Origin of the sequence: Rhodopseudomonas sp. NSM (genome assembly GCF_052445935.1) — a bacterium.
In the GTDB taxonomy this organism is placed as follows: Bacteria; Pseudomonadota; Alphaproteobacteria; order Rhizobiales; family Xanthobacteraceae; genus Rhodopseudomonas.
Genome location: NZ_JBQTCH010000009.1, coordinates 57185 through 114320, shown reverse-complemented (window position 1 = coordinate 114320; position 57136 = coordinate 57185). Strand labels below are relative to the sequence as shown.

Annotated in this window: 49 protein-coding genes, 1 tRNA gene and 1 riboswitch (2 of these 51 cut by a window edge); of the genes, 19 read left to right on the top strand and 31 right to left on the bottom strand. The window is 66.0% G+C overall.

Annotated features, from left to right (window positions below; translation table 11 throughout):
- Positions 1-301, top strand: partial view of an MFS transporter gene (locus tag ACTZWT_RS20995; RefSeq protein ID WP_444771619.1) — the 3' portion only. 1016 nt of this gene lie to the left of the window's left edge; only the last 301 of its 1317 coding nucleotides appear in the window; its start codon lies off the left edge, out of view; its stop codon occupies positions 299-301.
- A gap of 149 nt (positions 302-450) precedes the next feature.
- On the opposite strand, the gene ACTZWT_RS20990 is transcribed toward ACTZWT_RS20995, so the two are convergent.
- The 4 genes from ACTZWT_RS20990 to ACTZWT_RS20975 form a co-directional block, all read right to left on the bottom strand.
- Positions 451-1671: an ABC transporter substrate-binding protein gene (locus tag ACTZWT_RS20990; protein ID WP_444771618.1), complete on the bottom strand. Its 1221-nt coding sequence runs from the start codon at positions 1669-1671 to the stop codon at positions 451-453.
- Positions 1672-2027: 356 nt separating this feature from the next.
- Positions 2028-2192: a hypothetical protein gene (locus ACTZWT_RS20985; RefSeq protein ID WP_444771617.1), complete on the bottom strand. Its 165-nt coding sequence runs from the start codon at positions 2190-2192 to the stop codon at positions 2028-2030.
- A gap of 166 nt (positions 2193-2358) precedes the next feature.
- Positions 2359-2655 (bottom strand): hypothetical protein, encoded by a 297-nt coding sequence (locus ACTZWT_RS20980; RefSeq protein ID WP_444771616.1) that lies wholly within the window; start codon positions 2653-2655, stop codon positions 2359-2361.
- A gap of 137 nt (positions 2656-2792) precedes the next feature.
- Positions 2793-4907, bottom strand: a complete 2115-nt coding sequence (locus ACTZWT_RS20975) for a TonB-dependent receptor (RefSeq protein WP_444771615.1) — start codon at positions 4905-4907, stop codon at positions 2793-2795.
- Between the two features lie 110 nt (positions 4908-5017).
- A riboswitch (cobalamin riboswitch) is annotated at positions 5018-5220 on the bottom strand.
- A 132-nt stretch (positions 5221-5352) separates the two neighbouring features.
- Here ACTZWT_RS20975 and ACTZWT_RS20970 point away from each other — a divergent pair.
- The 3 genes from ACTZWT_RS20970 to ACTZWT_RS20960 all read left to right on the top strand — a co-directional run bounded on the left by ACTZWT_RS20970 (position 5353) and on the right by ACTZWT_RS20960 (position 8688).
- Positions 5353-6036 carry a DUF938 domain-containing protein gene (locus tag ACTZWT_RS20970; protein WP_444771614.1) on the top strand — a complete coding sequence of 228 codons (684 nt, stop codon included), beginning with the start codon at positions 5353-5355 and terminating at the stop codon, positions 6034-6036.
- A gap of 108 nt (positions 6037-6144) precedes the next feature.
- Positions 6145-7386, top strand: coding sequence for an MFS transporter (locus ACTZWT_RS20965; protein WP_444771613.1), 1242 nt, complete (start codon positions 6145-6147; stop codon positions 7384-7386).
- A gap of 87 nt (positions 7387-7473) precedes the next feature.
- Complete coding sequence (locus ACTZWT_RS20960; protein ID WP_444771612.1) at positions 7474-8688, top strand: MFS transporter; 1215 nt, start codon at positions 7474-7476, stop codon at positions 8686-8688.
- Between the two features lie 130 nt (positions 8689-8818).
- Here ACTZWT_RS20960 and ACTZWT_RS20955 read toward each other — a convergent pair whose 3' ends face one another.
- Together ACTZWT_RS20955 and ACTZWT_RS20950 are read right to left on the bottom strand one after the other, a co-directional pair.
- Entirely contained in the window at positions 8819-9322 is a 504-nt protein-coding gene (locus tag ACTZWT_RS20955) for a VOC family protein (protein WP_444771611.1), read from the bottom strand.
- Positions 9323-9431: 109 nt separating this feature from the next.
- Positions 9432-9977 (bottom strand): carboxymuconolactone decarboxylase family protein, encoded by a 546-nt coding sequence (locus tag ACTZWT_RS20950; RefSeq protein ID WP_444771610.1) that lies wholly within the window; start codon positions 9975-9977, stop codon positions 9432-9434.
- Positions 9978-10137: 160 nt separating this feature from the next.
- Between ACTZWT_RS20950 and ACTZWT_RS20945 the strand changes: the two genes are divergently transcribed.
- Positions 10138-11337, top strand: a complete 1200-nt coding sequence (locus ACTZWT_RS20945) for an acyl-CoA dehydrogenase family protein (protein WP_444771609.1) — start codon at positions 10138-10140, stop codon at positions 11335-11337.
- 164 nt (positions 11338-11501) lie between these two features.
- Positions 11502-12641 carry an acyl-CoA dehydrogenase family protein gene (locus tag ACTZWT_RS20940; RefSeq protein WP_444771608.1) on the top strand — a complete coding sequence of 380 codons (1140 nt, stop codon included), beginning with the start codon at positions 11502-11504 and terminating at the stop codon, positions 12639-12641.
- A 312-nt stretch (positions 12642-12953) separates the two neighbouring features.
- On the opposite strand, the gene ACTZWT_RS20935 is transcribed toward ACTZWT_RS20940, so the two are convergent.
- The 9 genes from ACTZWT_RS20935 to ACTZWT_RS20895 form a co-directional block, all read right to left on the bottom strand.
- Positions 12954-13979 carry an amino acid ABC transporter substrate-binding protein gene (locus ACTZWT_RS20935; protein ID WP_444771607.1) on the bottom strand — a complete coding sequence of 342 codons (1026 nt, stop codon included), beginning with the start codon at positions 13977-13979 and terminating at the stop codon, positions 12954-12956.
- 54 nt (positions 13980-14033) lie between these two features.
- Positions 14034-14627: a L,D-transpeptidase gene (locus ACTZWT_RS20930; RefSeq protein WP_444771606.1), complete on the bottom strand. Its 594-nt coding sequence runs from the start codon at positions 14625-14627 to the stop codon at positions 14034-14036.
- Positions 14628-14669: 42 nt separating this feature from the next.
- The gene (locus tag ACTZWT_RS20925) at positions 14670-14798 is read right to left on the bottom strand and encodes a DUF2474 domain-containing protein (protein ID WP_444771605.1); all 129 of its coding nucleotides are present in this window, start codon (positions 14796-14798) and stop codon (positions 14670-14672) included.
- A gap of 70 nt (positions 14799-14868) precedes the next feature.
- Positions 14869-15873 carry a cytochrome d ubiquinol oxidase subunit II gene (cydB, locus tag ACTZWT_RS20920; RefSeq protein WP_444771604.1) on the bottom strand — a complete coding sequence of 335 codons (1005 nt, stop codon included), beginning with the start codon at positions 15871-15873 and terminating at the stop codon, positions 14869-14871.
- A gap of 1 nt (position 15874) precedes the next feature.
- Positions 15875-17281, bottom strand: coding sequence for a cytochrome ubiquinol oxidase subunit I (locus tag ACTZWT_RS20915; RefSeq protein WP_444771603.1), 1407 nt, complete (start codon positions 17279-17281; stop codon positions 15875-15877).
- A 491-nt stretch (positions 17282-17772) separates the two neighbouring features.
- On the bottom strand, positions 17773-18384 hold the full coding sequence (locus ACTZWT_RS20910; RefSeq protein WP_444771602.1) for a sigma-70 family RNA polymerase sigma factor: 612 nt from the start codon (positions 18382-18384) through the stop codon (positions 17773-17775).
- Positions 18385-18734: 350 nt separating this feature from the next.
- On the bottom strand, positions 18735-19478 hold the full coding sequence (locus ACTZWT_RS20905) for a response regulator (protein ID WP_444771601.1): 744 nt from the start codon (positions 19476-19478) through the stop codon (positions 18735-18737).
- Positions 19475-21211 carry an ATP-binding response regulator gene (locus ACTZWT_RS20900; protein ID WP_444771600.1) on the bottom strand — a complete coding sequence of 579 codons (1737 nt, stop codon included), beginning with the start codon at positions 21209-21211 and terminating at the stop codon, positions 19475-19477. The genes ACTZWT_RS20905 and ACTZWT_RS20900 overlap by 4 nt, the downstream gene beginning before the upstream one ends.
- The gene (locus tag ACTZWT_RS20895; RefSeq protein WP_444771599.1) at positions 21181-23253 is read right to left on the bottom strand and encodes an ATP-binding protein; all 2073 of its coding nucleotides are present in this window, start codon (positions 23251-23253) and stop codon (positions 21181-21183) included. Before ACTZWT_RS20895 ends, ACTZWT_RS20900 begins: the two co-directional genes overlap by 31 nt.
- A gap of 212 nt (positions 23254-23465) precedes the next feature.
- Here ACTZWT_RS20895 and ugpB point away from each other — a divergent pair, with 212 nt between their 5' ends.
- From ugpB to ACTZWT_RS20860, 7 genes are all read left to right on the top strand, one after another.
- Positions 23466-24812 carry a sn-glycerol-3-phosphate ABC transporter substrate-binding protein UgpB gene (gene ugpB, locus ACTZWT_RS20890; protein WP_444771598.1) on the top strand — a complete coding sequence of 449 codons (1347 nt, stop codon included), beginning with the start codon at positions 23466-23468 and terminating at the stop codon, positions 24810-24812.
- 123 nt (positions 24813-24935) lie between these two features.
- The gene (locus ACTZWT_RS20885) at positions 24936-25178 is read left to right on the top strand and encodes a PilZ domain-containing protein (RefSeq protein ID WP_444771733.1); all 243 of its coding nucleotides are present in this window, start codon (positions 24936-24938) and stop codon (positions 25176-25178) included.
- Between the two features lie 405 nt (positions 25179-25583).
- Positions 25584-26792 (top strand): ABC transporter substrate-binding protein, encoded by a 1209-nt coding sequence (locus tag ACTZWT_RS20880; protein WP_444771597.1) that lies wholly within the window; start codon positions 25584-25586, stop codon positions 26790-26792.
- A 269-nt stretch (positions 26793-27061) separates the two neighbouring features.
- Complete coding sequence (locus ACTZWT_RS20875) at positions 27062-27934, top strand: branched-chain amino acid ABC transporter permease (RefSeq protein WP_444771596.1); 873 nt, start codon at positions 27062-27064, stop codon at positions 27932-27934.
- Positions 27935-28042: 108 nt separating this feature from the next.
- Positions 28043-29074 carry a branched-chain amino acid ABC transporter permease gene (locus ACTZWT_RS20870; RefSeq protein WP_444771595.1) on the top strand — a complete coding sequence of 344 codons (1032 nt, stop codon included), beginning with the start codon at positions 28043-28045 and terminating at the stop codon, positions 29072-29074.
- Complete coding sequence (locus ACTZWT_RS20865; protein ID WP_444771594.1) at positions 29067-29825, top strand: ABC transporter ATP-binding protein; 759 nt, start codon at positions 29067-29069, stop codon at positions 29823-29825. Before ACTZWT_RS20870 ends, ACTZWT_RS20865 begins: the two co-directional genes overlap by 8 nt.
- The gene (locus ACTZWT_RS20860) at positions 29822-30532 is read left to right on the top strand and encodes an ABC transporter ATP-binding protein (RefSeq protein WP_444771593.1); all 711 of its coding nucleotides are present in this window, start codon (positions 29822-29824) and stop codon (positions 30530-30532) included. The genes ACTZWT_RS20865 and ACTZWT_RS20860 overlap by 4 nt, the downstream gene beginning before the upstream one ends.
- A 159-nt stretch (positions 30533-30691) precedes the next feature.
- Here ACTZWT_RS20860 and ACTZWT_RS20855 read toward each other — a convergent pair whose 3' ends face one another.
- Entirely contained in the window at positions 30692-31627 is a 936-nt protein-coding gene (locus ACTZWT_RS20855; RefSeq protein WP_444771592.1) for a helix-turn-helix transcriptional regulator, read from the bottom strand.
- Positions 31628-31762: 135 nt separating this feature from the next.
- On the opposite strand from ACTZWT_RS20855, the gene ACTZWT_RS20850 reads away from it, so the two are divergent.
- The 4 genes from ACTZWT_RS20850 (at position 31763) to boxB (ending at position 37738) form a co-directional block, all read left to right on the top strand.
- Positions 31763-33316: a benzoate-CoA ligase family protein gene (locus tag ACTZWT_RS20850; protein ID WP_444771591.1), complete on the top strand. Its 1554-nt coding sequence runs from the start codon at positions 31763-31765 to the stop codon at positions 33314-33316.
- Positions 33317-33509: 193 nt separating this feature from the next.
- Positions 33510-34331, top strand: coding sequence for an alpha/beta fold hydrolase (locus ACTZWT_RS20845; RefSeq protein ID WP_444771590.1), 822 nt, complete (start codon positions 33510-33512; stop codon positions 34329-34331).
- Positions 34332-34434: 103 nt separating this feature from the next.
- Positions 34435-36123: a 2,3-epoxybenzoyl-CoA dihydrolase gene (gene boxC / locus ACTZWT_RS20840; RefSeq protein WP_444771589.1), complete on the top strand. Its 1689-nt coding sequence runs from the start codon at positions 34435-34437 to the stop codon at positions 36121-36123.
- Positions 36124-36286: 163 nt separating this feature from the next.
- Positions 36287-37738, top strand: coding sequence for a benzoyl-CoA 2,3-epoxidase subunit BoxB (boxB, locus tag ACTZWT_RS20835; protein ID WP_444771588.1), 1452 nt, complete (start codon positions 36287-36289; stop codon positions 37736-37738).
- A gap of 171 nt (positions 37739-37909) precedes the next feature.
- On the opposite strand, the gene ACTZWT_RS20830 is transcribed toward boxB, so the two are convergent.
- Positions 37910-37986 (bottom strand) — tRNA-Arg (locus tag ACTZWT_RS20830).
- A 259-nt stretch (positions 37987-38245) separates the two neighbouring features.
- On the bottom strand, positions 38246-38650 hold the full coding sequence (locus ACTZWT_RS20825) for a YccF domain-containing protein (RefSeq protein ID WP_444771587.1): 405 nt from the start codon (positions 38648-38650) through the stop codon (positions 38246-38248).
- 265 nt (positions 38651-38915) lie between these two features.
- On the opposite strand from ACTZWT_RS20825, the gene ACTZWT_RS20820 reads away from it, so the two are divergent.
- The gene (locus tag ACTZWT_RS20820; protein ID WP_444771586.1) at positions 38916-39317 is read left to right on the top strand and encodes a hypothetical protein; all 402 of its coding nucleotides are present in this window, start codon (positions 38916-38918) and stop codon (positions 39315-39317) included.
- A gap of 370 nt (positions 39318-39687) precedes the next feature.
- Here ACTZWT_RS20820 and ACTZWT_RS20815 read toward each other — a convergent pair whose 3' ends face one another.
- The 9 genes from ACTZWT_RS20815 to ACTZWT_RS20775 all read right to left on the bottom strand — a co-directional run bounded on the left by ACTZWT_RS20815 (position 39688) and on the right by ACTZWT_RS20775 (position 52842).
- Entirely contained in the window at positions 39688-41280 is a 1593-nt protein-coding gene (locus ACTZWT_RS20815) for a gamma-glutamyltransferase family protein (RefSeq protein ID WP_444771732.1), read from the bottom strand.
- Between the two features lie 124 nt (positions 41281-41404).
- Positions 41405-42097, bottom strand: coding sequence for a response regulator (locus tag ACTZWT_RS20810; protein WP_444771585.1), 693 nt, complete (start codon positions 42095-42097; stop codon positions 41405-41407).
- A complete protein-coding gene (locus ACTZWT_RS20805; protein WP_444771584.1) occupies positions 42094-44796 on the bottom strand; it encodes a DUF4118 domain-containing protein in 2703 nt (900 codons plus the stop codon). The genes ACTZWT_RS20810 and ACTZWT_RS20805 overlap by 4 nt, the downstream gene beginning before the upstream one ends.
- Positions 44796-45416, bottom strand: a complete 621-nt coding sequence (locus ACTZWT_RS20800) for a K(+)-transporting ATPase subunit C (RefSeq protein WP_444771583.1) — start codon at positions 45414-45416, stop codon at positions 44796-44798. Before ACTZWT_RS20800 ends, ACTZWT_RS20805 begins: the two co-directional genes overlap by 1 nt.
- A 17-nt stretch (positions 45417-45433) precedes the next feature.
- Positions 45434-47506: a potassium-transporting ATPase subunit KdpB gene (kdpB, locus tag ACTZWT_RS20795; RefSeq protein WP_444771582.1), complete on the bottom strand. Its 2073-nt coding sequence runs from the start codon at positions 47504-47506 to the stop codon at positions 45434-45436.
- 13 nt (positions 47507-47519) lie between these two features.
- The gene (gene kdpA / locus ACTZWT_RS20790; protein ID WP_444771581.1) at positions 47520-49223 is read right to left on the bottom strand and encodes a potassium-transporting ATPase subunit KdpA; all 1704 of its coding nucleotides are present in this window, start codon (positions 49221-49223) and stop codon (positions 47520-47522) included.
- A gap of 10 nt (positions 49224-49233) precedes the next feature.
- A complete protein-coding gene (gene kdpF / locus ACTZWT_RS20785) occupies positions 49234-49323 on the bottom strand; it encodes a K(+)-transporting ATPase subunit F (RefSeq protein ID WP_156332441.1) in 90 nt (29 codons plus the stop codon).
- Positions 49324-49547: 224 nt separating this feature from the next.
- Complete coding sequence (locus tag ACTZWT_RS20780; RefSeq protein WP_444771580.1) at positions 49548-52262, bottom strand: bifunctional diguanylate cyclase/phosphodiesterase; 2715 nt, start codon at positions 52260-52262, stop codon at positions 49548-49550.
- A 211-nt stretch (positions 52263-52473) separates the two neighbouring features.
- Positions 52474-52842 carry a hypothetical protein gene (locus ACTZWT_RS20775; RefSeq protein ID WP_444771579.1) on the bottom strand — a complete coding sequence of 123 codons (369 nt, stop codon included), beginning with the start codon at positions 52840-52842 and terminating at the stop codon, positions 52474-52476.
- A gap of 489 nt (positions 52843-53331) precedes the next feature.
- Between ACTZWT_RS20775 and ACTZWT_RS20770 the strand changes: the two genes are divergently transcribed.
- Entirely contained in the window at positions 53332-53529 is a 198-nt protein-coding gene (locus tag ACTZWT_RS20770; protein WP_444771578.1) for a hypothetical protein, read from the top strand.
- Here ACTZWT_RS20770 and ACTZWT_RS20765 read toward each other — a convergent pair whose 3' ends face one another.
- The 4 genes from ACTZWT_RS20765 to ACTZWT_RS20750 form a co-directional block, all read right to left on the bottom strand.
- Positions 53530-54795, bottom strand: a complete 1266-nt coding sequence (locus ACTZWT_RS20765; RefSeq protein ID WP_444771577.1) for an acyl-CoA dehydrogenase family protein — start codon at positions 54793-54795, stop codon at positions 53530-53532.
- Between the two features lie 78 nt (positions 54796-54873).
- Positions 54874-55218: a c-type cytochrome gene (locus tag ACTZWT_RS20760; protein ID WP_444771576.1), complete on the bottom strand. Its 345-nt coding sequence runs from the start codon at positions 55216-55218 to the stop codon at positions 54874-54876.
- Positions 55219-55226: 8 nt separating this feature from the next.
- Positions 55227-55664 (bottom strand): hypothetical protein, encoded by a 438-nt coding sequence (locus tag ACTZWT_RS20755; RefSeq protein WP_444771731.1) that lies wholly within the window; start codon positions 55662-55664, stop codon positions 55227-55229.
- 194 nt (positions 55665-55858) lie between these two features.
- Positions 55859-57136, bottom strand: partial view of a putative bifunctional diguanylate cyclase/phosphodiesterase gene (locus tag ACTZWT_RS20750; protein ID WP_444771575.1) — the 3' portion only. 498 nt of this gene lie beyond the right edge of the window; only the last 1278 of its 1776 coding nucleotides appear in the window; the start codon falls outside the window, past its right edge; the stop codon is at positions 55859-55861.

Here is a 57136-nt window from a genome sequence, read left to right as displayed (position 1 = left end):
GATCTATGTGGTCTGCCCGCCGATGATCGCCGAGTTCGCGCCGGTGTCGCAGCGCGGCGCCGCGCTCGCGATCTACGGTGCGCTGTACACGCTCGCCGGCATCATTGCGCCGCTGGTGATGGGCAGCGTCGTCCAGAACGCCGCGTCGTTGAACGAAGGCTATCTCACCGGCTACGTGATCAACGGTGCGGTGATGGTCGTCTCCGGCCTGCTCGGCCTCCTGCTGCTGTGGCCGGACACCGAACGCGTGAGGCTGGTGAACGAACAGCCCGCGAGGATTGGACTACGTAAGCCGGCGTGATTCCTCCGCCGTCATGCCCGGGCTTGTCCCGGGCATCCACGTCTTCCGACCGATCAGCGCCGCAAGACGTGGATGGCCGGCACGAGGCCGACCATGACGAGTTCAGGAGTTGAGGTGTCAGACTAACTCCCCCGTCGCTCGTGTATCACTCACTGGCTCGCCGCGGCAGTGTTGAACACCTCGCCCTCCGGCACCCAGCTCCTGCCATCGAAGCGCGCGATCTGCATCTGGGTATACGGCGCATAGCGGTCCGGCCGGGTCGAGATCTTGATGCCGGGCAGCAGCAGCGGCGCGGTGGTCGGCTTGATGTTGGTCGCCTGCTTCAGCAGGTTCTCCCGGGAAAGATCGTCGCCGCAGGCTTCCAGCACCTTCACCGTCATGTAGGCCGAGATGTAGCCGGTGACGAGGCTGCCGTCGGCGATGTCGCCTTTGGGAAACCACTGCGCCAGGAATTCCTTGAACTCCTTGACGTCGGCGTCGTTCTCGAAGCGCGGGTCGGTCGGGGTCTTGGCCGCCAGCGCGGTGATCAGCCCGGTCGATGCCTCGAGGCCGGCGGGCTGCAGCGCGCCCTTGATCGAGCTCGACACGCTGACGATGTAGTTCAGCGGCTTCCAGCCGAGTTCGTGCACCTTGCGGATCGCCTGCGCACCGAATTTCGGCGTCGCCATCGTGAACAGCGTATCGGCACCCGATGCCTTCAGCGCCACGATCTGCGAGTCGACGGTGGGATCGGTGACCTCGTAGGTGACCTCCTTGACGATCATCGTCTTGGCCTTGTCGCCGAGGCCGTTCTTCAGGCCCTTGACGTAGTCCTTGCCGGCGTCGTCGTTCTGCGAGAACACGCCGAGCTTGGCGTCGGGCTTGTTCTTCAGCAGATATTTCGCGAAGATCATGCCCTCCATCTGGTAGGGCGGATACAGTTGCGTGGTCCACGGGAAGTTCTTCGGATCGTCCCATTTCGCCGCGCCGGTCGAGATGAAGATCTGCGGCACCTTCTTGCCGTTGAGATATTTCTGGATTGCCGAATTGGTCGGCGTGCCGATCGTGCCGACGATCGCCAGCACCTCGTCCTGCTCGACCAGCCGCCGCGTCTGCTCCACCGTTTTCGGCGGCGAGTAGGCGTCGTCGAGGCTGATCAGCTTGATCTTGCGGCCGTTGACGCCACCCTTGGCGTTGACCATCGTGAAATAGGCGTCCTCGACATGGCCCTGAATGCCGTAGGCCGACGCCGGGCCGCTGTAGGGCATGGTCTGGCCGATCTTGATCTCGGTGTCGGTGACGCCGGGGCCGTATCGCTTCTGGGCGAGGGCAGGCTGGGCCGCGGCGAGCGCAAGTAGTCCGGCTGCAAGCAGCGTATTGCGGGTGAACATGGCATTTCCTCTTTCTCGTTGAAAGCCGCACTCTGCGGTGCGGGCTGGCACGTCGGATCGTCCGAGCTGCGAAGGCACAACTCGGCGATCGGACCGACGCTCTCACGAGAAAGAGGATGGTTCAAACGGATTGCGCCGCAGCTTGCGAGCAACCGCAGTGCGGCAAATGCGTGCATTTCACGCAACGAAATTCGCGGCGCGCGCAATCGTCACGATCGGCGCAATGCGCGGGCTTCGGGGATTTCGAGCATTCGCTCAACGCATGGCGGCAATCTCGTTGCCGTCATGGTGAGCCGTCTCGATCGCGCAGTGCATCGCGCTGCGTTCCCCGGCGCCCCGGCGTCCCGCGACGGTGATCAGAGGTCGCGCTGCTCGTCGTCGCGGTCGCGTTCGGGTGCGGCGATGTCGCCGGTCTCGTAGACGTCATCGACCGGAACCCGGACCGGCGGCGGCTTCGGCTGCTCGCCGCCGTTGTCCTTGCTCGCGTCGCTGTCTTTCTTTTTCCGCCAGCCGCCCATCATGTCCGATCCCATCGTTGCAGGGCGGGGAACGCGCCTCGGCGCGTCCCGGTTCCGGTGCGTCGACCGGGCCGCCAAGCTACGCGCGTCAGCCTAGCGGAGGATGAGGCGATGCCTCGCTGCGTTTTGGACAGGGCAGCCCGGCGCGACGCGCCCGGCGGCCGCAGTTTCAGGTCCGACGGCCGCCGCTCTGCTGCTCGGCGAGCCATTCGGACAGCGGCCTCGGCTTGTCGTCCACCTTTCGGGACGAGGTTCGCGCGCCTGCGGCCTTGCCGCCGGCCGTGCGTTTCGCCTTGGTCTGCGCGGTGCGCTGCGGTTCGGCCGCCTCGCGTGCCAGCCGCAGCGCGCGCAGCCGCGCCATGTTGTCGAGGGCAGCCTTGGCCGCGGCTTCGCGCTCGGCCAAGGCGTCGGCGGTCTCCTGTGCGCCGGCGCGTGCGGCGGTGCGGGAATTATCGTCGTTCGTCATTCTTCCAGTCGATGTTTGTCTTGAAATGGAAAGATCGCGGTGGATTGGGAAGGGCGGGGTGTAGCACGAAAAAGGCCCCGGAACAGCCTTTGCTGCCGGGGCCTGTCATGCACGATGTGATGATGGGTGAGGTCGTGTCAGAACGTCACGCCGGCCTTGACGAGAAAGGTTCGGCCCGGCAGCGGATAGGCGCCGTAACGGCCGGGCGTGAAGCTGCTCGCGACCGCGTAATCGTAATATTGCGCGTCGAACAGGTTGATCACGCTGGCCGACCAGAAGAAGTGGTCATACGCGCCGCTCAGCTTGACATCGACCGTGCCGTTCGCCGGGATCTTGGTCTGCAGGTTGTTCTCGTCGCTGTCCATGTAGCGGCTGCTCCAGTAGCGGGCGGTCGCGTCGAACACGACGTATTTCTGCCAGACGTTCCAGGTCACGCCGGCATTCGCCGTATAGCGCGACACCAGCGGCACGTCGTTGCCGGAGAACGGGCCCTCGCGGAACGTCGCGCGGGTGTAGGCGGCGCCGCCGCGCAGCAGCAGCGTATCGCTGACGCGGAACGAGGCGCTGGTCTCGCCGCCGTAGCGCCGGGTCGGGTCGAGATTGGTGTTGTGGAAATTGACCGGGTCGTAATGAATCTCGTTGGTGAGATCCATATTGTAGGCGCTGGTCTGCATCTCGAACGGGCCCGACTTGACGCGGAAGCCGGCTTCGAAATCGACCGAGGTCTGGGTCTTCAGCGCGAAGTTGCCCGGAATCGGATTGAAGAACGCGTCGTAGGACGGACCCGAGGAGACGCGCTCGTCGACAGTCGGGGTGCGGAACGCGCGTGCGGCGCGGGCGAACACGCTGAACACCTCGTTGAAGCGGTGGTCGAGGCCGATATGCAGCGCGTGCTGGGTTTCGGTGCTGCTGAGCGGCAGCGCCTGGGCTCCGCCGAAATAGCCGGGCGCCAGCGGGTTCAGCCGATCATTGGCCTCGACCTTGACGCTCTGCAGCCGGCCGCCATAGGACAGGTCGGTGGTCGACAGGATGCCGACGGTCTGCTGCCAGTAGCCCGCCAGCGTCTTCTGCGACAGGTTGTAGACGTGGACCGGCGGCGTGCTGCGATACTGGCCGCGGTCGGAATCGTAGGTCGCGTCGTAATAATCGAGGCCGGTCAGGATTTTCGACGGCAGCCCGAACATCGAATTCTTGATGCTCAGCCGCGGCGTGATCGACCAGGTCTGCAGATGCGCGTCGAACCAGCTCGCGCTGAAGCTCGACAGCGGCACATTGCCGAAATAGCCGGCCTGCTGCCGCTTGTCGCGGACGCCGCCGTCGACGATCAATTCGGCGCCGTCCCACATCGATTTGGTGAAGCCGGCGGTGATGTTGGCGCCCTGCTTGTCGCCGAAATCGAACGGCGTGTTGGTGCCGCGGCGATCGGTCTGGAGCTGGTTGACGCCGATCGAGGGATCGACCGTCCGCGAGCCGGGCAGGCCGAGATGCTGATTGTCGCCGGAGACGTTGACGAAGGCGCTGAGATCCGGCGTGGCATAGCGCAGCTCGCCGATCGCGTTGTTCTGTTCCAGCGCGTTGTTGGCGCGATAGCCGTTGGAGCGCACGCCGTTGGCGAACACCGAGGTCGACCACGGCCCGGAATTGTACGCCGCCGAAATCGACGCCAGCCGCTGGTTGAACGAGCCGAAGCCGCCTTCGGCGCGGAACGTCGCGGGCGGGCCTCCGGCGCCGGTCTTGGTGACGATGTTGATGACGCCGCCGACCGCGTTGTCGCCGTACAGCACCGCGCCGCTGCCGCCGCGGGTGATCTCGATGCGCTCGATCGACTGCAGCGGGATGCTCGACAGGTCGACGCCCTGCAGATCGAGGTCGTTGAGGCGGCGGCCGTTGACCAGGAACAGTGTGTTCGAGGTCGCGGTGGCGCCGAAGCCGCGCAGATCGATCGACGAGCCGGTGCCGTTGACGCCGCCATACAGCGTCCTGGTCTGCACGCCGGGCGTCTGCGCGATGATCTCCTGCACGGTCTGCGCCGGCGAATGCGCGATGTCGTCTGCGGTGATCACCGTGCTCGAGGTGCCGACGATGCCCTCATAGCTGCGGGTCGCGGTGACGTTGATGGCGGGCAGCGTATTGTCCTGCGCCGACGCCGGCGCGACGCTCGCGAACAGGCTGGACGCCAGAATGGTGGATGTCAGCAGCGCGCGCGAGCGCGCGGAATGATGCCGGGGAACGGCATCGAAACGGGACGGCATGGATGAAAACCTCGGTCGACGTTTGTGGCACGTCACAGCGAACGAGGTTTCATCGACTGCCTGCGCATCCGACGAAACCAATGCCTGCAATTCCCGACCGGCACTCTCGCGTGTGACCACGGATGACGGCAGGTCTCCTGGCTCGCGGGGTTACCTTCCGTCGCCTTCCCAGGACCGAGTTTCCCAGTGGCATTCCGACGAAAGTCGAACCGCTTACAGTTGCGGGAACAGCTGCGGAATTGGGTCTCCGAGGATACCCGCACCGCATTCCCTTTTGATCCCCCGAAGAGGAACCGTCGGTTGCAACTAAAAGTGTCAGAATGCGCAAAGTCAATTCGCCCTTGGCGGCGAAACGGCGCGCATGGTTTGTCGTCGCCGGATTGTTTCGCTATGTGGCTTGGAAGTGACAACGCGGCTTGAGGCAGATCAACGAGGAGCCGAACTGATGGCGGACTATGTGGTCGAGTTCGGCAAGGACGGCCGGCCGGTCGAGCCCGACGGCCGGCTCGACGCCGCCGCGTTTCATCGCAACCAGCAGGCGATCCGCGAGGTGCTGGGCCGGCTGCTGCACGGAACAACGGGCGACGTGCTCGAAGCCGGCAGCGGCACCGGCCAGCACGTCATGGCGTTCGCGCGCCAGCATCCCGAGATCACCTGGTGGCCGAGCGATCTTCATCCCCAGCATCTGATCAGCATCGCCGCCTGGCGCGCGCATGCCGGGCTCGGCAATGTGCGGCCGCCGCTGCGGATCGATCTGTCCGATCCGGCCTGGTGCGCGGAAATGACCGACGGGCGCGGGCCGGGTCCGCTGGCGGCGGTGTTCTGCGCCAATGTCGTGCACATCGCGCCGTGGCCGGTCGCGGAGGGGCTGTTCGCCGGCGCCGCGCGCACGCTGCGGCCGGACGGACGGCTGATCCTGTACGGGCCGTTCAAGCGCGACGGCCATCACACCGCGATCAGCAATGCGGTGTTCGACACCAGCCTGCGCTCCGCCAATCCCGAATGGGGCGTGCGGGACGTCGGCGAAATGCAGCAGCTCGCGGCCGGGCACGGGCTGACGCTGGCCGAAACCGTCGAGATGCCGGCCAACAATCTCGTCCTGTGCTTCTCCCGAAGCGGCGAAACCTGAGCGCTTCGCATAGGTTAGGCCCGGCCGCGGCGGTTGATCGCAGGCCGATGCGGCCTATGATGCGGCCCGATCCCGCGGCCGGGCCGCACACGAAGGGCGAAACGGCCAATGGTTGACGCGACCGCGATCGATGGACTCGTCGACGATGCGCGCGCGCGCTCCAATGTGGCGCGGCTTGCCGCGGCGCAGGCGCTGACCGGCGCCAATGCGGCGGTGATCTTCGCCACCGGCTCGATCATCGGCGCGCAGCTCGCGCCGGATCTGTCGCTCGCGACCGTGCCGATCTCGATGTATGTGGTCGGCCTCGCTGCCGGCACGCTACCGACCGGCGCGATCGCGCGCCGCTACGGCCGCCGCGCCTCCTTCATGATCGGCGCCGGCTGCGGCGCGTTTACCGGCCTGCTCGGCGCGCTGGCGATCCTGTACGGCTCGTTCGAGCTGTTCTGCGTCGCCACTTTCCTCGGCGGGCTTTATGGCGCGGTCTCGCAATCCTATCGCTTCGCCGCCGCCGACGGCGCCAGCGCCGCGTATCGCCCCAAGGCGGTGTCCTGGGTGATGGCCGGTGGCGTGTTCGCCGGCGTGCTCGGTCCGCAGCTGGTGCAGTGGACCATGGATGTCTGGCAGCCTTACCTGTTCGCCTTCAGCTATCTGGTACAGGCCGCGGTCGCGCTGATCGCGATGGCGGTGCTGTGGCGCGTCGATGCGCCGAAGCCGCAGCCGGCCGATTTCGCCGGCGGCCGGCCGCTGCTCGAGATCGTGCGGCAGCCGCGCTTCATCGCCGCGGCGATGTGCGGCGCGATCGCCTATCCGATGATGAATCTGGTGATGACCTCCGCCCCGCTGGCGATGCAGATGTGCGGGCTGCCGATCAGCGATTCCAATTTCGGCCTGCAATGGCACATCGTGGCGATGTACGCGCCGAGCTTCTTCACCGGCTCGCTGATCGCGAAGTTCGGCGCGCCGCGGGTGGTCGCGCTCGGGCTGGCGCTCGAGGCCGCGGGCGCGTCGATCGGCCTGATGGGGATCACCGCCCCGCATTTCTGGGCGACGCTGTTCGTGATCGGGGTCGGCTGGAATTTCGCCTTCGTCGGCGCCTCGGCGCTGGTGCTGGAGACCCACCAGCCGAGCGAAAAGAACAAGGTGCAGGCGTTCAACGATTTCGTGGTGTTCGGCATGATGGCGCTGGGCTCGTTCGGGTCCGGGCAGTTGCTCGCTAATTATGGCTGGGCCACCGTCAACATGACGGTGTTCCCGCCGGTGTTGCTCGGCCTCGTCGTGCTCGCGATCACCGGCTGGTCGCGAAAACGGGTGGCGGCGGCCGCTGCCGCCGTGCCAGATCGCGGCATCTGATCGCGAACAAGACAACGATCCGGCCGTCCGAGCCGGACGCAGGGGGACGCCGATGCCGTCGCGTGCGACGAAGGCCGGTCGCCGCGGATGGTGAACCTTCCGCTGCGCGACGAGAGCTCGATCCATTATGAGGGCTGGCGGATCGTCGCGATGTGCTTTGCCGTCGCGACCTTCGGCTGGGCGCTCGGCTTCTACGGCCAGAGCGTCTATCTCGCCGAACTCACCCGCCTGCACGGCTGGCCGTCGTCGCTGATCGCGACCGCGACGACGTTCTTCTATCTCGGCGGCGCGCTGCTGGTCGCCTTCGTCGGCGACGTCATTCGCGTGATCGGCCCGCGCGCCTGTCTGCTCGGCGGCATCGCCGCGATGGCGCTCGGCACCGCGCTGCTCGGCCGGATCGATGCGGTCTGGCAGCTCTACGCCGTCTATGTGTTGCTCGCGGTCGGTTGGGCCGGCACCAGCCTCGGCGCCATCACCAGCACGCTCGGGCTGTGGTTCGACCAGCGCCGCGGCATGGCGATCAGCCTGGCGCTGAACGGCGCCAGCTTCGGCGGCATCGCCGGCGTGCCGCTGCTGGTCGCGGCGATCGGGCATTTCGGATTTGCCGACGCGACGCTGGCGGCGGCGATCGCCGGGGTATTGCTGATGCCGGTGGTGGCGATCGTCGTCGGCCGCCCGCCATTGCGCATCGCGGACGATCCGGCCGGGCCGGGTGCGGTGAAGGCGTTGTCATCGGGCGCGATCCGCCGCGATGCGTTCCGCGACATTGCGTTCCTCACCGTCACTATCGCGTTCGCCCTGGTGCTGTTCGCGCAGGTCGGCTTCATCGTGCACCTGATCGCCTATCTCGACCCGCTGATCGGCCGCGAGCACGCCGCAGCCGCGGTGGCGCTGCTGACCACGATGGCGGTGGTCGGCCGCGTCTCGCTGTCGACCGTGATCGACCGGCTCGACCAGCGGCTGGTGTCGGCGATCTCGTTTCTGAGCCAGGCGGCGGCGCTGGCGATCCTGATTCTGTCGCGCGATGGAACGTTGCTGCTGGCCGCCTGCGCGTTGTTCGGCTTCTCGGTCGGCAATCTGATCACGCTGCCGGCGCTGATCGTGCAGCGCGAATTCGCGGCAGGCTCGTTCGGCGTGCTGATCAGCCTCGTCACCGCGATCAATCAGGTGACCTATGCGTTCGGCCCCGGCGTGATAGGCCTCGTCCGCGACGTCTCCGGCAGCTACACGGTTCCGTTCGCGGGCTGCATCGTGCTGCAACTGATCGCCGCAGCGCTGGTGATGGTGCGTGGCCGCCGCTGAAACCCTTGCGTTCGTCATTCCGGGGCGCTCACGAAGTGAGCGAACCCGGAATCCCGAGGTGGTTCAGCACGGCGGATGAACAGCTCTGGATTCCGGGTTCGCGCTGCGCGCGCCCCGGAATGACGGTGTGCTAGCCAATTCGCGCGCGCAGCAGATCGTCGAGGTCGAGCCGGCGCGTGAACATCGCCAGCGCGCCGTCGGGGCTGCGCGGCCATTCCGCCTCGGGCCGGTCGCGATACAATTCGACGCCGTTCTCGTCGGGATCGCGCAGATACAGCGCCTCGCTGACGCCGTGGTCGCTAGCGCCGTCGAGCGTGATGCCGGCCTGCAGCACGCGGTGCAGCGCGTCGGCCAGCGCCGCGCGGGTCGGATACAGGATCGCGGTGTGAAACAGCCCGGTCGTGCCCGGCGGCGGCGGCGAGCCGCCTTTGCTTTCCCAGGTGTTCAGGCCGATGTGATGGTGATAACCGCCGGCCGAAATGAAGGCCGCCTGGTCGCCCATCCGCTGCATCACCGCAAAGCCGAGCACGTCGCAATAGAAGCCGAGCGCGCGATCGAGATCGGCGACTTTCAGGTGGACATGGCCGATCCTTGTGCCGGACGGGATGGATGTCGCTGCTTCATCAGATGGCATGGCGCGGCTCCTTCACGGACGACATCGCCGGGCTCGACCCGGCGATCCATCCGATATGAGAAGGATGGATGCGCGGGTCAAGCCCGCGCATGACGTTCGTACTTGTTGCTTACGCCAGTTCCGACACCTCGCCATCGGGCAGCGGAAATTCGTAGGCGTTCAGCGTCATCGACACCATCGTGTAGTAGCCGCACAGGCCGATGATCTCGACCAGGCCGCGCTCGCCGAGCAATTGCGTCGCCTCGTCGTAGAGCGGCTGCGGCAGTCCCCGGGCCTCGTGCAGCGACCGCGCGACGTCGTAGACCACGCGCGCCTTCGGATCGTCGAAACGCGGCGTTCGCCGATCCCTGATGGCCTCGATGATCGCCGGATCGAGCCCGCCGTCGAGCGCCATCTTCTTGTGCGCGTACCATTCGAAATGCGCCGTCCAGTGCCGCGCGGTGACGAGGATCGCCAGTTCCGACAGCGCCGGCGGAAACGACGTGTCATAGCGCAGGACGGCGCCGAGCCTGGTCGCGTGCCGCGCCATGTCGGGGCTCGCCAGCCACGCCATCATCGGCGGCGGCGGGCTGCCGCGCTTGCTGGCGATCGACTCGTCGTAGATCGCCCGCTGGTCGTCGGTCATTTCGCCAGGCGAAAGAAGTTGCAGCCGCATGCTCGGTGCCTCTCGTTGCTTTGTCGACCCCTAGCACATCGACGCGGGATCGCGTCACAGCGCCGCCGATCCAGATGTTGAATTTCGCCCCGCGCCGGCTAAGGTCGCGGCCAACAAGAGCAACCGATCGCGCTCGCGATCGCCGGATGGAAACACGCCGATGTCAGACGCCGCCTCCCCCGATCTCGACCAATTCCGCAGCGACACCCGCGCCTGGCTCGAAGCCAATTGCCCGGCCGAGATGCGCACGCCGATGCAGGGCGACGAGGACAATTTCTGGGGCGGCCGCAACGCCAAATTCGCCTCCGACGCGCAGAAGGTCTGGTTCGAGCGGATGCGCGACAAGGGCTGGACCGTGCCGGACTGGCCGACGCAATATGGCGGCGGCGGGCTCGATCCCGCGCAGGCCAAGGTGCTGCGCGAAGAAATGGCCGCGATCGGCGCGCGTTCGCCGCTGTCGTCGTTCGGCATCTGGATGCTCGGGCCGGCACTTTTGAAATATGGCAACGAGGCGCAGAAGGCCGAGCATCTGCCGAAAATTGCGCGCGGCGAAATCCGCTGGTGCCAGGGCTATTCCGAGCCGAATGCCGGCTCCGACCTCGCCTCGCTGCAGACCCGCGCCGTGCCCGACGGCGACGACTTCATCATCAACGGCTCGAAGATCTGGACCAGCTACGCCAATTACGCCGACTGGATCTTCTGCCTGGTGCGGACCGATGCCAGCGCCAAGAAGCACGACGGCATCAGCTTCATCCTGTTCGACATGACTTCGCCCGGCGTCACGACCAAGCCGATCCTGCTGATCTCCGGCAAGTCGCCGTTCTGCGAGACCTTCTTCGACAACGTCCGGGTGCCGCAATCGCATGTGGTCGGCACCGTCAATCGTGGCTGGGACGTGGCGAAATATCTGCTGCAGCACGAGCGCGCGATGATCTCCGGCATGGGCGGCCGCGACGGCGGCCGGCCGCTCGGTCAGGTCGCAGCCGATTCGCTCGGCACCGACGCTCAAGGCAGGCTCGACGATCCGATGCTGCGCGGCCAGATCGCGGCGTTCGATATCGACGAGGCGGCGCTCGCCTGCGCGGCGGAGCGCGCGGTCGATCTCGCCAAGGCAGGTCAGCTTCATCCGGCGTTCTCCTCGGCGATGAAGTACTACGGCACCGAGCTGAACAAGCGCCGCCACGAGATCCTGATGTCGTCCGGTGGCATCGACGCGCTGGAATGGGAGAGCGAGCGCTCCAACGACGGCGCCCGCGCCCGCGCCTGGCTGCGCACCAAGGCCAACTCGATCGAAGGCGGCACCAGCGAAGTCATGCTCGGCATCGTCGCCAAACGCATCCTCGATCTGCCGGGGGCTTAAGTACGCCCTCTCCCCGTCATTCCGGGGCGCGCGCAGCGCGAACCCGGAATCCATAACCACCGCAGGGAGTATGGATTCCGGGTCTGCGCCCCGAGGGGCGCATCCCGGAATGACGAACTCTAAAGTTTTGCATCTCATCTGATATCTGATCGGGACTTTTCACCATGGCACTCGTCCTCACCGAAGAACAAACCATGCTGCGCGATTCGGCGCGCGGGCTGATCGGCGACACTGCGCCGGTCGCGCATTTCCGCAAGCTGCGCGACGAGCGCGACGCCACCGGCTTCTCCCGCGATCTCTGGAAGAGTTTCGCCGAGATGGGCTTCGCCGGCCTGTTGGTGCCGGAAGAATTCGGCGGCTCCGGGCTCGGCTGCGTTGAGGCCGGCGTGGTGATGGAGGAGATCGGCCGCAATCTGACGCCGTCGCCGTTTCTCGCGACCGCCGTGCTCGCGGCCTCGGCGATTGCCCGCGGCGGCTCGGACGCGCAGAAGAAGGCGTATCTGCCGAAGATAGCCGATGGTTCGCTGATCGCGGCGCTGGCGGTCGATGAAGCCGCCAAGCATCGCCCGTCGAAGATCGCGCTGACCGCGACCCGCGCCGGCAACGGCTTCAAACTCAGCGGCGCCAAGGCGCTGGTGGTGGATGGCCATGTCGCCGACCTGTTGATCGTCGCCGCGCGCAGCGCCGGCCAGCCGGGCGACGCCGACGGGCTGACGCTGTTTCTGGTCGATCCCAAGGCGAAAGGCGTTTCGATCGAGCGCACCATCATGGTCGACGCCCATAACGCGGCGCGGATCAGCTTCGACGAGGTCGAAGTGAATGCCGATCAGGTGCTCGGCGAGGTCGATCGCGGGGCGGCGCTGCTCGACACGGTGCTGAACATCGGCCGCGCCGCAGTCGCGGCCGAAATGCTCGGCGTCGCCGACGAGGCGTTCGGCCGCACCGTGGCGTATCTGAAAGAGCGCAAGCAGTTCGGCAAATTGATCGGCGAATTCCAGGCGCTGCAACACCGCGCCGCACATCTCTACACCGAGATCGAGATCGTCCGCGCCGCGGTGCTGAAGGCGCTGCAGGCGGTCGATGCCGATCCGGCGCAGGCCGGCTTCGCCGTCTCGGTCGCCAAGGCCAAGGCCGGCACGGTGACGACGCTCGCGGTGCAGGAAGGCGTGCAGATGCACGGCGGCATGGGCATGACCGACCAGTTCGACATCGGCCTGTTCATGAAGCGCGCCCGCGTCCTGCAGGAGCTGTTCGGCGACGCCAACTACCACGCCGAGATGCTGGCGGAGTGGAAGAAGTACTGAGGGCATTTCTGGTTTCCGTCGCCCTTCGAGGCGCGCAAGAGCGCGCACCTCAGGGTGACGGAAACCACCGCAATCGCTTCATCACCACACGCACATCACCACGCGAACGCCGCCGCACGCACAACGTCATCCTGAGGTGCGCGCCGTCTTCGGCGCGCCTCGAAGGATGGGCCACACAGCCGTCATCCCCGCCCACAATCGTCATCCCCGCGCATGCGGGGATCCAGTATCCTGGAGACTTCGTTGCTGATCGCCGACGCTCTGGAATACGGGATCGCCCGCCTGCGCGGGCGATGACGGCGTGTTGTGTCGCTACCTGATCGGCGGCGCGTACTGGATGCCGCCGGCGCTCCAGAGCTGGTTCATGCCGCGCGGGATGCCGAGCTTGCCGACGTTGCGGTCGTAGACCTCGCCGTAGTTGCCGACGTGGCGGATGATCCGCGCCGCCCAGTCCTTGCCGAGGCCGAGCTCTTCGCCATAGGCGCCCTCGGTGCCGACCAGCCGCATCACGTCCGGCTTCTTCGATTTCAGCGCCTCGTCGATATTCGCCGAGGTGACGCCGAGCTCCTCGGCGTTGATCATCGCGTACAGCGACCATTTCACGATCATCATCCATTCGTCGTCGCGCTGGCGGACCACCGGCGCGAGCGGCTCCTTGGAGATCAGATCCGGCAGGATGACGTGGTCGCCCGGTTTGGCGAGCGTCTGGCGCAGCGCATAAAGCTGCGAGGCGTCGGCCGTGAAGGTGTCGCACTGCCCGCTGTTGTAGGCGGCGACGACCTCGTCCAACTTGCCGAACTTGACCTCCTGATACTTCATGTTGTTGGCGCGGAAGTAGTCGGCGAGGTTGAGCAGCGTCGTGGTGCCATCCTGGACGCAGACCTTGCTGCCGTCGAGCTCGAGCGCGGTCTCGACCTTGCGCGAGGCCGGCACCATGAAGCCCTCGCCGTCGTAATAGGCGACCGCCGGGAAGTACAATCCGTACCCCGCCTCGCGCGACATGCTCCAGGTCGAATTGCGCGACAGGATGTCGACCTTGCGGCTCTGCAGTTCCTTGAAGCGCTCGTTGGCGTCGAGCGCGACGAACTTCACCTTGCTCGGATCGTCGAAGATCGCCGCCGCCACCGCGCGGCAGAAATCGACGTCGAAGCCGCTCCAGTTGCCCTTGTCGTCCGGCGTCGCGAAGCCCGGCAGGCCCTTGTTGACGCCGCACAGCACGGCGTCGCGCCGGATCGTGCGCTTCAGCGTTTTGGTGTCGTAGCGCTCATAGGTGACGGCGGCGGCGGCGACAACGGCGGCGACGCCGAGGCCGATCAGAAGGCCCTTGCGAAATGACATCGAGAACGTCTCTCTGATTCAGATGAATGTTGAATGCAGGCCGGGCGGCGGGGACTACAGCGAGGGCCTCTGCCGCACCACGACCTTGGTGCCGACCGGGACGCGCTCGTAGAGGTCGGCGACGTCGGCGTTGACCAGCCGGAAGCAGCCCGACGAGATCGCGGTGCCGATGGTGTCGGGGCGGTTGGTGCCGTGGATACGGTACACGGTCGAGCCGAGATACATCGCGCGGGCGCCGAGCGGATTGCCCGGCCCGCCCGCCATGAAGCGCGGCAGATAGGGCTGGCGCTGGATCATTTCCGGCGGCGGCACCCAGTCCGGCCATTCCGCCTTGCGCGAGATCTTCAGCAGGCCCTGCCACTGGAAGCCTTCGCGGCCCACGCCGATTCCGTACCGTAGCGCGCGATTGTTGCCCTGGACCAAATAGAGGTAGCGCTCGGAGGTCTGCACCACGATCGTGCCCGGCGGCTCGCTGGTACGGAAGAACACCATCTGCTTGCGCAATTCCGGCGGCAGCTCGAAATCGTCATTGGCGATCAGTCCGGGCTCGTCGCCGACGTCCGGTTGCTGCGCATGGCCCGGCGCAGCGAGCAGCAGCAACGACGCGGCGAATGCGAGCCGGCCGAACAGACGTGACATTCCGATCATCGATACCCCTCCCGACGCTGTCGCGCCGGGCTATGTATCATGTCAGCCCGGCGCGATCCACAGCCGCAGGATCATCGACACCAGCACGACCGCGCCGACGCCGCCGAGCCAGAGCGCTGCGAACCATAGCAACCGTCGCCACAGCGGGGTGGAAGGTTCAAAATCGGACATCGGCGGTCGCCAAATCCTGTTCGCGCATGATCTCTTCCGAAGACCGGTCGGCCCTTTTCGGGATCATGCCCTAGTGGTAGCCGCTCTCGGGGTCGACCTTGCCGCGAAACACCCAATAGGCCCAGGCGGTGTAAGCGAGGATGATCGGCACCAGGATGGCGACGCCGACCAGCATGAACAGCTGGCTGTTCTCGGGCGCCGCCGCCTGCCAGATGGTGATGCTGCGCGGCACCACATAGGGCCAGATGCTGATGCCGAGCCCGGCATAGGACAGCGCGAACAGGCACAGCGTCAGCAGGAACGGCTGGTAGTCCCGGCGCAGGGTCAGCGCCCGCAGCAACAGCGCGGTGACGATCGCGACGGCGAGCGGCACCTGCGCGGTGGCGAGCACGTTCGGCCAGGCGAACCACCGCTCCGAATAATCGTAGCTCAGGAACGGCGTCGCGGCGCTGACGGCGGCGATCGCGATCAGCATCGCGAGCAGCAGCCAGCGGCCCAATCGATAGGCCGCGTTGCGCAGCTCGCCGGTGGTCTTCATCACCAGCCAGGTCGCGCCGAGCATCGCGTAGCCGGTCACCAGCGCCAGCCCGGTCAGCACGCTGAACGGCGTCAGCCAGTCCCACCAGCCGCCCGCATAGCCGCGGCCTTCCACGGCGACGCCCTGCAGCAGCGCGCCGAGCGCCACGCCCTGCGCCAGCGTCGCGATCAGCGAGCCGCCGAAAAAGGCCATGTCCCAGCGGTTGCGCTCGCGCTGGCTGCGCCAGCGGAATTCGAACGCGACGCCGCGAAACACCAGGCCGAGCAGCATCGCGATGATCGGCGTGTACAGCGCCGGCATCAGCACCGCATAGGCCAGCGGGAACGCTGCGAACAGGCCGCCGCCGCCGAGCACCAGCCAGGTCTCGTTGCCGTCCCAGACCGGGGCGACGCTGTTCATGATGACGTCGCGGTCGCGCTTCTGCCGAAACAGCGGAAACAGGATGCCGAGACCGAGGTCGAAGCCGTCCATCACCACATAGACGAACACCGCGAATGCGATGATGAAGGCCCAGATGGTTGCGAGATCGTAATCCATGTCAGCTGAACCTGCGGGTGGAGATCGCGGGCGCCGGCGTGATGCCGGCGGCGCGCGACGGGGTTTCGCCGCGCGGGCCTTCCTCGCCGTGATGCGGCGGGTGCGCCATCAGCCGCAGGATGTAGACGGTGCCTGCGATGAACACGGCGAAATACACGATCACGAAGGCGATCAGCGACCACGCCACCGCGGGCGCGGCGAGCGGCGAGACCGAATCCACGGTGCGCAGCAGGCCGAACACGGTGAACGGCTGCCGCCCGGTTTCGGTGGTGACCCAGCCGGCCAGCACCGCGACGAAACCGGCCGGCCCCATCGCCAGCGCAAACAGATGGGTCGGCCGCGAGTCGTACAGCCGTCCGCGCCAGCGCACCCACAGGCCGAGGAATCCGAGCGCGGCCATCAGCAGGCCGAGACCGACCATGACCCGGAACGACCAGAACGTGATCGGCACCGGCGGCCAGTCTTCACGCGGCACGGTGTCGAGGCCGGCGAGCGGCGCGTCGAGCGAGTGCTTGAGGATCAGCGACGACAGTTTCGGGATTTCCAGCGCATAGCGCACCACCGCGGCGTCCTGGTCCGGCAGGCCGAACAGGATGAATGGCGCGCCGTCGGGGTGGCTCTGGTAGTGCCCCTCCATCGCCATCACTTTTGCCGGCTGATGCTCGAGCGTATTCAGACCATGTAGATCGCCCGCGAAGATCTGGATGGGGGCGACGATCGTCAGCATCCACATCGCCATCGAGAACATCATCCGCGCGCCCGGCTGCCGCGAATTCTTCAGCAGATGATAGGCGCCGACCGCACCGACCACGAGTGACGTGGTGAGGTAGGCGGCGAGCACCATGTGGACGAGGCGATAGGGAAACGACGGATTGAAGATCAGCTTCCACCAGTCGGTCGCGATGAACTGGCCGTCGGCGTTGACCGCGTAGCCGGCCGGCGTGTGCATCCAGGAATTCGCCGACAGGATCCAGAACGCCGACATCAGCGTGCCGATCGCCACCATCAGCGTCGCGACGAAATGCAGCTTTGGGCCGACCCGTTTGAGGCCGAACAGCATCACGCCGAGGAATCCCGCTTCGAGGAAGAACGCGGTCAGCACCTCGTAGGCCATCAACGGGCCGAGCACCGGCCCGGTTTTGTCGGAGAACACCGACCAGTTGGTGCCGAACTGGTACGACATCACGATGCCGGACACGACGCCCATGCCGAAGGCGATCGCGAAGATCTTCATCCAGTAATTGAACAGGTTGATGAAGACCTCGCGCCCGGTCCACAGCCACAGCGCTTCGAGCACCGCCAGAAAGCTCGCCAGGCCGATCGAGAAGGCGGGGAAGATGATGTGGAACGAAACCGTGAAGGCGAACTGCAGGCGCGCCAGAACTACGGGATCAAGAGTTTCGAACATGGGGACCGATCCGCGACCGTGACGAGCGGACAACGCGAGGTCGTCCGAAATGATCCTATCGCCGTGGCGTGACGATTCCCAAGGGTTAGCCGATGACAAAGCCGCGATGCGCTAGGCCATATTGTCCTAGTGGTGCCTGGGTGGCGCCTGCGTGGTCGCGACGTCGCGCGTCGCCCGTTCAGAAAAGCAAAACCCGGGCGGGGGGCATCCCGTCCGGGTCGCTGGAGGTCTGCGATGGTGACGCAACCTGGAGAAGCTGCTTTCGAAATTCTGGCGCCGGTCATTGTCCGGTGCTGACGGGATCAATCTAGCGCCGAAATCTTTCCGGCTGATGTCATCTATTGTTTCAATTGTGTCATTGGCGGTTCAGCCGTTCGATCGTCGCCTGCGACAGGCATAACATTGCCGGCCGCCCGGGTGAATTGCGCCAAAAAAGATCTTCTCTAAACAATTGATCGAGCGCGGCAGCGCGCGGTGGTGCCGCTGCCGGATCAGGCGGCCATGGTTTCGACGCCATGGCTCTTGAGCAACTCGGCAAGCTGCTTGCGGGCGTAGAACATCCGCGTCTTCACCGTGCTCTGCGGGATGCCGATCAGGCGGCCGACCTCTTCGACCGACTTTTCGTGGTAGTAGACGAGGTGGATGATCTCGCGATGCGCCGGCGACAGCTTGGCGATGCAGGTACGGAGAATGTCGCTGGTGCGGCTGCGGTCGAGCGCGGCTTCGGGCGTGTCGGCGCTGTCGGGAATCTCCAGCACGTCGTCCTGGTCGATGTCTTCGTGCTGGCGCTGGCGAAGCGCGGTGAGCGCCTTGAAGCGCGCGATCGACAGCAGCCAGGTCGAGACCTGGGCGCGGCCTTCGAACTGCCGGGCGGTGCGCCAGACGTCGAGAAACACCTGGCTGACAAGATCTTCCGCCGCCGCGGCGTCGCGCACCATGCGCAGGATGAAGCGATAGACCCGCACATTGTGACGGGAATAGAGGGTATGCATCGAGGTCCGGTCGCCGGCCGCAATATTGGCCAGCAGCATCTCATCGGTCGTAGCCCGCGCGGCGATAATGCCCTGGCGGCCCGCATCGTTGATCGCAATGACGTTGTGCATGAATGGCTCCCGTTATCCGCCGCGCTCCCCCGCGGCGTCGTTGGGAGCTTTACTAGTCAGGCAGCATTTCAGGACGTCTGCGCGAACCGCTGAAAATGGTTTCGTGACTAGGAGAAATGTTTCGTCGCAACTGTGGCAACGAAATATTGGGACAAAAACGGGTTTGATTTCAAGGACGCGGTTGTGTGGCTGCGGCCACAATCAACCTCCATCCGGCGCCGCCGCCGCGCAGCGGCGGCCTCCCGGGATGGGCCGCAAGTGCGTGCCGCGGCCCCCTTCGACGCTCGCCCCTGCGGGCCAGCGCTTCTGGATGATGAAGCGGATCGGGGGATCGCCGTCGCGGCGCGCGGTCAGGGGCGCTCGGCTGCCGGGGAGAACAAATAGCCTCCCCCGCGAATCGTCCGGATGACGGCCGGTTTCGTCGGATCGGGTTCGATCTTGCGCCGGATCCGCATGATCCGCAGGTCCACGGCGCGGTCGAACGCCTCGGCGTCGCGGGCGTTGGCGAGTTCCAGCAGCCGTTCGCGCGAGAGAACCCGCTTGGGATTGGCCGCGAACACCTTCAGCAGGCCGAATTCGGACGCCGTCAGCGGGTGTTCGTTGCCGTCGTCGTCGCGCAGCGCCTGGGCTTCGAGGTCGAGCCATTTGGTGCCGAACCGCACCAGCTGCTCGGGGGCGGGCTTGCCCGCGGCCACGGCGGTCGCGGTGGCAGCGGTCGGCCGGGGCGCCGCCCGGCGCAGCACCGAGCGGATCCGCGCCATCAGCTCGCGCAGCTCGCACGGCTTGGCGACGTAGTCGTCGGCGCCGAGCTCGAGGCCGACCACGCGGTCGATCGGACTGGCGGTCGCCGTCAGCATGATCACCGGCACGTTGGTCTTGGCCTTGAGGTCGCGGATGATCGACAGGCCGTCCTCTTCGGGCATGTTGAGGTCGAGCACGACGAGATCGGGGACCTTGGTTTCGATCTCGGCGCGCAGGCTCTTGCCGCCGTCGCACAGCGTCACGACGAAGCCGTGCATGCGCAGATAGTCGCCGACCATTTCGCGGGCCGGGGCTTCGTCGTCGACGACGATGATGTGCGGGCTCTGGCTCATGATGTGGTCGATGCCGGCAGGGTGATGGTGAAGGTCGCGCCCTGGCCGGGACCCGGGCTGTGGGCGCCGACATTGCCGCCGTGCATGTCGATGATCTTCTTGACGATCGACAGGCCGAGCCCGGTCGAGCTCTCGCCGGCGGTCGGCTTGGCGGAGAGGCGCTGGAATCGGCCGAACAGCCGGCTGAGGTCCTCCGGCGACAGGCCGGCGCCCTCATCGGTGACGCGGACGATGGTGTTGGCATCGTCGCCGTCGACCTGCAGCGCGATGTTTCCGCCGATCGGACTGTATTTGATGGCGTTGCTCACCAGATTGTCGATCGCCTCGCGCACCCGGTCGGCGTCGCACATCGTCATCCGGGCGGTGGGGATCGAGACCGAGATCGCCTGCTGCTTGTTCTGCGCCATCGGCCGGTTGGCCTCGGCGACCTCTGCGACCAGCGCCGCGAGATCGACCGCTTCGCGCCGGATCGAAATATCGAAGGCGTCGGCCATGGCATCGGAGATCAGATGGTCGACCATCGAGGTCAGCCGCCGCGTCGCCTCGCGGATGTGATCGACCTGGGCGATGACGTTTTCCTTCGGCGAGTCGGCGCCGATCAGTTCGGTCAGCATTTCGGTGCGGCCGAGGATGACGCCGAGCGGATTCTTCAGGTCGTGGGCGACGGTGCCGAGAATCTCGTTCTTGAAGGCGTTGGCGCGCTGCAGCCGCATCCATTGCGTCGACAGCCGGCGATTGGCCTGGGTCAGCGCGCGGGTGCGCTGCGCGACCCGGTCCTCGAGCTGGGTGTTGGCCTCGTGGAGCTGCTTGTACAGGATCACATTGTCGAATGCGATCGACAGCCGGCTGCCGAAGATCTCGACCAGCGAGCGGTCGGTTTCCGAGAGTTCGCATTCGGCCTGCAGCAGCAGCACCACCTCGCGGCCGCTGCCGGTCCGGACATAGAGCACGGTGCGATGGTCGGCGAATTCGTGCTTGCGGCGCCGGAACGCCTCCTCGACCATCTGCCGCAGATCGTGATCGAGCGCCCGGGGCCCGGCCGATCCGATGAAACGGCTGTAGCAGCCGGATCCGGCCAGCACCGAAAAGTCGTCGCCGGCGTCGCGCAGCACCAGGATTCCGGCGCAGTCGACATTGAGCAGCGATGCGATCTGGGTCAGTACGCCCTCGGCCAGCCGCTGCATCGACTTGAAATCGTACAGCGTCGACGCGGCGTCGATGATGATCTCGAGGCCGCGCCGCGTCTGCACCATCCGCTCCAGCTGCTGATAGCTGCGCAGCGCGGCGGTCAGCGACGTGAACAGCTTGTCGGCGGTGAGTTCGGTCTTGGCCTTGTAGTCGTTGATGTCGTAGTCGACGATCACCCGGCGCTCCGGCGCCTGGCCGGGCTGGCCGGTGCGCAGGATGATGCGGACGGTCTCGTTCTGGATCTCGTTGCGGATGAATTCGACCAGATCGAGCCCTGCGGCGTCGGTCTCCATGATGACGTCGAGCAGCACCGCGGCGATGTCGGGATTGGTCCGCATCAGCTCGCGGCCCTCGGCGCCCGAATAGGCCGAGAGGATTTCCAGGGTCTGGCCGTTGAGGTTGTAGTCGCTGAGCGCGAAGCGGGTGCCCTCGTGGACGGCGGGATCGTCGTCGATCACCGCGATCTTCCACCGCTTGGCGTTCGACGGCTCGGGCCCCGGCTCGGTATCTTCGATCAGCTGGAGGATATCGTCCTGGTCGGCCATTGCACATTTCCGTCGATGGGCGTGTCGGCGTCGGTCGAGCCGCCGGTGGCGGTGCGGGGCATGATAATGCGAAAAGTCGTGCCTTGTCCCAGCCTTGATTCCAGCATCATCCGGCCGCCGAGCTGCTGGGTGACCAGATTGTAAACAATGTGCAGCCCGAGCCCGGTGCCGCCTTCGTTGCGGCGGGTGGTGAAGAACGGGTCGAACGCCTGGCGCTGGACGTCCGGGGTCATGCCGGCGCCGTTGTCGGCGAACACGATCTCAACGTCGTCGCCGCGCGGCCGCGCGGTGATCGCGATCCTGCCGGCGCGACCGTCGGCGAAGGCGTGGTTGGCGGCGTTCAGGAACAGGTTGGTCAGGATCTGGCCATAGGCGCCCGGATAGCCGTCGATCACCAGCCCGTCGGGCACGTCGATGGCGAGTTCGATCGGCGCCCGCTTCAGCACCGGCTTGAGGCTGGCGACGATCTGGTCGGTGGCCTCGTGCAGATTGAACTGCCGGCGTTCGGCATGGGAACGGTCGACCGCGACCTGTTTGAACGACTGGATCAGTTCGGCGGCGCGCTGCAGATTGGCGACGAGCTGCTGCGCGGCGTCGCGGGAGGAGCGGACGAATTCGTCGAGCTGCGACCGCCGCAGCGGCGCGTCGCCTTTCAGCTCGGCCTCGAACATCGTCGCCTTGCGGCTGAAGCTCGACGCCACCGTCAGGCTGATTCCGATCGGATTGTTGACCTCGTGGGCGACGCCGGCGACCAGCCCGCCGAGCGCGGCCAGCCGTTCGGCGTCGATCAAATTCTGCTGCGCGGCATTGAGCTCGAACAGCGCGCTTTCGGCCTTTTCCTTGGACGCGCGCAGATCGTCCTCCGCCCGGCGCTTGTCGATGGCGTTCTCGCGGAACACCTCGACCGCGCGCGCCATTGCGCCGACCTCGTCGCGGGCGTCGGTGCCGGCGACGCGGCGGCCGTAGTCGCCGGAGGTGATGGCGTGCATCGCCGCCAGGATCTGTTGCAGTGGCAGCCGGATGCTGAGCACGATCACGGTGCCGGCGATCATGATCACGCCGATGAAGATCACCGCGATCCACAGCACCTTGCGCGAGATGCTGGCGAGCGTCCGGTCGAACGTCTCCTGCGCCTTCTGCTCGCGCTGGCGCATCTTCACCGAGAGCGCGTCGATCGCCCCGATGGTCGAGGCCTGGCTGGCGTCGATCGCGTTGCGCAACAGGTCGCTACGGCTCGCGAGCTGATCCGACAGGGTCTGCAGCCCGTCGCGCAGGGCGGCGACGCGGACTTTCAGCCGTTGCAGCGCCATCTTCTGCAGATCGTTGTCGGCGAATTCGATCATCACCGGCACGGTGCGCTCGATCGTCTCGGTGTTGCGGCGGGCGTCCTCGGCGGCTTCCTTGGACAGCGACAGGTAGTACGAATTGGCCGCCACCAGCATCGCCGTGAATGCCTCGCGCGACCGGCCGAGCGGCGGCCAGATCGCCGCATCGCGCCGCCCGGTCGCACCCTCGATGATCGAATACAGCCCGGCGATGTCGCGCGCCGGCCCCTGCACCTGGTTTTCGTAAGTGTCCTTGATCTTGCCCTGCAGCGCGCGCAGATCGCCGAAGCCGTTGAGGAATCGCTCGGTCACCCGTTCGAGTTCGGCGACCGAGCCCGACAGGATCGGATCGGTCGAGGCGCGGGTAGTGAGGGTGCCGAGCACCGCCTCGCGCAGCAGCAGGATCTCCGCGAACAGGTCGGGGCTCGGCTGGTTGATGTAGCGGTGGATCAGGTTCTGCAGGCGGCTGGTCTCGCTCTCGAGCAGCGCCAGGATATTGTCGGATTTGCGGACCTGGCGGACGTCGTCCCAGGCCGAACTCAACACCCGCGCGCCGCTCCAGATCATGCTGGCGAGGATCAGCACCACCAGCGAATTCAGCGCGGCGATCGACAGGATGCGCCAGCGGATCGGGACCGCACGGACCAGGCCGACGATCCCGGCGCGGCTCGCAAGGCTCGCCTGCGGATCGCTGCTGTTGTCCTGATGCGGGTTCACCGGGGCCAACTCAGTCGGCCTTGCGGATGAGGATCGCGGCGCTGTGGGAGCCGACAGCACAGGATGAAAGGGCGACGAACGCCGATCCGATCACGGCGGCGGCTGCGCTGGGCATCGCGGCTCGACTGGACAGCGGCAAGTTCGATCCCATAAGGTTGTGCCCCACGACCGGGGCCGGAGAGTCCCGCCAATCTAGCAGACTGGCATAGGAAATGGCTATCGGGAGTGATCGGCGGTGGGGACGAGCCAGGATCCCGCTGATTTCCGCAATCGTTCTGCTTGTAATCGCCGTGGGCAACGCCCCCGCCCGGGCGGCGACCGAAATCGCATGGTGGCACGCGATGTCCGGCCAGCTCGGCCGGCAGCTCGAAAAGCTGGCCGCGGACTTCAACGCTTCGCAAACCGATTACCGCGTGGTGCCCACCTACAAGGGCAACTACACTGAAACGGTGACCGCTTCGATCTTCGCCTTCCGCTCGTCGAGCCAGCCGGCGATCGTGCAGGTCAACGAGATCGCGACCGCGACCATGATGGCGGCGAAGGGCGCGGTGTATCCGGTCTACGAGCTGATGCGCGACGAAAAGGAGGCGTTCTCCGCGGCCGAATACCTTCCCGCGGTGACCGGCTACTATACCGATCTGGCCGGCAACATGCTGTCGTTTCCGTTCAACGCGTCGACGCCGATGCTGTACTACAACAAGTCGATGTTCAGAAAAGCCGGACTCGATCCCGAGGCGCCGCCGGGCACTTGGCCGGAGGTCGGCGCTGCGGCGAAGCGGCTGGTCGCCGCCGGCGCGCCTTGCGGATTCACGACGTCGTGGCCGTCCTGGATCAATGTCGAGAATTTCTCCGCCTATCACAATCTTCCGCTCGCGACCCGGTCCAATGGCCTCGGCGGGATGGACGCGGTGCTGGTGTTCAACAATCCCGTCCTGGTCCGCCACATCGCCGAACTGTCGGAATGGCAGAAGACCAGGGTGTTCGACTATGGCGGCCGCGCCACCGCCGCGGAGCCGCGGTTTCAGCAGGGCGACTGCGGCATCTTCATAGGCTCGTCGGCGACCCGCGCCGATATCGTCGCCAATTCCAGATTCGATGTCGGCTACGGACGGCTGCCGCACTGGCCGGACGTCGCCGGCGCGCCGCAGAACACCATCATCGGCGGCGCGACGCTGTGGGTGCTGCGCGGCCGTCCGGCGCTTGAATACAAAGGCGTCGCCAGGTTCTTCGCCTATCTGTCGCGGGCCGAGGTGCAGGCCGCCTGGCATCAGAACACGGGCTATCTGCCGGTGACGCGGGCGGCCTACGAACTGACGCGCGCGCAGGGGTTCTACGACCGCAATCCCGGCACGGCGATCTCGATCGAGCAGATGACGCGCAAGCCGCCGACAGAGCATTCGCGCGGGCTTCGGCTCGGTTCGTTCGTTCTGATCCGCGACGTCATCGACGACGAACTGGAGCAGGCGTTCAGCGGCAGGAAATCCGCGCAGGCCGCGATGGACTCCGCAGTCGAGCGAGGCAACAAGCTGCTGCGTCAGTTCGAGCGCACCCAGCCATGAGCGGGATCGGGTGGGCGCATCCGCCGATCGCAGGGCGCGGAGATGGTCCGCGTCGCATGGTATTGCTTCGCTGCGAAATCGCATCAGCGTGACAGCGGGACTGGCATCGAACAGATGGAAGATATGGTGGACGAGAAACGCAGATATCCTCGCAGCGACGTCGAGGAGCCGGCTCATGTGTCCTTCAGCGGCACCAGCCTCACCTGCCTGGTGCGCAACATCTCCGCCGAAGGGGCGGCCATCGACGTCGACAATGCCGCCTATATTCCGGAGCGGTTCCGGCTGGTGATGTCCGTCGGAGAAGTGCGCAACTGCCGGCTGATCTGGATCAAGCAGAACAGGATCGGGGTGACGTTCGAGACGTAAGGGCGAAGTGATTGGTGAAGTCAGCTCCCCCATTCCGCAGCGCGCGCCCGCTTGCGCTTGCGAGAGAGGGTTGGGGAGAGGGCGCAGCGAGTCGTCCCCGCGCAGGCGGGGACCCATAACCCCTGGCTTCCCGAGCGAAGCAAGGCCGCTGCCACAGAGCTTCAAACCGGGATGCTGCGGCGTATGGGTCCCCGCCTTCGCGGGGACGACAGCGGATAGGCTTGGTCCAAACCGCTCATCGACCTCGCAACCTGCACTATAATTCTTGCCTTCGCCGCATCCTGAATTATGCTGCCGTCAGGTTCGGGACCAAGGGCGCCCGGTCGGCCGCGGTGATCGCCGCGTCCGGACGAGAAGCGCCTCGGCACAACAATCACCGAACGGCACCATCAAGGGGAGAACGCCATGTCAATGATCCGTCGTTTGCCGCCGCTATCCCGCCGCGCGCTGCTGACCGGCGCCGCGGGCGCCGCCACTCTCGCGGTGGCGCCGCGTTTCGCCACGCCGGCGATCGCGCAGACCGCGCCGCTCAAGGTCGGGCTGATGCTGCCCTACACCGGGACATTCGCCAAGCTCGGCCAGTTCATCGACGAAGGCTTCCGGCTGCGCGTCGAGCAGATCGGAGGCAAACTCGGCGGGCGCGACGTGACCTTCGTGCAGGTCGACGACGAATCCAAGCCGGAGGCCGCGACCGACAACATGAACCGGCTGGTCGGCCGCGAGAAGGTCGACGTCGTGATCGGCACGGTGCATTCCGGCGTCGCGATGGCGATGGTCAAGGTCGCGCGCGACTCAGGCACGCTGCTGATCATCCCCAATGCCGGCGCCAACGATGCGACGGGGCCGGCCTGCGCGCCGAACATCTTCCGCACCTCGTTCTCGAACTGGCAGACCACCTTCCCGATGGGCAAGGTGATGGCCGATGCCGGCATCAAGAACGTCGTCACCATCACCTGGAAATACACCGCCGGCGCCGAAATGGTCGGCGCCTTCGCGGAGAACTTCACCAAGAACGGCGGCAAGATCGTCGAGGACCTGACGCTGCCGTTCCCGCAGGTCGAATTCCAGGCGCTGATCACGAGGATCGCGCAGCTCAAGCCCGACGCGGTGTTCAGCTTCTTCGCCGGCGGCGGCGCGGTGAAATTCGTCAAGGACTACGCGGCCGCCGGCCTCAACAAGACGATCCCGCTGTACGGCGCGGGCTTCCTCACCGACGGCACCATCGAGGCGCAGGGCGAGGCGGCCGCCGGCATCAAGACGACGCTGCACTACGCCGACAATCTGGACAATCCCGCCAACGTCGCGTTCCTGAAAGCGTTCAAGGCCAGGACCCAGAAGGACGGCGACATCTACGCGGTGCAGGGTTTCGACGCCGCGGCGTTGCTGGATATCGGCCTGACCGCGGTGATGGGCGATCCGGCGATGCGCGATCCGATGATCAAGGCGATGGCCGCCGCCAAGATCGACAGCCCGCGCGGGCCGCTGTCGTTCAACAAGGCGCACAACCCGATCCAGAACATCTATCTGCGCGAGGTGAAGAACGGCCGCAACGAGATGGTCTCGATCGCGCAGGCCAATGTCGACGACCCGGCGCGCGGCTGCAAGATGACGTGACACCAAGTGCAGCGTCATGCGCGGGCTCGACCCGCGCATCCATCTTCTTCGGAAGATGGATTGCCGGGTCGAGCCCGGCAATGACGGGGGCACGGGAGAGGGGTGTGAGCGGCGAAGCAACTAACAAGCACCGTCATTCCGGGGCGCGCGAAGCGCGAACCCGGAATTCATACTCCCTGACGGTGGTTATGGATTCCGGGTTCGCGAGCTGCGCTCGCGCCCCGGAATGACGAACGCGAGCGGAGTAATCATGCGGATAGGCCGTTGATATGGACCTGATCACCTTCGGCGTTCAGCTCTTGAATGCCGTGCAATACGGCATGGTGCTGTTTCTGGTCGCCAGCGGCCTGACGCTGGTGTTCGGCATTCTCGGCGTGATCAACCTCGCGCACGGCGCGTTCTACATGCTGGGCGCCTATCTGGCGTACTGGATCGCGCTGATCACCGGCAATTTCCTGATCGCGCTGATAGGCGGCGTCGCGATCGCCTTCGTGCTCGGGCTGGCGCTGGAGAGCGTGTTCATCCGCTGGCTGTATGGTCGCGATCATCTGGCGCAGGTGCTGCTGTCGTTCGGGCTGATCCTGGTGATCGACGAGGTCCGGCAACTCCTGTTCGGCAAGGACGTGCATTCGGTGGCGCCGCCGGACTGGCTGTCCGGCTCGCTGCAGCTCACCGACAATCTGTCCTATCCGGTGTATCGCCTCGCAATATGCGTGTTCTGCCTCGCGGTGGCGGCGCTGATCTTCGTCGTCATCACCCGCACGAGGATCGGCATGATCGTCCGCGCCGGCGCCGAGAACCGCGAGATGACGCGCGTGCTCGGGATCGACTACGACAAGGTCAACCGCCTCGTCTTCGCCACCGGCATCGCGCTGGCCGCCTTGGGCGGCATCGTCACTGCGCCGATCTCGACGGTGTATCCCGGCATGGGCGACGGCATGCTGATCCTGTCCTTCGTGGTCGTCGTGCTCGGCGGCATCGGCTCGGTGGCGGGGGCGGCGATCGGCGCGCTGCTGATCGGCCTCACCGATACGTTCGGCAAGGTGTTCTTTCCGAGCGTCTCCGGCATGCTGATCTATCTGCTGATGGCGATCGTGCTGCTGTGGCGGCCGAACGGCATTCTCGGCCGGCGGGAGGCGTGAGATGAAGCGTCTCTCCGCCCCCGCCGTCATGCCCGGGCTCGTCCCGGGCATCCACGAATCGACGCCTGCTTCGACGCAAGAACGTGGATGGCCGGGACGAGCCCGGCCATGACGAACGAAAGGACGAGCCTGATCCGATCAAGCGCACTGCCGGCGATCTGTCTGATCGCCGCGCTCGCGCTGCCCTTCGTCGTGCCGGTGTACTACGTGCAGTTCGCCAGCAAGGCGCTGATCCTCGGCGTGCTGGCGATGGCGCTCAATCTGGTGGTCGGGCAAAGCGGGCTGGTGTCGCTGTGCCATGCCGCATTCTTCGGCCTGGCCGGCTATGTGCTGGCGCTGCTGTCGCCGAAATACGACGCCGCATCGCTGCTGCTGACGTGGCCTGCCGCGGTGCTGGCGGCGAGTGTCGCCGCGCTGGTGATCGGGGCGTTGGCGCTGCGCACCCGCGGCGTGTACTTCATCATGGTCACGCTCGCTTTCGGCGAAATGCTGTTCTACCTGTTTCACGACGCCGATTTCGCCGGCGGCTCCGATGGCGCCTTCATCAACGTCAAGCCCGAACTGGTCATCGCGGGCGCGCGTCTGCTCGATCTCGACAAGCCGCTGACGTTCTACTTTCTCGTGCTCGGCGTCACCGTGGCGGTGATCGCGCTATTGGTAACGGTGGTGCGCTCGCCGTTCGGCCATGCACTGGCGGCGGCGCGCGACAACGAGCGCCGCGCCCGCGCGCTCGGCTTCCCGATCTTCCGCATCCGGCTGATCGCCTTCGTGCTGTCCGGTGCGCTCAGTGGCGTCGCCGGCTATTTCGCCGCGGTGCAGTTCGGCTTCGTCGCGCCGCAAATGCTCGGCTGGCACCAATCCGCAACCGTGCTGGTGATGGTGTTGATCGGCGGCCTCAGCACGGTCACCGGACCGCTGATCGGCGCGCTGGTGCTGCTCGGGCTCGAGGAAGTGCTGAAAGCGACGTTCGAGCAGTGGAAGCTGATCGAGGGCGCGATCATCATTGCGATCGTGCTGCTGCTGCCGAACGGCGTTCGGCAGCTCTGGCCGATGGTTTTCGGCGAGGCCGAACCGAAGCAGGTGCACGCCAAGCAAGTGGCGCCGGCCCCGGTTCCAGCCCCGGAGGCCGGGCATGGCTGAACTCGCGTTGCGCGCCGAGCGGCTCGGCAAGCGGTTCGGCGGCGTCCGCGCTGTGGCCGATGTCTCGATCGCCATCAGGCGCGGCGAAATCCACGCGGTGATCGGCCCGAACGGCGCCGGCAAATCGACGCTGATCAATCTGTTGTCGGGCGAACTCTCCGCCAGCACCGGTACGGTCAGGCTCGGCGACGCTGATATCACCGCGCTGGCGCCTGACAAGCGCGCCCGCGCCGGCATCGGCCGCGCGTTCCAGAAGACCACGATCTTCCCGCGCTTCTCCGTGCACGAGAACGTCCGCCTCGCCGCGCAAGCGCGCTCGCGCGCGCCGCTGCGGATGTTCGGCGGCGCCTCCGCCGATCCCGAGGTGCAGCGCCGCACCACCGAGGCAATTACCAAGGCCGGCCTCGCCGGGCGCGAAAGCATCATCGCCAATGTACTCAGTCACGGCGAACAGCGTCAGCTCGAGATCGCGATGGTGCTGGCGACGGGTCCGTCGATCGTCCTGCTCGACGAACCGCTCGCCGGCATGGGGCAGGCCGAGGCGCGCAGCATCATCGCGCTGATCGCCTCGCTGCGCGCGGAGCATGCGGTGCTGATCGTCGAGCACGACATGGATGCGGTATTCGAGCTCGCCGACAGGCTGACGGTGATGCAGGACGGTCGGGTGATTGCCTCAGGTTTGCCGCAAGACGTACGGCGGCATCCGGCCGTGCGTGCGGCGTATTTGGGTACCCACGGAGATGCCGTATGACCGCGCTGCTGCAGGCCGAGCGGCTCGAGGCTTACTACGGCGTCAGCCAGATCCTGCACGGCATCGATCTGACGGTGGCGCGCGGCGAACAGATCGCGCTGATCGGCCGCAACGGCATGGGCAAGACCACATTGCTGCGTGCGCTGATGGGCCTGGTGCCGGCGTGCCGCGGCCAGCGCCGGCTGCACGGCGATGATATCGCCGGCGTCCCGCCGGACGCGATCGCGCGGCGCGGCGTCGCTCTGGTGCCGGAAGGCCGCGGCGTGTTCGGCGCGCTGTCGGTCGTCGAAAATCTCGTGATGGCCGCGCGTCCCGGCACGGACGGTCGCGCCACCTGGACGCTGCCGCGAATCTTCGAGTTGTTTCCGCGGCTCGCGGAGCGTCGCGGCCACGGCGGCCATCAGCTCTCCGGCGGCGAGCAGCAGATGCTGACGATCGGCCGCGCGCTGATGACCAATCCGGATCTGCTGCTGATCGACGAAGCCACCGAAGGCCTCGCGCCGATGGTCGCGCAGCAAATCTGGCGCACCCTCGGCGTGATCCGCGGCGAAGGCGTCGCCACCATCGTCGTCGACAAGGACTTCCGCAGCCTGTCGGCGATCGCCGACCGCATGGTGATGCTGGCGAAGGGCGTCGTGGTGTTCGACGGCGCACCGGCAAAGCTGGCTGCACAGCCGGAACTGCTGGAGCGGCATCTCGGGGTTTAGTTGCACACCCTCTCCCCACCCCGCCGTCATCCTGAGGCGCCGCCGCGCAGCGGCGGCCTCGAAGGATGAGCCTCAATCGCAGTGCTGGCCGCCGCATCCTTCGAGGCTCGCCCGTGCGGGCGAGCACCTCAGGATGACGGCGCTGCTACTTGTAGCGTCTTACACCGCCTCGTTCTTCAATCCGAACGCACACGCATCCCGGCACAGCACCGGCGACACCATCGCGGTCAGCTTCGCGGCCGCCGCCTCGACGCTTAGTCCGGCGGTGTCGAGCACGCCGGCGGCGCGCGCATACAAAGGTTCGCGGCTCTGCAGAATGGTGCGGAGCTCCTGCATCGCGGCGCGGTCGTCGGCCATCGGCCGCAGATCGCCCTGGCCGCGCACCCGCGCCATATGTTCTTCGGGCTCGGCCTTCAGCCAGATGGTGTAGAACGACGACAGGATCTGGTCGAAGGTGATCGCCTCGGAAACGATGCCGCCGCCGGTCGCCAGCACCATCAGCTCCTTGCGGGCCAGCAATTGCGCCAACGCCGCCTGCTCCATGCGGCGGAAGCCTTCCTGTCCGTACAGCGCGATGATCTCGGCCACTGACAGGCCGGTCTGCTGCTCGATCTCCTTGTTCAGCTCGACGAAGGCCCAGCCGATCTTGTCGGCAAGAATCTTGCCCAGCGTCGATTTGCCGGCGCCGCGCAGGCCGATCAAAGCGATGCCATGAAACACAAGTTCGCGCCGCGCGCCGGCACCGAGCCGGCCCATGCCGGACAGCACGTCCTTGGCGTGTGCGATCTGCACTGGCGTGGCGCGGCGGACCAGATCGCGGATCACCGGCCAGTCGATCGAGGGGTCGCCGCTCGGCAGCAGATCCTCCAGCGGCGTGGCAAGCGCGTCCGACACCCGCCGCAGCAGCATGATCGAAACGTTGCCCTTGCCGCTTTCGAGCTGGGCGATATAGCGCTCGGAGATTCCAGAAACTCTGGCGAGCACTTTGCGCGACATCCCGCGCAGCCCGCGCAAGGTGCGGACGCGCTGCCCGAGCTCCAGCAGGAAGCTGGCGTCGGATTCGGCGGACTGGGTCATGTCTGAAAGCGCGCTCATGAGAAGTTGAGCGGAATCATAGTGCCGGGAAGGATTGACAGCAACCCGGCACAGTGGCTTCCTATGCATTATAATTCTAACGAACTATAATTCTAAATAGCGGGAGGACGCCATGGCCATTGGCGCTGCGGGACAATGCACGGCGTGACCGGGGCAGGGTCGTACAACGCGGTGAGCTGGCTGCTCGACCGCAACGTCGCCGAGGGCCGCGGCGACAAGCTCGCCTATACGGACACCGTCTCCGAGCTAAGCTATCGCGCGCTGCAGGCGCAGACCTGCCGCGCCGCCAACCTGCTGCGCCGCCTCGGCCTGCGTCGCGAGGAGCGGGTGGCGATGATCATGCTCGACACGATCGATTTCCCGATCGTGTTTCTCGGCGCGATCCGTGCCGGCGTGGTGCCGGTGCCGCTGAACACGCTGCTGACCGCCGAGCAATACGCCTATGTGCTGGCGGATTGCCGCGCGCGCGTGCTGTTCGTCTCCGAAGCGCTTTACCCTGTGCTGAAGGACATTCTGTCCGGACTGCCGGACCTCACACATGTCGTGGTCGCGGGCGCCGATGCGCATGGCCATCTGAAACTTGCCGACGAGTTGGCGCAGGAAAGCGACGCCTGCGAGACCGCCGCGACCCATGCGGAGGAGCCGGCGTTCTGGCTGTATTCCTCGGGCTCGACCGGGATGCCGAAGGGCGTCCGACACCTGCACGCCAATCTCGCCGCCACCGCCGAGACCTACGCCAGGCAGGTGCTCGGCATCCGCGAGGACGACGTGGTGCTGTCGGCGGCGAAACTGTTCTTCGCCTACGGGCTCGGCAATTCGCTGACGTTCCCGCTGTCGGTCGGCGCCACCACGGTGCTGAATGCCGAGCGGCCGACGCCGGCCGTCGTGTTCAAGCTGATGCAGCGCTGCAATCCGACGATCTTCTGCGGCGTGCCGACGCTGTTCGCCGCGATGCTCAACGATCCGGCGCTGAAGAGCGAGACCGCGGGCAGCCGGCTGCGGATCTGCACCTCGGCCGGCGAGGCGTTGCCGGAATCGGTGGGGCTCGCCTGGAAGGCGCGGTTCGGCGCCGACATTCTCGACGGCGTCGGCTCCACCGAACTCTTGCACATCTTCCTGTCCAATGCGCCCGGCGACATCAAATACGGCACCTCGGGTAAGCCCGTCCCGGGCTACAAGGTGCGGCTGGTCAACGAGGCCGGCACCGAGGTCGCCGACGGCGAGGTCGGCGAATTGCTGGTCGACGCGCCCTCCGCCGGCGAAGGCTACTGGAATCAGCGCAGCAAGAGCCGCGCGACCTTCGAGGGCAACTGGACCCGCACCGGCGACAAGTACATCCGCGATGCGGAGGGCCGCTACACCTTCTGCGGCCGCGCCGACGACATGTTCAAGGTGTCGGGCATCTGGGTCTCGCCGTTCGAGGTGGAGAGCGCGCTGATCACGCATCCCGCCGTGCTTGAAGCCGCCGTCGTGCCGGACGCGGATTTCGACGGCCTCTTGAAGCCGCGCGCTTATGTCGTGTTGCGCGAAGGTGCGACGCACGACGGTCTGTTCGAGCAGCTCAAGGAGCACGTCAAGCAGAAGGTCGGGCCGTGGAAATATCCGCGCTGGATCGAGGTGGTGGAGACGCTGCCAAAGACAGCGACGGGCAAGATCCAGCGCTTCAAGCTGCGCGAGGGTGGACAGTGATCCGGCGAACTGCGCGCAGCCTTAGCTCCAAGCTCCGCCGTCATCCTGAGGCGCCGTCGCGAAGCGACGGCCTCGAAGGATGGGCGACGAGTCGCGTGCGGCCGCATCCTTCGAGGCTCGCCGAAGGCGGCGAGCACCTCAGGATGACGACTCTGGGGACGTGGGACGTAATTTGGTTGGGAAAGCGTTCGTCATGACTTCGCTCGCGCCTTCCGGCCATCTCACCATCGGCGAGCACCAACTCGAATATCGCATGATCGGCCCGTCGCCCGCCGAGGGGCCGACGCTGGTGCTGCTGCATGAGGGCCTCGGCTGCGTCGGGTTGTGGGGCGACTTTCCGGACAGGCTCGCGGCCGCGACCGGCGCCGACGTGTTTGTCTATTCGCGCGCCGGCTATGGCGGCTCCAGTCCGGTGCAACTGCCGCGGCCGGTCGACTACATGCATCGCGAAGCGCTCGATGTGCTGCCGCGTGTGCTCGACGCCATCGGCTTCCGCCGCGGGTTGCTGATCGGCCATTCCGACGGCGCCTCGATCGCGGCGATCTATGCCGGCGGCGTGCCGGATCATCGCGTCCGCGGCGTGTCGCTGATCGCGCCGCATTTCATCGTCGAAGACACTTCGGTGCAATCGATCGCCGAGATCAAGACCGCCTACGAGACCACCGAGCTGCGCACTAAACTGGCGAAGTGGCACAAGGACGTCGACAACGCATTCTACGGCTGGAACGACGCCTGGCTCGATCCCGCGTTCCGCGCCTGGGATATCTCCGACCACCTCGCTTACATCCGCGTGCCGATGCAGATCGTGCAGGGCGCCGACGACCAGTACGGCACCTTGAAGCAGATCGAGATCGCCGAAGCCGAGTGCTATTGCCCGGTCGAAGCCCTGGTCATCCCCGGCGCCGGCCACTCGCCGCATCGCGAGGCGGCGGAGGCGACGCTTCGCGCCGTGGCCGAGTTTGCCGACCGCATCCTCAACGGCCATGGCGAAGCCGCGCACGGCCAGGCCGCCTGACGCGGCAACCTGCAACAAAATGCATGTTCTCTACGGTTGACGCTGGACGTGCGCGCTATCGTGCATTATAATGCATCTTAACCAAGTCTAGGGAGGGACCCGCATGGCCGGGGAGGACCGCGTACTCGCGAACGGGGCGAGCCGGATCGACTTTCAGACCGATCCGACCCGCTATCGGCACTGGAAGCTCACGGTCGAGGGCGACGTCGCAACGCTGACGATGGATGTCGACGAGAACGGCGGCCTGTTCGAAGGCTATCAGCTCAAGCTGAATTCTTATGATCTCGGTGTCGATATCGAGCTCGCCGACGCGATGCAGCGGCTGCGCTTCGAGCATCCGCAGGTGAAAGTGATCCTGCTGCGCTCCGGCAAGAACCGGGTGTTCTGCGCCGGTGCCAACATCCGGATGCTGGCCGGCGCCACCCACGCGCATAAAGTCAATTTCTGCAAATTCACCAACGAGACCCGCAACGGCTTCGAGGATTCCTCCGAGCATTCCGGCCAGCGCAGCATCGCGGTGATCAACGGCACCGCGGCCGGCGGCGGCTATGAACTGGCGCTTGCGGCCGATCACATCATCCTCGCCGATGACGGCTCGGCCTCGGTGGCGCTGCCGGAAGTGCCGCTGCTGGCGGTGCTGCCCGGCACCGGCGGGCTGACGCGCGTGGTCGACAAGCGCAAGGTGCGCCGCGACCGCGCGGATTTCTTCTGCACCATCGAGGAAGGCATCAAGGGCAAGCGCGCGGTGCAGTGGCGCCTCGTCGACGAGATCGCGCCGAACAGCAAGCTCGAGGCCAGGGTCGCCGAGCGCGTGCAGCAGTTCGCGTCGTCATCGTCGCGCAACGGCAGCGGCAAGGGCATTTCCCTGACGCCGCTCGCGCGCAGCTTCGACGAGGCCGGACTGCGCTATCAGTTCGTCAACGTCGATCTCGACCGCGACGCGCGCATCGCCACGATCTCGATCACGGGGCCCGACGCAGCTCCGCCCGCCGATATCGACGGCCTGATCGCGCAAGGCGCGTCGAACTGGTCGCTGCAGGTGGCGCGTGAACTCGACGACGCCATCCTGCATCTGCGGATCAACGAACTCGGCATCGCCATGCTGGTGTTCAAGTCGCATGGCGACAGCGCTTCGGTGCTGGCGCACGACGCCTTCCTCGAGGCCAACAAAGCGCACTGGCTGGTCAACGAGATCCGGCATTACTGGAAGCGCGTCCTGAAGCGGATCGACGTCACCTCGCGCACGCTGGTGACGCTGGTCGAGCCGGGCTCGTGCTTCGCCGGTACGCTGGCCGAACTCGTATTCGCCGCCGACCGCTCCTACATGCTGATCGGCACCCGCGAGGGTGATAATCGCCCGGCGCCGATGCTGACGCTAAGCGCGATGAATTTCGGCCCCTATCCGATGAGCCACGGCCTGACGCGACTGCAGTCGCGCTTCCAGGCCGACCCTGACGAGCTTGTTCAGGCGCAGGCGAAGATCGGCGAGCCGCTCGATGCGGAGGCGGCCGACGAACTCGGCCTCGTCACCTTCGCGCTCGACGACATCGACTGGGACGACGAGGTTCGCGTGTTTCTCGAGGAGCGCGCCAGCTTCTCGCCCGACAGCCTCACCGGCATGGAAGCCAATCTGCGCTTCGTCGGCCCCGAGACGATGGAATCGAAAATCTTCTCGCGCCTCACCGCGTGGCAGAACTGGATTTTCCAGCGCCCCAACGCGGTCGGCGAAGACGGCGCGCTGCGCCGCTACGGCACCGGCCAGAAGGCGCAGTTCGACATGACGCGGGTGTGATTCACGCACGAAGCGTCATCCTGAGGTGCGCGCCGCCGTCGGCGCGCCTCGAAGGATGCGAGACGAAGCGAAGTGCGTGGTCATCCTTCGAGGCGCGCAAGAGCGCGCACCTCAGGATGACGGTGAATTCAGAAACGATACGAGACCCAACCGGGAGCCGCCCATGAATATGAACATCATGAACGTCGACTACTCGACCAAGATTCCGAATAACGTCGATCTCGCCTCCGACCGCCAGGTGCTCAAGGCGCTGGAGGGCTGGCATCCGGGCTATATCGACTGGTGGAACGACATGGGGCCGGAAGGCTTCCAGCAGTCGCTGGTGTATCTGCGCACGGCCTATTCGGTCGATCCGCGCGGCTGGGCGAAGTTCGACTACGTCAAGATGCCGGACTATCGCTGGGGCGTGCTGCTGGCGCCGCAGGAGGAGAACCGCAAGATCCCGTTCGGCGAGCACTACGGCGAGCCGGCCTGGCAGGAAGTTCCCGGCGAGTATCGCGCGATGCTGCGCCGGCTGATCGTGATTCAGGGTGACACCGAGCCGGCCTCGGTCGAGCAGCAGCGCCATCTCGGCAAGACCGCGCCGTCGCTGTACGACATGCGCAACCTGTTTCAGGTCAATGTCGAGGAAGGCCGCCATCTGTGGGCGATGGTGTATCTGCTGCAGAAATATTTCGGCCGCGACGGCCGCGAGGAGGCCGACGATCTCCTGCGCCGGCGCTCGGGGGACGCGGACTCGCCGCGGATGCTCGGCGCCTTCAACGAGGCGACGCCGGACTGGCTGTCGTTCTTCATGTTCACCTACTTCACCGACCGTGACGGCAAGATGCAGCTGCACTCGCTGGCGCAGTCGGGCTTCGATCCGTTGTCGCGCACCTGCCGCTTCATGCTGACCGAGGAAGCGCACCACATGTTCGTCGGCGAGACCGGCATCACCCGCATCATCCAGCGCACCTGCGACGCGATGCGGCAAGCCGGCATCTCCGACCCGACCGACATCGCCAAGGTGCGTGCGCTCGGCGTCATCGATCTGCCGACGATCCAGAAGAAGCTCAACCTGCACTACACGCTGTCGCTCGACCTGTTCGGCTCGGAGGTTTCGACCAACGCCGCCAACGCCTTCAATTTCGGCATCAAGGGGCGCTATCACGAGACCCAGATCGACGACGATCATCAGCTCAAGAGCGCGACCTATCCGGTGCTGAAATTCGTCGACGGCGAGATCAAGCGCGTCGACGAGCCGGCGCTGACCGCGCTCAACATGCGGCTGCGCGACGATTACTCGCAGGATTGCGTCAAGGGCTTGCTGCGCTGGAACAAGGTGATCACGACGGCGGGCTATGACTATCAGCTCGCGCTGCCGCACGTCGCCTTCCACCGCGCCATCGGCGAGTTCAAGGACGTTCACGCGACGCCCGAAGGTGTCCTGATCGACGGCTCGACCTGGGCCAAGCGCAAGGACGACTGGCTGCCGTCGACCCACGACGGCGATTTCATCGCCAGCCTGATGCAGCCGGTGAGCGACCCCGGCGCCTATGCGCCGTGGATCTCCGCGCCCAAGGTCGGCATCGACAACAAGCCGGGCGATTTCGAATATGTGAAGATCGAGACCTGAGTTCGCGACCTCCCGGCTGCGCCGAAAGCAAGCCGGGCCGCCCGCCGGAGGGCCTGCCGGCCCGGCCGTGCGGTGACGCGTCGCCTCGGCATGAAGGAAGCAGCGGGCGCTCCCCGCTTCAGCGCCGGATCCCGCCATTCACACTCTTGGGGAAGTGGCGCACGGGGAAACTGGCGCACCCGACACGATTCGAACGTGTGACCTTTGCCTTCGGAGGGCAACGCTCTATCCAGCTGAGCTACGGGTGCTTCGCCTGATCCTGTAGCCGATCGGGGGCGGGACGGCAACGGCCGAGAAAAAGCGCCGATGTCTCAATGACCAATAGTCCGGGCAGTGGCGTCAGGCGTCCGAATCGCGTCGGCGCCGGAGGTCAGCCCTCCGTTGAAGGCCGGACGCCGCGATCTGGTCGCCCGGACTTGGCGACCAGCCTCGGCCGCTCCGGTGCGGTCACCCGAACTTGCGCCGGGTGCGCCATTCGACCTCGCGGCCTATCCGGGCCTGGATCAACTACGCCGGAACGATTTCCTTGCCGATCGGCCAGAGCGCGATCCCGGCGAGCTTGACGTGCGCCCAGGCGAACGGAATGCCGATGATCGTCACCGCGAGCAGGACCGCCGTGATCAGGTGCCCGAGCGCGAGCCACCAGCCGGCAAAAACCAGCCAGATGATATTGCCGAGCAGCCCCAGCGGACCGGTGCCGACGTCCTCGCGGCCGGTGACGGTTTCGCGCGGCACGGCCATCTGACCGAACGGAAACAGCGTGTAGGCGGCGATGCTGAAGGAAGCCCGCGCCCATGGCAGCCCGATGATCGTGATCGCCATGATGATCGCCGCGATCGCCCAGCCGGCCGCCATCCAGAAGCCGCCGAGCGCGATCCAGAGAATGTTCAGGAGCAGAGAGACCGGCGACATGCGAAGCATCCTTCTTGCAGGGACGATCCAGCGGGTGTCGCTGAATCGCCGACGAGCACTCCATGTTGTCGCGACGAATGGGAACCATCGCAAGTGTTTCCGCGTCGACCATCGACAATCAGGCACGCTTCACAGAGCGCATCAAGTCGTCGTCAGCGGGCCGCGATGCGCAGCCGGGCGCAACGCAAATTCGCCACCGTCGCGGCGAAATGCGGTCAAAGCCGTCGGCCAGTGTGCGCGCAAACAACGACGAAGGAACCCGCGCTTGCCCTACACCGTCACGGCGACCCGACAAGATGAAAAAATGCAAAGCGTGCGTAACAGTTCGCTGATCGCGCTCGCCAAGGCCCGGGTCTGGGAGAGCGAAGGCTGGCGTGTCATGATCGCGGATCCGGACGGCCGTGAGCACGACATTGCGCAGCTCGAGGAGCTCACCGCATTCAAGCCGGAGAAATTAACGGCGCTGTCCGCGATCCTGCCTGCTGAAGTTCTGCCTGCTGAAGTTTCGGCTGCGGGAGCAAATCCGGTTGAATTCGAGTCGGACGACAGCCCGAGGCTGCAAGCCGAGGAAATTCATGGCCCGTGGCCCGTCGAAGCACACGGTCCCCGGTTGTCGCCGCGTCAGGATACGGCGTCCTGGCAGGCGGGGGGACTGGTGTCTTCGTAGCTGAGAACGTGGTCGCAGTTCCTGCAGCGAAACACCAGTATGCGCCGTCGATGCTGCAGGTTCGGCAGACATCCGATCTGGGACATCGCTTCCGAGCAGTTCGGGCAGGCGGGTACGCCGTCGCGGTTCATGTCGGACATCTTGGTTATCAGCAAGCTGCGGCCGAACGCACGGTCGACCGAGTAGTTGAATTGCGAGTAGCTGAATTACGAGTAGTTGAAGCGCGAGTAGTTGAGTAGCAGTGCGATGTGAAGGATTTGCGATCCCCCTGAATGCAACTATACCGCAAGAAATCCGTCCATTTCATGTCGGTCTGGCCGTCCTGGTAGTTTCAACAGGTCGGCGCTGTGTGCCGTGACGCGCAATCGCGCTAGGCTTCGGCGACCGCATCTCCCCAGGGCTGTGCGATCTCGATAGCGCCGCTGTTCGTGGTACCTTCGCGTAGCACGACGCTCGGGCATGCGAATTTCATCGGGAAGGTCTGCACCCGCGCATCCTCGTAGTCGAAGCGCTGCGCCAGCGCCGCGCGCGTCGGGTCCGGCAGGCGAACGTCGCCGATCACGATCGCGCCCTCGCTGGCGTCGATCCGCGGCTGATGGATCGCGGCGTCGAGATCCATGCCATAGTCGATCACGAACGACAGCATCTGCGCCACCGCCGGCAGAATGCGCCGTCCGCCCGACGCGCCGAGCGCGAGCCTGCGGCCGTCGGCGGCCTGCGCCAGCACCGGCGTGTAGTTGGTGAGGCAGCGCTTGCCCGGCGCCAGCGAATTCGGCCGGCCCGGTTCGGGATCGAACCACATCACGCCGTTATTCATCATGATGCCGCTGCTCGGCAGTTCGAATTTCGAGCCGAAGGTCGACAGCAGGGTCTGCGTCACCGCCGCCATGTTGCCGTGGCGATCGACCACCGAGAAATGCGTGGTGCAGGCCGGCGCCAGATGTTCGGCGCCAAGCGCGCGGCGGCCGTCGGCGTCGCCCATGTCGCGCAGCCGCTCGGCATAGGCCGATTGCAGCGCCAGCGCATAGGCGGCGTAGGCCTCCGCATCCGGGGCGCCGCCGTGGGCGTTCAGAGTCTGCTGCAACAGACGTAGCGTGTGCGCCAGCGTCGGGCCGGCGGTGAGTTCGGGCGTCGCATACACGGTGCCGCCGCGATACGGGATCTGCAGCGGCTGGCGCAGATGCGCGCGGAACGCCGCGAGGTCGTCGACGGTCAGCGAGCCGCCATTGCTCTTCATGTCGGCGGCGATGCTGCGCGCCAGTTCACCTTCATAAAAATCGCGCGGACCCAGGGCTGCGAGCTGCGCCATCGTTGCCTGCAGCCGGTGCTGCGGCATGCGCACCTGCGCCTTGATGCCCCACGGCGCATGCGGCGGCAGGCCGTCGATCAGATAGGAGGCCGCACTCGACTCGTAGCGGCGCAGATCCGCGGCGACGCTGCCGATCATCAGCGTCGTCCACCAGTCGATCGCGAGGCCTTCGCCGGCGAGCGCGATGCCGGGTTGTAGCAGATCCTTCCACGGCAGTTTGGCGTGGCGGCGGTGCGCTTCCTCCATGCCGGCGACGACGCCGGGCACCGCGACCGAGCCGGGTCCGTGCAGATTGCGATCGTCCTTCACCCGCGGCCACGGAAACAGGTCGGAGGCGGCGCCCGCGCCGGTCAGCGGATAGTCCTCGGTGCGCAGGCTGCCGGGCGCGCACATGCCGTAGTCGATGACTTCGTATTTGTCGTCCGCGGCGCGATACAGCACCATCGCGCCGCCGCCGCCGATCCCGCTCATCCACGGCTCCAGCACACCCAGCGCAAACGTAGTGGCGATTACCGCGTCGACGCAGTCGCCGCCGGCCGCCAGAACCTCCGCGCCGACCTCCGCCGCCTGGCGCGACTGCGCGGCGACGATGCCGCCCTTGGACACGATCGCGGGCTTGCGGAATTGCTGCAGGTTGCTGAACTGGTCGGCCATGGCGGGGTTTTTGCTCTCGTTGATGTCGCTGGCGGTCGCGCGGGCGCGCGGCGGACCGGCATCAAACACAGCAAACCGCGCCCCGGCAATCCTCGCGCGGGGAGACCTGCCTTGCGCAGGCGCCTCAGCCGCCCTCGCCGATGCGATAGCCGATGCCGGGCTCGGTCAGGATGATCTGCGGGGCGTCGGCGCGCTGCTCGATCTTCTGCCGGAGCTGGCCGATATAGACGCGCAGATATTGCGTGTCCGAGGTGTGCGCCGGTCCCCACACCGCGGCCAGAATCTGCCGATGGGTGACGACGCGCCCGGCGTGCCGCACCATGAAGGCCAGCAGTTCGAATTCCTTCGGCGTCAGCTTGATCTCGGCGCCGTCGCGGGTGACGCGCCGGCGTACCGCGTCGATCTCGATGCCGCCGACCGACAGTGCCGCGGGCTCGGCGTTGCGCTGCATCCGGTGGCGCAATGCGGCGCGCATCCGCGCCATCAGCTCGCCGGTGTTGAACGGCTTGTTGACGTAGTCGTCGGCGCCGAGATCGAGCGAATCGATCTTCTCGGCCTCGCGCTCGCGCGCCGACAGCACGATGATCGGCAGGTCCGACCAGGCACGGACCTGCCGGATCACGTCCTTGCCGTCGCCGTCGGCGAGGCCGAGATCGAGCAGCACGATGTCGGGCGCATCGGCTGCGATCCGCTTGATCGCCTCGGTGACAGTCGCGGCATGCGCGACCTCGTAGCTGTTGGCTTCCAGCGCCGGCTTGAGAAAGCGCAGGATCGCCGGTTCGTCGTCGACCACCAGTACGCGCGATCTGAGGCTCATGGCGCGTTCGTCTCCAGGGCCGTTTCTGTTCTGAATGTCAGTACGAAGCGCGCGCCGTGGCCGTCCGCGACCGGGCTGAGCGCGGCGACCTCGCCGCCATGGGCTTCCATGATGCCCTTCGTGATCGCCAGCCCAAGGCCGACGCCTTGGCTGCGATCGGAGGACGGCGCCGCGTCACTCGCGCTGCGCACGAAGCGTTCGAAGATATGCGGCAGGTCGGTCGCGGCAATTCCGCGCCCATCGTCGGTGACGCGCAGCCGCACTGCGGACTCGTCCGCGATCGCGTCGATCACGATCGCCGAAGCCGGCGGCGTGTGCGTCACCGCGTTGGCGACGATGTTGCCGAGCGCCTGTTCGACCAGCGCCGCGTCGGCTTTCACCAGCGGAACGTCGGCCGGCCATTCGAGCGTGATGCGCTGGGCGGCGCCGCGGCGTCGTGCCGCTTCGATCACGCGAGCAGCGATCTCGCGGAGATCGACCCAGTCGCGGCGCAGTTCGAGCGCGCCGGATTCGATCCGGGTGATCGACAGCAGGTTGCGCACCATCTCGTCGAGGCCCTCGGCCTCCTCGCGAATATTGGCGAGCAGGTCGCGGGTCGCGTCGGCGTCGAGCTTGTCGCCATAGGTTGACAGGCTGGTCGCGGAGCCGAGGATCGACGATAGAGGGGTGCGGAAATCGTGCGAGATCGAGGCGAGCAGGGTATTGCGGACGCGCTCGGTTTCGGTCGCGGTGCGCGCGCTCACCATGTCGCGGGTTAATGCGGCGCGCTCCAGCGCCGCGGCGGTCTGCTCCGTGAGCGTATCGAGCAACGCCTGGGCCTCGGAATCGAGCGCTGAACCGCCCTGCTGCCGCATCACGCCGATCACCCCGTAGGTGGTGTTGCCGGTGCGCACCGGCAGGAAACGCCACGGCACGATCGGCAGCGTGCCGGTCTCGAAGCCGGCCGGTTCGTTGTGGCTGAAGGCCCAGCGCGCCGCCATCATCGCCGCCTCGTCGAGCGCATCCTCCGGCGGCCAGGCCGCGGCCAGCGCCAGATCGTCCTCGCCCGGCAATAGTACCATCACCGGGCGGCCGAGGCTGGCGTGGATCTCGCTCGCCGCGCCCTCGGCGATGTCGTCGCGCGTCGCCAGCCCGGACAGCCTTCGCGTGAACTCGTACAGCCGGCGCATCGCGCGGACGCGGCCGGCGGAGATCCGTGCCTGCTCGCGCAACCGTCCGGCGAGCGTCGCGGCGACGATCGCCACCACCAGATACATCAGCAGCGCCAGCAGCTCGTAGGGTTCGGCAATGGTGAAGGTGTAGAGCGGGGCAATGAAGAAGAAATTGTAGGTGAGGAACGACAATACCGAAGCGAAGATCGCTGGTCCCACGCCGGACTTCACCGCGCTGAACAGCACCGCCATCAGGAACACCACCGACAGGCTCGCCGTCGGGATCGCCTGTGCGAACGCCCTGCCGACCGCCAACGCGCCGGCGACCGCGACTGCTGCGTAGAGGAAATGCGCCGGCTGCGACGCATCCAGCCGCGACGCCAGCGAGCGGGTGTCGCGCCGGGCGGCTTCTCCCTGCACCGGCACCAGATGGATGCCGATGTCGGTCGAGCGTTGCATCAATTGCTGCGGCAGCGACCGGGCGAGCCATTGCCGGAGCGCGCCGCCGCGGGCGCGGCCGATCACGATCTGGGTGACGTTCTCGAACCGCGCGAAGCGCAGCAGCTCGTCGGGGATGTCGTTGCCGGTCAGTGTGTGGATCTCGGCGCCGAGACTTTCGGCGAGCTTCAGCGCCTCGTCGATCTGCTTGCGGGCGGCGCTGTCTGGATTGACGCCCGAACGCTCGACCGTCACCGCGATCCATGGTGCGTCCATCAGATCTGCGAGCCGCTTGGCGGTGCGCACCACGCCCGGCGATCCGGTGTCGGGGCCGACGCAGGCAAGGATGCGTTCGCCGGCGGCCCACGGTCCTTCGATCGCATGCGCCTGCATCCGCTCGACCAGCGCGGCGTCGACCCGCTCGGCGGCGCGGCGCATCGCCAGCTCGCGCAACGCGGTGAGGTTCTGCGGCTTGAAGAAGCTCTCGACCGCGCGCGCCGCGGTGTCCTGGACATAGACCTTGCCCTGCGCGAGGCGCTTGAGCAGTTCGTCCGGCGGCAGGTCGACCAGCACGATCTCGTCGGCGCGGTCGAACGCCTTGTCGGGCACCGTCTCGCGCACGCGGATCTTGCTGATCTTCAGCACCACGTCGTTGAGGCTCTCGAGGTGCTGGATGTTCAGCGTGGTCCAGACGTCGATGCCGGCGGCGAGCAGTTCGTCGATGTCCTGCCAGCGCTTCGGGTGGCGGCTGCCGGGCACGTTGGTGTGGGCGTATTCGTCGACCAGCAGCAGGCTTGGCTTGCGCGCCAGCGCGCCGTCGAGGTCGAATTCGCGCATCACCCGGTTGCGGTATACGATCGGCGCCCGCGGCAGCACGTCGAGCCCCTGCAGCAATTGCTCGGTTTCGAGCCGGCCGTGAGTCTCGATCAGGCCTGCCACTACGTCGCGGCCGCCGCTCTGCTCGCTGCGCGCGGCAGACAGCATCGCATAGGTCTTGCCGACGCCGGGTGCGGCGCCGACGAAGATCTTCAGCCGGCCGCGCCCTTCCTTGCCGGCGAGGGCCAGCAGGGCGTCGGGCGAGGCGCGTGCGGTGACGGTCGAGGTCGACATCAGGAGCCCGGCTGGTTCTGTCCCTGCATCTTATCGAGGGCCAGGTTTAATTTCAGTACGTTGACGCGGGGCTCGCCGAGCAGGCCGAGGTCGCGGCCGGCGACCTGGCTCTCGACCAGGGCGCGCACCCTGGCTTCGGGCAGATTGCGGGCTTTGGCGACACTCGGGGCCTGGAACAGCGCCGCCTCCGGCGAGAGGTCGGGATCGAGGCCGCTGCCGGACGTCGTGACCAGATCGACCGGGACGGCCGCGCCCGGATTGTCCTGCTTCAGCGCGGCGACGTCGGCGGCGAGCCGGTCCGCCAGCGCCTTGCTGGTCGGGCCGAGATTGGAGCCCATCGAGTTGGCGGCGTTGTAGGGGGCGGGCACCGACTTGGTCGGATCCTGCGGATCCGGCCCGGTGGTCGCCGACGGGCGGCCGTGGAAGTACTTCGGCTCGGTGAACGACTGGCCGATCAGCGCCGAGCCGATCACCTGGTTGTTCTGCGTGATCAGGCTGCCATTGGCCTCGGTCGGGAAGGCGACCTGTGCGATGCCGGTCATTGCCAGCGGATAGATCAGGCCGGTGAGGCAGGCGAGCGCTGCGAAGGAGACGATCGCGGGACGGATTTCTTTCAACATGGCGTCACCTTTCAGGTTCAGGCGAGGTGCAGGGCGGTCACCGCGAGATCGATGACCTTGATTCCGATGAACGGCAGCACCAGGCCGCCGAGGCCGTAGATCAGCAGATTGCGCCGCAGCAGCGCCGCCGCGCCGACCGGGCGATAGGTCACGCCCTTCAGCGCCAGCGGGATCAGCGCGATGATGATCAGCGCGTTGAAGATGATGGCCGACAGGATGGCGCTCTGCGGCGTCGATAGCCCCATCACGTTGAGCGCGCCGAGCTGCGGATAGAACGCCACGAACATCGCCGGAATGATGGCGAAGTACTTGGCGACGTCGTTGGCGATCGAGAAGGTGGTCAGCGCGCCGCGCGTCATCAGCAATTGCTTGCCGATCTCCACCACTTCGATCAGCTTGGTCGGATCGGAGTCGAGGTCGACCATGTTGCCGGCCTCGCGCGCCGCCTGGGTGCCGCTCTGCATCGCCACGCCGACATCGGCCTGGGCCAGCGCGGGGGCGTCGTTGGTGCCGTCGCCGCACATCGCGATCAGCCGGCCATTGGCTTGCTCGCCGCGGATGTAGCGCAGCTTGTCCTCGGGGGTGGCCTGCGCGATGAAGTCGTCGACGCCGGCTTCCGAGGCGATCGAGGCGGCGGTGACAGGATTGTCGCCGGTGATCATCACCGTCTTGATCCCCATCCGGCGCAAGGCAGCGAAGCGCTCCTTGACGTCCGGCTTCACCACGTCTTTCAGATGGATGACGCCGAGCAGCCGGCCGCCCTCCGCGAGCCCGAGTGGCGTGCCGCCGGAGCGTGCGATGCGGTCGACCGCGGCGCGGAACGCGGGCGGCTCGGCGATGTCGGCGCCGGCCTCGTCGCGGACGAATTTCAGGATCGAATCGACCGCGCCCTTGCGGAGTCTGCGGGTGCCGAGATCGACGCCGGACAGCCGCGTCGTCGCCGAGAACGCGATGAAGTTCGCGTCGCCGGATGTCGCAGCGTTGGCGAGGCCGTGCTTCTCCTGCGCCAGCGCCACGATCGAGCGGCCTTCCGCAGTCTCGTCGGCCTGGCTGGCCAGCAACGCGGCCTCAGCCGCCTCGGCGTCGCTGACGCCCGGCACCGGGATGATCTCCGAGGCCAGGCGATTACCGAAGGTGATGGTGCCGGTCTTGTCGAGCAGCAGCGTATCGATGTCGCCGGCGGCTTCCACCGCGCGGCCGGACATCGCCAGCACGTTGAATCGCACCAGCCGATCCATGCCGGCGATGCCGATCGCCGACAGCAGCGCGCCGATCGTGGTCGGGATCAGCGTCACGAACAGTGCCACCAGCACGATCACCGAGATCGATCCGCCGGCATAGGCCGCGAAGCTGGGGATCGCATCGACCACGACCACGAAGATGATGGTGAGGCCGACCAGCAAGATGTTGAGCGCGATTTCGTTCGGCGTCTTCTGGCGCTCGGCGCCTTCGACCAGCCCGATCATGCGGTCGAGAAACGACGAGCCGACCGCCGCGGTGATCCTCACGACGATGCGGTCCGAGATCACATTGGTGCCGCCAGTGACCGCGGAGCGGTCGCCGCCGGATTCGCGGATCACCGGCGCGGATTCGCCGGTCACCGCGGCCTCGTTGATCGAGGCGATGCCCTCGATCACTTCCCCGTCGCCGGGAATGGTGTCGCCGGCCTCGCAGACCACCAGATCGCCGACCTCGAGACGTTCGGCGGCGACGCCTTCGTACAATTCGGAGTTGCCCGGCATCAGCAACCGCTTGGCGACGGTCTGGGCGCGGGTCGAGCGTAGCGCGTCGGCCTGCGCCTTGCCGCGGCCTTCGGCGACCGCTTCGGCGAAGTTGGCGAACAGGATGGTGAACCACAGCCAGATCGTGATCTGCAAATCGAAGCCGAGCGTACCGTCGCCCGCGACCAGATTGTGGATCGTCAGGATCGTGGTAAGCGCGGTGACGATCTCGAGCACGAACATCACCGGATTCTTGATCAGCGTGCGCGGATCGAGCTTGACGAAGGCGTGGCCGATCGCGGGGAGCAGGATTGCCGGGTCGAGAATGGTCGGCGACGCCGCCCGCTTGCGGAGTTTGGAGGTGTGCATGGTTGTTCTCCGATTAGTAGGCGGCGCCGTTCAGCATCGCGAGATGCTCGACGATCGGGCCGACGGCGAGCGCCGGAAAGAAGGTGAGGCCGCCGACGATGACGATGACGCCGACGAGGAGGCCGACGAACAGCGGGCCGCTGGTCGGGAAGGTGCCGGCGGTCGCGGCGATCTTCTTCTTGCCGGCGAGCGAGCCGGCGATCGCCATCGCCGGGATGATCACCCAGAACCTTCCCAGGAACATCGCGACCGAGCCGGCAAGGTTGTAGAACGGCGTGTTGCCGGAGAGGCCGCCGAATGCCGAACCGTTGTTGGCCGCCTGCGAGGTGAAGGCGTAGAGCACTTCCGAGAAGCCGTGCGGGCCGGCATTGGCCATCGACGCCACCGCCGGGGGATACACCACGGCGATCGCGGTGAAGCCCAGCATGAGCAGCGGCAGGATCAGGATCGCGAGCATCGCCATCTTGACCTCGCGCGCCTCGATTTTCTTGCCGACATATTCCGGCGTCCGCCCGACCATCAGTCCGGCGAGGAAGATGGTGATGATGACGAACAGCAGCATGCCGTAGAGGCCGGCGCCGACGCCGCCGATCACGATCTCGCCGAGCTCCATGTTGATGATCGGGATCATGCCGCCGAGTGCGGTGAACGAGTCGTGCATCGCATTGACGGCGCCGCACGAGGCCGCGGTGGTGATCACCGCGAACAGCGCCGAGGCGGCGATGCCGAAGCGGACTTCCTTGCCCTCCATATTGCCGCCGCTGAGCCCGAGCGATTGCAGGATCTGTGTGCCATTGGCCTCGGCCCAATAGCAGACCGCGACGCCGGCGAGGAACAGCGTGCCCATCGCGGCGAGAATCGCCCAGCCCTGGCGCTGATCGCCGACCATCCGGCCGAACACATTGGTCAGCGCCGCGCCGAGCGCGAAGATCGACAGCATCTGCAGGAAGTTCGACAGCGCGGTCGGGTTTTCGAACGGGTGCGCGGCGTTGGTATTGAAGAAGCCGCCGCCATTGGTGCCGAGCATCTTGATCGCGACCTGCGACGCCACCGGCCCCAGTGCGATCGTCTGCCTGCCGCCTTCGAGCGTGGTCGCATCGATAGACGGCCCGAGCGTCTGCGGGATGCCCTGCCAGACCAGCACAAGCGTCAGGACGATGCAGATCGGCAGCAGCACGTAGAGCGTGCAGCGGGTGATATCGACCCAGAAATTGCCGATGGTCTTCTCCGAAGCACGGGCGAAGCCGCGGATCAGGGCCACCGCCAGCACGATGCCGGTGGCGGCGGACAGGAAGTTCTGCACCGTCAGACCGAACATCTGGGTGAGATACGACAGCGTGCTCTCGCCGCCGTAGTTCTGCCAGTTGGTGTTGGTGAGAAACGAGATTGTGGTATTGAGCGCCAGATCCGGCGCCACTGCGGCTTGCCCCGCCGGATTCAGCGGCAGCAGCGGCTGCAGCCGCAGCAAGAGGTACAGAGCCACGAAGCCTGCGGCGTGAAACAGCAGCATCGCCAGCGTGTAGGTCAGCCAGTGCTGCTCGCGCTGCGGATCGACGCCGGCGAGACGATACAGGCCGGCTTCGACCGGCCGCAGCACGAACGACAGCGGCGTGGTCTGGCCGTTGAAGACGCGGGTGAGGTAAGCGCCGAGCAGCGGCGTCAGCGCGACGATGATCGCGCAGAACAGCGCGATCTGGGTCCATCCGATGAGGGTCATTGTGGCGCTCCTAGAAACGCTCGGGGCGCAACAGCGCATAGACCAGATAGATCAGCAGCAAGGCGCTGACCGATGCGGCGAACAGATAGTCGAACGTCATGGCGTTGCTCCTCAGATACGTCCGCACGCATAGGCGTAGCCGATGGTGGCGGCGAACAGGCCGAAGCCAGTGAGGAGCATGAGAAAATCGAACATCGAAGCCTCCTGATGATCGGGCTTCGGTTCAGCTAGGCCTCCCGAAATAAGGAAGCGATGCGGAATTGCCGGCGGGGGCATAAAGGCGGCATAAAGGCCGCTTGCGGACCGAGGACGGATCCGCTTGCGTCAGGCCGCCCTGATGCCGCGATGCTCGGAGAGCAGCATGCGGAATTTCGCCGAGGGCACGGCCGGGCTGAACAGCCAGCCCTGCATCTGGGTGCAGCCGAGCGCGCGCAGGATGTCGCGCTGCCGTATGGTTTCGACGCCTTCCGCCGTGGTCGTCATTCGCCGCGATGCCGCGATATTGACCACGGCCTCGACGATCGCTGTCGAGCCTTCAGCGGTGTCGATGTTCTCGACGAAGGCGCGATCGATCTTGATCTTGTCGAACGGGAAACGCTGCAGATAGCTGAGCGACGAATAGCCGGTTCCGAAATCGTCGAGCGAGATCTTCACCCCCAGCGCGCGAAGCAGGTTCAGCGTCGTCAGCGCCGCGTCGTCGTCGTGGATCAGCACCGCTTCCGTCACTTCGAGTTCGAGCCGCCGCGCGGGCAATCCGGTCGATCCCAGCACCGATGCGACCAGCAGCGCCAGCGTCGGCTGCCGGAACTGGACCGGCGAAATGTTGACGGCCAGCGTGATGTCCTCGTCCCACTGCACCGCCTCGGCGCAGGCGGCGGCCAGCGTCCAGGCGCCGATCTCGTTGATCAGGCCGGTGTCCTCTGCGATCGGGATGAATTCCACCGGCGAGATCATGCCGCGGGTCGGGTGCCGCCAGCGCAGCAGCGCCTCGCAGCCGGTGATCGCGTCGCTCCGCAGATCGACGAGCGGCTGATAGTGAATTTCGAAGCCGCCGTCGGCGATCGCGGTGCGCAGGTCGAATTCGAGTTCGCGGCGCGCACGCGCAATCGCATCCATCGCCGGCTCGAAGAACCGGAAGGTGCGCCGGCCCCCCGCCTTGGCGCTGTACATCGCCAGGTCGGCGTTCTTGATGAGCTGGTCGATATCGGCGCCGTCCCCCGGCGCGATCGCGATGCCGATCGAGGCGTCGGTCGACAGATGATGGCCGAGGCAATGGTACGGCGCGCGGATCGTCTGGAGGATCCGCTCGGCCAGTATAGTAGCCTGGTCGCTGTCGGCGGCGCTGGACGCGATGACCGCAAATTCGTCGCCGCCGAGGCGCGCGACGAAGTCGCTGGCGCCGACGCATTCGCGCAGCCGAACCGCGACCTGCTTCAGCAATTCGTCGCCGATCGGATGACCGAGCGTATCGTTGATGCTCTTGAATTCGTCGATGTCGATATAGAGCAGCGTGCAAGCCGCGCCGCCCTGGTTGCGGTGCAGCTCTCGTTCCAGCCGCTGCCGGAACAGGCTGCGATTCGGAAGATCGGTCAGGCTGTCGTAATGCGCGAGATAGGCGATTTTCTCGCTGTCGCGGATTCGCTCGGTGATGTCTTCATGCGTCGCGACCCAGCCTCCGCCCGGAACCGGAACGCTCGAAATCTGGATCGCACGATCGTGGGAGCCGTGCACCGCCGGGCTCTTTTCGACCATCACGGCCTGAACGATGCTGTTGCAATACTCATCGATATCGCCCTTGAACGATCCCAGCGCATGCCGGTGAGCGATGATGTCGCGGAAGCTGCAGCCCGGCTTCACGATCTCCGGTGAAAGCCCGTACATCTGGATGTAGCGCTGATTGCACACGACCAGGTGCTGCGACGCGTCGAACAGCAGCAAGCCCTGCGACATGTTGTTGATCGCAGTGTTGAGACGTTGCTTGTCCAGCGCCAGCCGCGCCTGCGTCGCATGATGCTGCTTGCCGAGCTGCCGGATGATCAGCAGCAGAATGCTGCTGACGACCAGCGCCGAGACGGTGGCGGCCGAGATCAGAAGCTTGGTCTGCTTGCGCCACGCCGCCAGCGCCTCGTCCGTGGTGGTGGCGGTGACGACGACGATCGGCAGACTCGCGAGCGAATACGACGACACCAGCCGCTCGCGACCGTCGACCGGGCTGGTGACTTGCATGGTCACGTTGGATTCGAACAGTCCGAGCTGGGCCACCTTTCCAGACCGCAGATTGCGTCCGATGCTGTCGTCGGCATGCGGATAGCGCGCCATCAGCACGCCATTGCTGTGATGAAGCGAGATCGCGGAATCGCCGCCGAGCGACACCGAAGCCAGAAAATATTCGAAATGCGCCGGGGTGAGCGATCGGCTGACGACGCCGACGAATTCGCCTCGGGCATTGTTGAGCCGCTGCGCGAGAACGATTGTCCAGCCGCCGGCGAGGGTATTCTGCACCAATTCGACGGTGGTCTTCGGCGCGATGCCGGCCTTGTGAGCCTGGAAGTAGGACTGCTCGGCGATCGACAATTCGGGCACCGGCCAATGCGACGAATTGTTGATCAGGGTGCCGCGATCGTTGAAAATGGCGAGTCCCGTGATCTCCGGGTTGGTCCCGGCCTTGGCGCGCAGCATCTCGTGGGTTTTCAGCGTGGCCATCTGGCCGCTGAAGGCGTCGGCGGAGTCGACCTGGGCCTGCCTCACCAACGCGACCACCTCGGCCTGGATCGCGAGAAAATCCTCGAGTTCTCGATTGTAATGATGGGCCAGAAGCATGGCCGTATTGGCCAGCTCGCGCTCGCTGTTCTGCAGAGCCTTGGTACGGAAATCGCCGACGATCATCGTCGTCACGACCGCAATTGCGATGATCAACAGCAGGCCGCACCCCATCAGCAGCGCCACCGGACGGTGGCTCAGCAGGGTGCCGATGGCGAAGCGCTCGGATAGGGTCGACGAATCCGTGTCTCCGGTATCGCTGTGCGAGCTATTCCTCATTCCCATAGGAATAACTACCAGTGATGGAAGCCAAGTTAGCAATCACGGTAATCAAACCTTAAACGGCCTCCCCGAATCGGCGCCATCGAGCCGGCAAGATGGCCGCCGGCCTCGGCGGTCTGACAACGAAAAAGGGCCGACGGCTGGTGCCGCCGGCCCAATTCGGTTCGTCAACGGGCGATTGAGGTGAGCGAAGTGGCGCGACGGCGGATCAGTTGATCCGGGTGCCGGGACGCGTCGTTGTCGAGTTGGTATTACGATACACTTCGAAGACCCCAAGCGCGATCGCTGCCAGGAAGATGAACACGACAAGGTTGCGCGGCAGCAGCATCGACGCCGCGATCAGCGCCACCGAAATGGTGCACGCTTTGACCAGCTTCTGCTCGTCGGCGAAAAGCGCCTTGAACCGGTCGATGTTGTCCTGCTTCCACAACGGTGGCGACAGCGATTGCAATCCGAATTTCTCCCACGCGCCCCTGAAGCCGAGCTCGCGCGCCCACAACAGAAACAGCGCGATCACGAAAGCGAGCAGGGCGACGACAGCCCCGGGTGGACCACCCGCGTAGCCGATCACGACCACAAGAGCGACCGCAAATGCAGCGAGCCAGAATTGCATGTGATGTTCCTATGTTCACCCGGTTCTCGGGTGCCTTTTCGGGTTCGTCCACGCACGCATGACCGCGAGTGGAGGGAAAGGACGCCAAGCACGCGTACGCGACAGCAGAGGTCGTCATCCAGGACTGCGTCCACGATCTGTACGCAAAGCGAACCGGCGCGTCCCGATGCCAGCTCTGTTCGATTAAAACAAATGAGGAACGGTCGCCAGTCAGGCGAATTGCTGACAGGATCCATTGGACGAAGGTCATTCGCCGACGCGACGCCGCGACGAACGGCGGGCTCGATCGTCGCGGTCCCGGGTCACCCGTGTGGCTCATGACCGAGCCTGATCCGCTGATGATCAGGTGCCGCGCAGCGGTCTGATCGGGCTGTCGGTATTCCTACGAGCCCTGAATTTAATCTCTGCGTAATGACGTTCCACGAATAGTCGCTGTCATGGAGATCAGCCACCATGATGATGCAAACGCTCGAAACAACCGATGTGAAGGAAGCCCGCCGCTCGCGTATCGCCCAGTTCAGCGGGCGCGCGGCGACACTCAAAGTCGGCGGACTCTGCATCACCGGCGTCGTTCGCGCGGTCAAGGAGGATACCAGCGGCGAGACGCCGCGATGGATCGTGACCGTGATCGAGAAGCGGCCTCGCGCCTGATCAGCCCCCGATCAGGGCTTCCGGCGGAATGAAGTGGTGGGCGTTGCGGCCGGCCTGCGCCTTGGCCGACGCCAGTTCGGCCCGCGCGACGACGCGCAGATGGACTTCGTCGGGGCCGTCGAGAAAGCGCATCGCCCGGCCCCAGGTCCACAGATAGGACAACGGCGTATCCGGCGTCAGCCCCATCGCGCCAAACACCTGCATCGCGCGGTCGACGATCCTCGTCTGCAACCGTGCGGCGACCAGCTTGATTGCCGACACGTCGATTCGGGCGGCCGCATTGCCGTCGCGGTCCATGCGGTGCGCCGCTTTCATCACCAGCAGGCGCGCCTGGTCGATTTCCAGCCGCGATTCCGCGATCCAGTCCTGGATGTTGGCGTAGTCGGCCAGATGCCTGCCGAAAGCCTTGCGCTCCAGCGCCCGCTCGCACATCAGTTCGAGCGCGACCTCGCACTGGCCGATGGTGCGCATGCAGTGATGCACGCGGCCGGGGCCGAGCCGGTCCTGCGCCAGTCTGAAGCCCTTGCCCTCTGTACCGAGCAGGTTGGACGCGGGAACGCGGACGTTGCGGAACAGCAGTTCGCAATGGCCCTCGGGCGAGTGATAGTGCATCACCGGGATGTTGCGGACGATGCTCAGCCCGGGCGTGTCCATCGGCACCAGCAGCATCGAATGCCGCTCGGTGGAATTCGGATCGAGATGCTCGCCTGTGACGCCCATCACAATCGCCAGCTTGCAGTTCGGATGCGCGGCGCCGGTGATGAACCATTTGCGGCCGTTGACGACGTAGTCGTCGCCGTCGCGGGTGATGGTGGTGCGGATGTTGCGGGCGTCGGACGAGGCGGCGTCGGGCTCGCTCATCGCGAAGCAGGAGCGGATCTCGCCGATCAGCAGCGGCTCCAGCCATTGCCGGCGCTGCTCCGGCGTCGCGGCGAGCTGCAGCAACTCCATATTGCCGGTGTCGGGCGCGTTGCAGTTGAACACTTCCGACGCCCAGTGAATTCGGCCCATGATCTCGGCGAGCGGCGCATATTCGAGATTGGTCAGGCGCTGGCCGGGATCGTCGGCGCCGAGGCCGGGCAAAAACAGATTCCACAGATCCTCGGAGAAGGCGCGCGACTTCAGCCGCTCGATCAGCGCCGACGGATAGCGGCCGGCGGCGACGTCGCGGTGCCAGGCGACATTCGCCGGTTCGACGTGAAAGCGCATGAAGTCGGAGAGCTGCGCGCGTAGCCGCACGACCTTGTCGCTGTCGTCGAAATCCATGGCGCGGCCCTCAACAGGATAGGCCGCGGCGCGGCGGGACGGATGGCGGGTGACGTCTGCAGCGTCCCGCGCGGCGCATCAGTCGCGCTTGAGACTGAGGATGTAGCGCACGATCTCGTCGGCGTCGCCGGGCGCGATGATGAGATTCGGCATGTCGGTGTGGTTGGACCGCAGGAACACCTTGAGCGACAATTCGGTGGTCGATGGCATGTTGGCGATGCGCACGAACGCCGGCCCCTTGCCGCTGAGCACCTCGTTGCGCTCGACGGCGTGGCATTCCTTGCACCAGCTCACCGCCAGCCGGTGGCCGGCAGTGACGGCTTCCGGCAGCGTCGCACCCTCGGCGCGGTGCAGCCGGACCGCCAGCAGCACCGCAGCGATCAGGAGGATGGTCGCCAGCAGACGGATCCAGCCGTGCGACATCACAGCAGTCAGTGACGGGCGGACAGAGGCGGAGTGTTCTGCAACTCTTCCGCCAGCGCGTCGAGCGTCACCTTGTTGGCGCAATAGGCCTGATAATGATCAGCAAGCGAACCGTCGGCGATGTCGTGGTCGCATTCGCTCTTGTGGCGGCACAGCGCGCAGACGCGCTCGAGATCCCGCATCACCAGCGGCTGAGTTCGCGCAATAGCCTCCTCGCTGATGCCGAGTGCTTTCAGAAGCAGCGGCAACTCCTCGACCTTGTGCGGGCCCTGGCGCACCAGTTCGTCGAGGTCGGTGGAGGTGACGCCGAGATCGTGCGCGATGCGGCTGAATTCGGCGGCGTCGAACTGGCACATCTCGGATACGTCGCGCCGGTGCTTGAGCCAGTCGGCGAAGGTCTCGATCAGCCGATCGACGAAGGGGTAGGGGCGAGAATTGGCAGGCATGGCGCCCTCCAGATTTGTCGGGGATGGCGGACCATCGCCGATGATCTGGTTGGTCACATTGCGCCAGATCAAGCCGAACAACTTCAAATCGAAGCCTGGGCGTGCTTGAAAATGGTCAGCAATCAAGGGTTTGGGGGAAATACGAGGTCGGTTCGGCGGCAGCCCTGCGTCCCGCGCAGATAGCTCTGCGCGAGCTAACCGCGCCCCACGTTGATGCGCGAAACGACAGGCCGCGCCTGCTCGATCTGGCGGCCCGACGCGCTCGGGCGACCGCTGATGAATCCCTGCAGCGAGGGCCTCAACTCCTCGAGGAAGACCGGCTTCGAGAAGTAATAGCCCTGGGCGTAACGAATCCTGGTCATGGTTTGAAGATAAGCGAGTTCCTCGAACGTCTCGATGCCTTCGGCGATCACCGTCATGCCCAGCGCCTCGCTCAGCGATTCGATCGCCTTGAGGATGCCCTGGCTGCGCGGCCGCCTGTGAATGTCCGTGATGAAGGAACGGTCGATCTTGATTTCGTCGGCGGTGATGTCCGCCAGCGCCGACAATGACGAGTAGCCGACGCCGAAATCGTCGATCGAAATGCCGACGCCGATGTTGCGCAGCATCGGCAGAATTTCGCTCTGGAAGTGGCTCTTCGTGACGAAGGCGTCTTCCGTCACCTCGATGATGAAGCGCGACGGGCATTCGGTCGCGGCGAGAGCCGCCGCAAACGATTGCATGAAACGGGAATTGCCGGCCTGCTTGGCCGCGACGTTGATGCTGATGCTGGCATCGGCGCCGAAGGTGTCGTTGATCAGGTCGATCGATTTCACGATCTCGGCGAGGACCAGATGGGTGAGTTCGTCGATCAGCCCGAGTTCGACGGCCAGATCGACGAAGGTGCCGGGCGCCTGAATCACGCCGTCATCGTCGCGCAGCCGCACCAGCGCCTCGATGCCCTTGATCTCGCGGGTGCGGATATCGACCTTGGGCTGGAATGCGCAGCAGAATCGCCTGTCGAGGATCGCCTGGCGCAGCGACTGCTCGACGGCCATCCGTTCCAGCGCCTCCCGCTCCATCGCGACGTCGAACATCGCCGCGGCGCCCTTGGTCGCGTTCTTGACCCGGTACATCGCGATGTCGGCGTTCTGGCGCAGCGCCTCGAAGCTGCTTCCGTGCTCGGGATACAGGCTGACGCCGGTCGACGCCGAGGCGAACAGCTCCGACCCCTCGATATAGAACGGCGCCTTCAGTCGCTGCAGCAGGAAGTCGATGTAGTCGGCGACTTCGGTCCGGCTCTCGATCGGGTTGAGCAGCAGCAGAAATTCGTCGCCGCTGATGCGCGACAGCATGTCGGTCTCGCGCAGATCGAGGCCGAGTCGTTTGGCCACCCCGACAAGCAGCGCGTCGCCGACCGCGTGGCCGTAGTAATCATTGATCTGCTTGAAATTGTCGATGTCGAGAAAGGCGAGCGCAAACCGGTTCGGCGG

Bases quoted from the DNA above. Each gene is read 5' to 3' on its own strand.
- ACTZWT_RS20975 (WP_444771615.1), bottom strand. From the start codon at position 4,907: ATGCCGTCCCGTTTCGATGCCGTTCCCCGGCATCATTCCGCGCGCTCG.
- ACTZWT_RS20760 (WP_444771576.1), bottom strand. From the start codon at position 55,218: ATGTCGCACGGCTGGATCCGTCTGCTGGCGACCATCCTCCTGATCGCT.
- ugpB (WP_444771598.1), top strand. From the start codon at position 23,466: ATGGCTATCGGGAGTGATCGGCGGTGGGGACGAGCCAGGATCCCGCTG.
- ACTZWT_RS20845 (WP_444771590.1), top strand. From the start codon at position 33,510: ATGACTTCGCTCGCGCCTTCCGGCCATCTCACCATCGGCGAGCACCAA.
- ACTZWT_RS20810 (WP_444771585.1), bottom strand. From the start codon at position 42,097: ATGAGCCTCAGATCGCGCGTACTGGTGGTCGACGACGAACCGGCGATC.
- ACTZWT_RS20915 (WP_444771603.1), bottom strand. From the start codon at position 17,281: ATGTTCGAAACTCTTGATCCCGTAGTTCTGGCGCGCCTGCAGTTCGCC.
- ACTZWT_RS20860 (WP_444771593.1), top strand. From the start codon at position 29,822: ATGACCGCGCTGCTGCAGGCCGAGCGGCTCGAGGCTTACTACGGCGTC.
- ACTZWT_RS20825 (WP_444771587.1), bottom strand. From the start codon at position 38,650: ATGTCGCCGGTCTCTCTGCTCCTGAACATTCTCTGGATCGCGCTCGGC.
- boxC (WP_444771589.1), top strand. From the start codon at position 34,435: ATGGCCGGGGAGGACCGCGTACTCGCGAACGGGGCGAGCCGGATCGAC.
- ACTZWT_RS20875 (WP_444771596.1), top strand. From the start codon at position 27,062: ATGGACCTGATCACCTTCGGCGTTCAGCTCTTGAATGCCGTGCAATAC.
- ACTZWT_RS20945 (WP_444771609.1), top strand. From the start codon at position 10,138: ATGTCAGACGCCGCCTCCCCCGATCTCGACCAATTCCGCAGCGACACC.
- ACTZWT_RS20800 (WP_444771583.1), bottom strand. From the start codon at position 45,416: ATGTTGAAAGAAATCCGTCCCGCGATCGTCTCCTTCGCAGCGCTCGCC.
- ACTZWT_RS20905 (WP_444771601.1), bottom strand. From the start codon at position 19,478: ATGAGCCAGAGCCCGCACATCATCGTCGTCGACGACGAAGCCCCGGCC.
- ACTZWT_RS20870 (WP_444771595.1), top strand. From the start codon at position 28,043: ATGACGAACGAAAGGACGAGCCTGATCCGATCAAGCGCACTGCCGGCG.
- cydB (WP_444771604.1), bottom strand. From the start codon at position 15,873: ATGGATTACGATCTCGCAACCATCTGGGCCTTCATCATCGCATTCGCG.
- ACTZWT_RS20940 (WP_444771608.1), top strand. From the start codon at position 11,502: ATGGCACTCGTCCTCACCGAAGAACAAACCATGCTGCGCGATTCGGCG.
- kdpA (WP_444771581.1), bottom strand. From the start codon at position 49,223: ATGACCCTCATCGGATGGACCCAGATCGCGCTGTTCTGCGCGATCATC.
- ACTZWT_RS20935 (WP_444771607.1), bottom strand. From the start codon at position 13,979: ATGTCATTTCGCAAGGGCCTTCTGATCGGCCTCGGCGTCGCCGCCGTT.
- ACTZWT_RS20865 (WP_444771594.1), top strand. From the start codon at position 29,067: ATGGCTGAACTCGCGTTGCGCGCCGAGCGGCTCGGCAAGCGGTTCGGC.
- ACTZWT_RS20885 (WP_444771733.1), top strand. From the start codon at position 24,936: ATGGTGGACGAGAAACGCAGATATCCTCGCAGCGACGTCGAGGAGCCG.
- boxB (WP_444771588.1), top strand. From the start codon at position 36,287: ATGAATATGAACATCATGAACGTCGACTACTCGACCAAGATTCCGAAT.
- ACTZWT_RS20970 (WP_444771614.1), top strand. From the start codon at position 5,353: ATGGCGGACTATGTGGTCGAGTTCGGCAAGGACGGCCGGCCGGTCGAG.
- ACTZWT_RS20805 (WP_444771584.1), bottom strand. From the start codon at position 44,796: ATGTCGACCTCGACCGTCACCGCACGCGCCTCGCCCGACGCCCTGCTG.
- ACTZWT_RS20985 (WP_444771617.1), bottom strand. From the start codon at position 2,192: ATGATGGGCGGCTGGCGGAAAAAGAAAGACAGCGACGCGAGCAAGGAC.
- ACTZWT_RS20930 (WP_444771606.1), bottom strand. From the start codon at position 14,627: ATGATCGGAATGTCACGTCTGTTCGGCCGGCTCGCATTCGCCGCGTCG.
- ACTZWT_RS20900 (WP_444771600.1), bottom strand. From the start codon at position 21,211: ATGGCCGACCAGGACGATATCCTCCAGCTGATCGAAGATACCGAGCCG.
- kdpF (WP_156332441.1), bottom strand. From the start codon at position 49,323: ATGACGTTCGACTATCTGTTCGCCGCATCGGTCAGCGCCTTGCTGCTG.
- ACTZWT_RS20950 (WP_444771610.1), bottom strand. From the start codon at position 9,977: ATGCGGCTGCAACTTCTTTCGCCTGGCGAAATGACCGACGACCAGCGG.
- ACTZWT_RS20960 (WP_444771612.1), top strand. From the start codon at position 7,474: ATGGTGAACCTTCCGCTGCGCGACGAGAGCTCGATCCATTATGAGGGC.
- ACTZWT_RS20765 (WP_444771577.1), bottom strand. From the start codon at position 54,795: ATGGATTTCGACGACAGCGACAAGGTCGTGCGGCTACGCGCGCAGCTC.
- ACTZWT_RS20755 (WP_444771731.1), bottom strand. From the start codon at position 55,664: ATGCCTGCCAATTCTCGCCCCTACCCCTTCGTCGATCGGCTGATCGAG.
- ACTZWT_RS20850 (WP_444771591.1), top strand. From the start codon at position 31,763: ATGCACGGCGTGACCGGGGCAGGGTCGTACAACGCGGTGAGCTGGCTG.
- ACTZWT_RS20780 (WP_444771580.1), bottom strand. From the start codon at position 52,262: ATGAGGAATAGCTCGCACAGCGATACCGGAGACACGGATTCGTCGACC.
- ACTZWT_RS20910 (WP_444771602.1), bottom strand. From the start codon at position 18,384: ATGCACAACGTCATTGCGATCAACGATGCGGGCCGCCAGGGCATTATC.
- kdpB (WP_444771582.1), bottom strand. From the start codon at position 47,506: ATGCACACCTCCAAACTCCGCAAGCGGGCGGCGTCGCCGACCATTCTC.
- ACTZWT_RS20815 (WP_444771732.1), bottom strand. From the start codon at position 41,280: ATGGCCGACCAGTTCAGCAACCTGCAGCAATTCCGCAAGCCCGCGATC.
- ACTZWT_RS20990 (WP_444771618.1), bottom strand. From the start codon at position 1,671: ATGTTCACCCGCAATACGCTGCTTGCAGCCGGACTACTTGCGCTCGCC.
- ACTZWT_RS20955 (WP_444771611.1), bottom strand. From the start codon at position 9,322: ATGCCATCTGATGAAGCAGCGACATCCATCCCGTCCGGCACAAGGATC.
- ACTZWT_RS20980 (WP_444771616.1), bottom strand. From the start codon at position 2,655: ATGACGAACGACGATAATTCCCGCACCGCCGCACGCGCCGGCGCACAG.
- ACTZWT_RS20770 (WP_444771578.1), top strand. From the start codon at position 53,332: ATGATGATGCAAACGCTCGAAACAACCGATGTGAAGGAAGCCCGCCGC.
- ACTZWT_RS20880 (WP_444771597.1), top strand. From the start codon at position 25,584: ATGTCAATGATCCGTCGTTTGCCGCCGCTATCCCGCCGCGCGCTGCTG.
- ACTZWT_RS20855 (WP_444771592.1), bottom strand. From the start codon at position 31,627: ATGAGCGCGCTTTCAGACATGACCCAGTCCGCCGAATCCGACGCCAGC.
- ACTZWT_RS20965 (WP_444771613.1), top strand. From the start codon at position 6,145: ATGGTTGACGCGACCGCGATCGATGGACTCGTCGACGATGCGCGCGCG.
- ACTZWT_RS20925 (WP_444771605.1), bottom strand. From the start codon at position 14,798: ATGTCCGATTTTGAACCTTCCACCCCGCTGTGGCGACGGTTGCTATGG.